Source organism: Massilibacterium senegalense (assembly GCF_001375675.1).
In the GTDB taxonomy this organism is placed as follows: Bacteria; Bacillota; Bacilli; order Bacillales; family Massilibacteriaceae; genus Massilibacterium; species Massilibacterium senegalense.
Map to the genome: position 1 here is coordinate 355,172 of NZ_LN831785.1, position 57,671 is coordinate 412,842.

Here is a 57,671-nt window from a genome sequence, read left to right on the forward strand (position 1 = left end):
TAGGTTTAAAGTTAAAATATTAGATGAAAAAAGACATTCTTTCTCCATCTATCTAGAAATATTATGCTGTTCTTCCTTTTTTTATCGTGTTAAAATAGTCGGTTCTCCTTTTGTCACGATAATTGTATGTTCTAGTTGAGCTACGAAACTCCCATCTGGTGTTTTATACGTCCAACCATCCCCAGATTCTATTACTTCGTCTGCTCCATTTGAAATAAACGGCTCCACCGCTAATACTTGTCCTTCTTTTAATAACGCATGATTCGCTGGGTCGTAATAATTTAAAATAAACTCTGGTGGTTCATGTAACGATTTTCCGACACCATGACCCGCTAAATTTAAAATAACTTCATAGCCATTTTTACTAGCTTCTGCATAAACAGCTCGTCCAATTTGACTTTGTTTCGAACCAGCTTTCACTTTTTTCATCGCCGCATAAAAAGACTTTTCAGCCGCTTCACATAAGGCTTCTAACTCTGCACTACCCTTTCCAACGACAAAAGAGACACCTGTATCTGCATAATAACCGTCCAAAGAACCTGAGACATCAATATTAACTAAATCTCCTTCTTGGATAACGTAATCAGAGGGTATGCCATGTGCAACTTCATCATTGACACTAATACACGTATAGCCAGGAAAATCATATTCTGCTTTCGGACCAGAAATCGCACCGAATTTTTCGAATAAAGAACCTGCCAACTCATCTAATTGTTTTGTTGTCACACCAGGCTTTGTTTGCGCACGCATTTCTTCACGAATCGTTGCCACTACTTTACCAACTGCTTTTAATTTTTGTAAGTCTTCTTCATTTTGAATAATCATCATTTACTTCCTTTTCACTTCTATTTTCCTTTATCATAAATAAAACACAGCAAAATTTCAAAATAATTCGTTCTAAACATGAGAAAGCAAGCAAAACAAGGAGATGTTTTTGCTTGCTTTACTTCTATGTTTATCACTCATTAACAGAAATAACCCTCCTGATGGGGGATTTCTATCTCGTTCATCATCGTTACAGCAATATTTTTACTCCTTCGTCACATACGTTTCAATATCTGATTTCTCTTGAATCGTTCTGATTTTCTTAAAAGGAATGTCGATATATGGCGCTGTTTCTCCTTCTTTACTTTCTTTACCTTGTACGTGAATGGAAACATTGTTTATTTCTTTTTCCTGCAAAACCTGTACAAGCTGATACGTAGAATCAATCACTTTTTCTTCTACTTCTTTATCCCACTTGTTGGTTAAATGAATCAGTACGATGAACTCTCCATTCACTGATTGATAAGCTGGAATCTTTTGTTGTATCCCTAGTTCTTCTCCTAGACCGTATGTACCTTCTATCGTTATATTTTCAATTTGAGAAAACACTTTTTGAATTTCAGGCTTTATATCATTAGAAAGTTGTCGTTTCCAAACGGCTTCTGGGTAATAATCGATAAACTGTTCTCCGTTTGTTTCTGCTAAAAACGTAACAGAATGTGATGTTTTACTTACAAACTTTGCACCGTATGAGTTATTTTTAAAATTATAATATGTCTCCTTTTTCGCCACTTGAATATCATACTTTTCTTCTACATATGTTTCTAGCTTTTTAGCAGTAGATGCCTTTTTCCAAGGCAATCCAAAAAACACACTATATACAATAAACAAAAGGACTACAACCATAATCAAAAGAATCATAATTAGTTTCATTTTACGTTCCATTCACGCTTCCCTCCCCTATCCATTAACGATTGGCTATTACTACATTATGTTGACTTCTATTCTTTGATTCAACAACGTTTACCATATTTCCTTTTCTGAATGAACAAATAAAAACAAGCGTGAATTCACCTAAGAATTCACGCTTGTTACTTTAATTTTGAACGCAATCGCCATTTTGTTGTTGCATTTTCATTCCATTTCCTTGCATGCCTTTTCCACCTTGTTGACCATTCCCATTCATGTTCCCATGTCCTGCTCCATTTTGTTGCATTAATTCACCATTTGCTGCTCGTGTAAATGCTTGTAAATGTTTTTTTGAACCATTCATTAATTGTGTCATCACTTGTTTTACATCGTCTGGTACATCTTCTTGTAAATATGCTTCATACATAGCAATGTTTTCTTCTTCCGCTTTTACTCCTAATGCATATGCTTCTTCTAATGTTGCTGGAATTTCTTTTATTTCTACTTTTTCTTCTGGCATGGTCACATTATATTTATCCATTAACGGTTCTAATAACGTAATATGTCGTTCTTCTGCTTGAATAATTCGATTAAACGGTGCAACATCTCCGTATTTCTCCTTGATTGCTCCGTACGTTGCTTTCGCTTCTTGTTCATCATTCATTGCATAACGTAATACTTCTTCTACCGTTACTTTTTCTTCCGTTGCTTTTGCAGTGGTATTTCCGTTAAACAACATAGCCCCTAAAGCAATACCAAAAATCGCGATGACAGAAATCGCTAGGAACAACATGTTTTTTCGTTTCATTTTCATCCTCTCCTTTTCTATTTCAAGCATACGAAATAGATATGACGAAACCATGACGAAAGGTAGACTTTTTAGTTTTTTTGTAGTTTAGGTAGAACAATGGTAAAACACGAACCTTCGCCTACTTTACTTTCCACTTGAACATCCCCGTGATGAGCGAGTGCTAATTGTTTTACAACCGATAAACCAATGCCCACCTCACCTTCTTTTTTTGTTCGAGACGGATCTACTTTATAAAAACGCTCAAAAATATCTTGTTGTTGTTCTTTTGTTAACCCGATTCCCGTATCCGTCACAGAAAGGAACATCCTATCGTTTTCTTCTTTCCCACGAACCGTAATCGTTCCTTTTTCCGTAAATTGAATCGCGTTGCGAATTAAATTTATCATCATTTGTTTCAAACGATCTTCATCCGCTTCTACATATAATGTTTTCGGTACCTCAAGCTGAAGGAAGAGTGTTTTTCGTTCATCAATCGAATACTCCATTTGCTCTACTATGTCGGATAAAAACGGATATAATTCGATTTGCTCCATGTGTAACTCCATTTCCCCACTACGTATTTTTTCAAGATCCATGACACTATGAACGAGGCGAATCAACCGTAATGTTTCATTTTCAATCAAAAATAAGCTTCGCTCTTGTTCTTCTTTATTTCCAATATTTTGTCTCAATGCTGTGACTAAACCGCGAATCGACGTAAGGGGAGTTTTTAATTCATGCGAAATATCTGCTAAAAACTGTGAACGTAATACAACCATTCGTTTTAATTCAGCTTCCTTTTTCTCTAATTGTTCTGCCATTCTATTAATATCTAGTGCTAAATCGGTTAATTCATCCGAACCACTAATTAAAATTCTGATGTCGTATTTTCCGTCTGCAATATCGTTTGTTGCTTTTTGCAACGAGCCAATTCTTGTTTGCATCGGTTTCGCTAACAAGTAGCTAATAAGAAATACAATCATGAGCGCCAGTAAAAACACAACCGTTAACACGACACGAATTTCTTTAATCCATTGATCCGTTTCCGTTGTTGGCATTGAAAGAATGAGTGCTTGATTTGTTTTTATCGGTAAAATCACCACTGTCATTTTCGTTTGAAAATGACGTCTTTCCCGCTGAAAAGATAACGTTTCCCCTTCATTTAACCGTTGCCATTCCTTACTTGTTACATTCCACCCTTTGGCAACATTTTCTCCTTTTTGCACTTCTTTTATCCGGATAGTTGTTTCTAAAAAGGGCTCACTTTCAGACCACGATGGCTGTGTTAACAAATAGTTCCCAAAGTGCAGCAAATCTTTTACCTTCATATCGTACACAAAGCGGGGTGTCATAAAAAAAATAAACGTATACACAATGAAAATAACAAATAATACAACAATAAAATGACTTAAAAGAAAACGATGGAAAAATTTAAATTTCATCTAAAACATCCTCATCAAACTTATAGCCAATGCCCCAAACTGTATGGATCCATGACTTGGATGGTGTATGAATTTTTTTGCGTAAACGTTTAATATGAGCATCCACCGTTCGATCATCCCCAACAAAATCAAATCCCCATATCCTTTCAATTAATTGTTCCCGCGAAAAAACTTGCTTTTCGTGTTCCGCCAAAAAAGACAGCAACTGAAATTCTTTTGCCGTTAAATGCTCGATTTTTTTCCCTTGCAACACCACTTCAAATGTATCCAAATCCATAATGTAATCGTTTCCTTGTACGATATGATGTGCTTTTTCAATAGGAGCTGATCGCCTTAAAACAGCTTTTATTCTTGCTAATAAAGTAAAAGGACTAAATGGTTTTGTCACATAATCATCTGCACCAGTTTCTAACCCTAATACTTGTTCAGCATCGGTATCTTTTGCGGTTAACATAATAATTGGAACCATCGAAAATGCACGAATTTCTTTTAAAATCGTCAACCCATTTTTTCCTGGTAACATCCAATCTAACAACATACAATCTGGCTGTTCTTGATGCACAATCTCTATGACACCAGTTCCTTCTTGCCAAACAACCACCGTATATTGTTCATTTTGTAAAAATAATTGCAACATCTCACATACCGCTTGGTCATCTTCTACAATTAACACTTTTGGCACTAGGTATCCCTTCTTTACTTTTTTCTTTCATTATAAAGGCAAAAGAAAGATATCCGAAATCCCTTTCTTTTATTCCTCTATATATGTTAACCTAATAATTAATATAGTTAACAAATTTTAGAAAGGGGTTTTCCTATGACATTCTCCTCCACCACTTCCCTAAATTTTAATCCAACCGAGCGTGATTACCTTCAAAATCCATATCCTTATTACGAAAAACTACGCAGTTATCACCCTATTACATGGGTACAAAACAGTATACATAAAGGCTGGATGGTAACTGGATACAAAGAAGCAATCACCATTTTAACCGATCAACGATTTCAAAGTTTTACACCAACTCCACAAAAAATATTGGCTCGTTTACAAAAAGACATGGTTTTATTTAAAAATTACCCAAACCATCAACCATCGCGTATGATGTTGAACCGAGTATTTACAAATGAGATGGTTCATCACTTTATTCCCTTTATAGAAAAAACCATAACAGAACTTTTGACCATTGCTTCTAAAAAACAAACATTTGATCTTATTCGAGATTTTGCATTCCCACTACCGAGTTTAGTTATTGCTGAAATATTAGGCATCCCACTTGCTGACCGTGAAATGTTTCGACATTGGTCGAACACACTCATTCAAACGATTGATTTAACGAGAGATGAAGCCATTTTAGAAGAAGGAAAACAAATTGTCTTTCAACTGATGCGCTATTTTAATCATTTGATAAAAGAGAGAAAAACTCATCCTAGCGAAGATTTGATTAGTAAATTAATAATCGAAGGAATGGAAGAAAGAGAACTATTAGCTACCTGTATTTTATTATTAATTGCGGGACAAGAAACAACGGTCAACTTAATAAGTAACGGGATTTATACGTTATTCCAACACCCAGAAGAATTACAAAAGTTAAAAGAAAATAGAGCACTAATCAAAAGTGCTGTGGAAGAAATACTACGATATGAAAGCCCCACACAAATGATTGTACGAAAAGCTACGATAGATTGTACCGTAGCAAATGTAAACATCAAAAAAGATCATCATGTATACATTTCACTGGGAGCTGCTAACAGGGATCCAAACGTATTTGACCAACCATCCGCGTTCTGTATTTCGCGACAACCAAATGCTCATCTCGCTTTTGGAATAAGCAATCATTTCTGTTTAGGTGCAACACTAGCAAGACTGGAAGCAAAAATTGCAATCGAGCATTTTCTTACTCAATTCCCGTCTTTTCAACTAGCAGAAGAAACTGTTCAGTGGCGTCATTTATCTGGATTTCGAGCGTTAGCTAGCTTACCTATTATATGATGAATCTTTATTTCTACATGAAAAGGCGGGATACAAAAATAATATCCCGTCTTTTACTTTTTTATAGCAACATCCAAATCGACGTTAACGCTATAATTATTATTTTTTCATCTTCTGTTAAATCACTCCCAAATGAAATATATGGCAATTGATATTCATTGAAATGTTGTTGCAAAGAAACTGGCATTTTTCCTTGATAATAAGAGGCCCAAAAGCGACCATCTGTATCGTTTATTGTAAAACTACCAGAAGATCCTTGTACATTTGTTTCGAATAATTTATTTCCAGCTGCATCTTCTAGAAAACCAGTAATATGAACGAGCGATTTCCATTGATGTTGTTTATGTCTTCCAATCAATTGGTTTTTAGCATTATATACTGTTACACACGCTCTCTTTTTCGTGAAACTACCAACTATCTTTTGTTGCTCATCGTACATAACAAACGTGACTGGATAAAAAGATAAAAAAGTCCCTTCAGAAATAAAAAATAAAAGGCGTGCAAATAGTGACATTTTACTTGGTTGAATCATCCCTACATATGTTCCTTGCTCATCAAACAACCAAAATTGCAAAAGCATTCTCTGATAGATTAATGATGTCGTATGTAACAAAGGTTGACGCGGTGGAACATTCGTAATGGCTGAAAATCGTTGTAGTTGCTTCTTAGCATGAAAATAAGACACCAAAAACACACATGAAAAAATTCCGATACTACCAGCTTGAAAGACTGCTTCTTTGTACACAGGAAGGTTCACCACATAAACAAGAATAGCTAAAGAAAATACAATACTAAAACTAACAATTGATGCCTTCATCTTTTTTTTATAAAATTGTTGAATCAACCTATCACCACCTACTTTTATAATCTCATTAAAAGGAAGTAAAACCACCAAGAAGAAAAAACCCCATATTAAATATTAAGACGAATTGCAATAGATCATACACCACAAATACATATAAATGAATGATTATTCCTGGTGTCATGAAAATAAGTACCGCCTTTTTTTTCCACACTAGCAAAATCAACAAAACGTCCATGGATGTTGATAAAAGATAAATAGTAAAAACTTTTCCATTCTACTTTTGCCCATTCATAAAAAATAAAAACAGAAAATAGTAACAAAAAAAGTTTCAAACTCATTGGTAACATATAGACACAACGGCTATTATCTGACTATACATCACTACTTTTTGTTTATTTCTAGATAAAGATTTCAAAAATCACTCCAACATAATATGGTCGCTCGTTCTCATTATTAAACCTCTTTCCCATTCCTTATTTGATAGATATATATTTTTGTTCGGTACATATCAGGTACCGTGATTACTTTTACAGGATGCCAATTAGGAATTGCAAACGTATGACTAATGATCATTTTCTCATCCTTTATTTGTTTTTTAAATTGCTCTTGTAGCCGTTCCATTGCTTTTGGGTATAAATAACAAACAATTAGATTCGCATTTTCTACGTTTACGTCATAAATAGATTGATTCTTAATTTGTACTCTTTTTTCCTTTGTAAATAACTTACGGACTTGCATAAAAAGGCGCGGGAAAAGAGCTCGTTCTACAGCTATGACATGATTTTTCGGATGATCGGCGGCTAGAGGAAAAGCTAACGTTCCCCATCCCGCTCCAAGTTCAACTATTTCTCCGTATCGTTGTTGTTGTTTTACTTCTTGTAGTAACACATTTTTCACTTTTTTACTCGTTGGCATTGGAGTAATCCCGTTACGAATAGAATCGATGACAAAAATAATCAAGACAACGAGGGATAAACTGATTATAATTATTTTCATCTCCTTCTTTCACGAAAAAAAGAACTGGCTTTGCCAGCCAATTCTTTTCATTATTCATTCATCGCATCATAGATTGCTTTCGTGGATGGATTTACACCGTACCATCCCCATGTTGCAGTATGTCCTTCTCCAGTCGCGGGATCATCCATTATAATTTCATACACATGAATCACATAATCGCCTTTTGCATTATCATGGTCATATTCTACCTTCACTTCTTCTCGACCATCTAATTTCAAATGTGTGCGAACTAATTGTACCGCATCTTGTTTTGAAATATTTTTGGATTCTTTTTGTTTTTCTGGTTGTTGCGGTTTTGTTGGTTGACTATTCACTGGATTGTTCGGTGTATTCGGTTGAGTTGTTTCCTCTTCTGTCGTACTACTTGTTTGTTCCTCTATGCGTGCTTGTAATTTTTCTGCATCTGCTACCACTTCTTTTATTTTCGGATGTTTTGATGTTGTATTCATTATAGATGTAAGAAGCAACTGTGCTTTTTCAAATTCATCTTCGTAAAATAAATTATTCGCTTCTCGGTATTTTTTCTTCATTAACTCATATTCTTCGTTCGTTGATTGTGCCTGTCTTTTTATTTTACGCGCTTCCCCTTGCATTATCTTAATGACTTCATCCTCTGTTTGTTGTGCTATAATTTTATCCGACTCTTTTATTGCCTGTTGAAAGCTTCCTTTTTCATACGCTTGTTCGCTTGTCATTAGGTGTTTCGTTAATGTTATATACTTTTTTATTTCTTTCGTATCTTTTACTTTTTGCGCTTCTTCAAATGATGTTAACGCATCTTCATATCGTTGTTGTTCCAACGCTTTTGTTCCTACTTTAATATCCGCTTCATATTCTTTGGACGAACATCCTACTAATAATGCAAGAAGCATAATTGCCATCCATAACCCTATTTTTTTCATCATAAAATTCCTTTCTTTTCGTTTACATATTGTCTCATGTATTATTTATTTCCCGAAAAGGAGGAATAAAAAACAACTGTTATTTCTACATTAGATTAAATAGTAAAATTTACAGTTGAAGAGGTAGAAGGTCAATATATTCCTATCTTACAGAAAATTAATTTTGCAATCGATGAACGCGAGTGGAAACTTGATTATCATGATGAAACACAAGGTAATTTTATAGCTGAATTTGTGTTAAACAGAGAAACTGCAGAGAATTGGAGTGAACTTTATTCCCTTCCATATTTTGAAGGAAATATGCAACAGTTAACAAAAGAAAAAGATACGGAATTATTTCAACAATCGTTTGATCAAACCATTCAAGGTGATTTCATGTTTAACATTTTAGAAAAAGATGCTCATTCTATTTATTACGAATTTACAGTAGTAAATGACCCCATTCAAGATACCCAACATGAAGTAGGCCGTATTTTTGCTTACGGGAATGATATATATTGCACGCTACACTAAAATTGGCAATCCATTAGAAACATCCATTGAGGATCAATGGGTAGAACGCTTAAAGGCTGTCACCATCCAGTAAAATAAAAAGAAACAACCCTTTAGGGGGGTGCTTCTTTTTATTTTATTTACTGTAATAATTGATTTACATGATAAATGGCACCATTTTCAAATGTTTCCTCCACTAGAAGCCGAACGAAAGAATCTGCTACTTCATCGGTTTGCCGTAACATTCCTTCGTTTTTATACTGGCGAAATAGTTCTACGTCTGCAAATGCTTCTTTCGTAGAAGCGCGAATCTTCGTTTGCATATCCGTATCCATGATGCCTGGGCTTAAGCCTACTATTTTATGAAACAATTGTTGATGCTCTATTTCGATACTTGTCGTTTGAATAAACATATTCAATGCAGCTTTTGTACTACAATAAGCACTCCAACCGTGCATCGGTTGACTTCCTGCTCCTGATGTAATCGCAGCAAAAATCACCTTCGTATTCGTCCAATTTCCCCATGCAAGAAAAGCATTCGTAATCAGCATTGGTGCTAATACATTCACCTCTAAACTACGCTTTACGCTAGTCGATGATAAATGCCCAACGACTTCTATTGGTTCAATGACACCTGCATTGTTCACCACATAGAGCTTTTCCACACATTGTCCTTGTAAAAAGTCGATGATTTGCGTACATGTTTGTTCCACTTGATCTACGTTCGATAAATCACAAGCATAATGCATGTATTTCCGATTATGCTCTTCCGCAAGTAATGGTAAGGATGTATTTTCTGTTCTAGAAACAGAAATAATATGCATTCCTTTGTTTATCATTTGTTTGGCCATCGAATATCCTAATCCCCGTGATGCTCCTGTTATGACTACATAGTTCACCTTGTCCCCTCCTCCAAGCATTCGTACATCCATCATATCATGGAAAAAAGCTTGTTAGAACGTATTGTCCCAACAAGCTTTCTCCTACTTTTTATACATTTTAAATTCAAGAAACAAATCATTATACATTGCTAGATTTCGTTTTCCTAAGTTTTCGTATACTTCTAGTTTTTCCGTTACTTCTTCATCTGGATAAAAACGTTCATCTTCTGCGATTTCTTTATCCATATATTCTAATGCCTTTGCATTGGGTGTGGAGTAACCGATATACTCTGCATTTTGCGCAGCATTTTTGGGATCTAGTAAAAAGTTAATAAATTGATGTGCTCCTTCCACATTTTTTGCTGATTTTGGAATAACAATATTGTCAAACCAAAGATTCGAGCCTTCTTTCGGAACGACATAATCTAACTTTTCATTTTCCCACATAATTTCTGCAGCATCTCCCGACCATACGAGGCCAACTGCAGCTTCTTCATTCACCAGTAACATTTTAATTTCATCCCCAACAATCGCTTTAACATTTGGTGTTAAGGAATCGAGCTTTGTTTTAGCTTCTTGTAAATGTTCAGGATTCGTATCATTTAACGAATAGTTTAAACTATTTAATCCCATTCCGATTACTTCGCGGGCACCATCTACGAGTAAAATTTGATTTTTTAAATCTTCATGCCATAAACCGTCCCAACTTTCAAACGTAATTCCATCTACCATTTCTGTATTATATACAATGCCCACTGTTCCCCAGAAATAAGGAATCGAGTATTCATTGTTTGGATCAAAAGATAAATCTAAAAACCGTGGGTGAATATATTTCAAATTTGGAAGTTGAGAATGATCAATCGGAAGCAATAAATCTTCCTCTTTCATCTTACTAATCGCGTACTCAGACGGAACGGCAATATCAAATGTCGTTCCTCCTTGTTCAATTTTTGTCATCATCGCTTCATTCGAATCAAACGTTTGATAGATTACCTTCATACCCGTTTCTTTTTCAAATTTTTTAACAAGCTCAGGGTCAATATAATCTCCCCAGTTATAAACGGTAAGCGTATTATCACCAGAATATCCAACCGATGTATTTAATTTATTCACCGTATACATGAAGCCAAAGGCAATGATGAAAATAACGATAAACAGTTGCGCTAATTTTCTCATCGTTTCATCCCCCTTTGATGACGTTGACTAATAAAATAATATCCAAGCACAAGAACAAGCGTCACTAAAAACATTAAGGTCGATAATGCATTAATCGATAACGACACACCTTGACGAGCTCTTGAATAAATTTCTACCGATAACGTAGAAAAACCATTTCCCGTCACGAAAAATGTCACCGCAAAATCATCTAGTGAATAGGTTAACGCCATAAAAAATCCAGCAAACACACCTGGTGTAATAAATGGAAAAATGACTTTTGTTAACACATTCATACTGCTTGCCCCTAAATCTCGAGCCGCATCGATTAACGTATCACTCATTTCATATAATTTTGGTAACACCATAATTACCACAATCGGTACGCTAAAAGCGATGTGAGAAAGAAGCACTGATGTAAACCCTAATTTTATTCCAATCATCGTAAATAAAATTAAAAACGAAGCACCGATAATAACATCTGGGCTCACAATTAATACATTATTAAACGTTAACAACGTATTTTTCACTTGACGCTTTTTCACGTAATAGATAGCGAGTGCGCCAAATACACCTAAAATAGTAGAAATGGCCGCTGATAAAAGTGCAATCACAAGTGTATTTAAAACAATAATTAATAATCTAGTATCTTGCAATACTTCCTTATACCAATCTAGCGTAAACCCTTCAAAATTAGCCATCGTTTCCCCGCTATTAAATGAATAAAACATTAAATAGAAAATCGGAGCATACAACACTAAAAAGACGACGATTAAATAACCATTTGCCAGTTTTCCTGTTCTTTTCATGTTATCTCCCCTTCTTCCGATTTCCTGTGATAATCATGATCAATGCCATGGAAATAATTAAAAAGACCGCAATCGTTGAACCCATTCCCCAGTCTTGTGTTACTAAAAAGTGTTGTTCAATTGCTGTACCTAGTGTAATGACACGATTTCCGGCAATTAAACGGGTAATCATAAAGAGGGATAAAGCAGGAATGAATACCGCTTGACACCCTGACTTCACACCATCTAACGTCAATGGAAAAATGACACGACGGAATGTCGTCCAACCAGAAGCTCCTAAATCTCTAGAAGCTGTGACAAGCGACGGATTTAATTCTTCTAACGCATTGTAAATCGGTAAAATCATAAACGGAATAAAAATATACACAGATACAAAGACAAAACTAAAATCCGTAAATAAAATTTGCTTTGTCCCGATTCCGAGCACTTCTAGTAGCGCATTCGCCGCACCGTATGTTCCAAAAATACCGATAAATGCATAAGCTTTTAGTAATAAATTAATCCATGATGGCAAAATAATAAGGAATAACCATAGTTGCTTATGTTTTGTTTTCGTTAAAAAGTAAGCGGTCGGGTAGGCAATCAATAACGTAAAAAGCGTAATTAAAAAAGCATACCAAAAAGAACTTAACGTCATTTTTAAATAAACAGGTGTAAAAAACTTTTGATAATTTTCTAGGCTAAATTGTCCTTCAATAGTAAAAAAGGAATAATACACAATAAGGAGAATCGGCGCGACAACAAATAACACAATCCACAATACGTATGGAATTAAATATAGATTACGTGTTTTATTTTGCATAGCTACCCTCGTCATACGATTCTAACCGTTTATCAAATTCTTCTTCTGTTTCCCCAAAACGCATTACATGGATTGCTTCCGATTCAAAGTAAAGTCCAATTTCATCTCCAACATTTGCTTTTTTCGTTGAATGAACGAGCCATTCATTTCCATTTTTGTCGTAACAACAAATTTCATAATGCACACCACGGAACAGTTGCGAATCGACTTCTACTTGTAACTTTCCTTTCTCTGGTGTTGTTATTTCTAAGTCTTCTGGTCGAATTACAATTTCTACTTGTTCATTCGGATGAAATCCTTGGTCGACACATTCAAATGTTTCTCCAACAAATTCCACCGAAAAATCTGCTAGCATTTTCCCAGGAATAATATTAGATTCCCCAATAAAATCAGCAACAAAACGGTTAATAGGCTCATCGTAAATATCTGTTGGAGTACCGCTTTGTTGAATCTTCCCTTTGTTGATAACAAAAATTTCATCGCTCATGGCCAATGCTTCTTCTTGATCATGTGTCACAAAAATAAACGTAATGCCAAGTCGACGTTGTAATTCCCGCAATTCATATTGCATTTCGGTACGCAATTTTAAATCTAACGCAGATAACGGTTCATCTAATAAAATTACTTCTGGCTCATTGACAATCGCTCGTGCGATTGCCACACGTTGACGTTGTCCTCCAGACATTTCGGTAATTTCTCGATTTTCATATCCTACTAAGTTGACAAAGCGTAACGCTTCCTTTACTTTTTCTTCAATCTCTTTTTTTTTCATTTTTTTAATTCGCAACCCAAATGCGACGTTTTCAAACACATTGAGATGAGGAAACAGCGCATAATCTTGAAACACCGTATTTACCTGGCGTTTATTCGCCGGTATTTCATTGATTACTTTTCCGTTAAAATAAATGTTTCCTTCCGACGGTTCGGTAAATCCAGCAATTAATCGTAAAATCGTCGTTTTCCCGCACCCTGATGGTCCTAATAACGTATAAAATTTTCCCCGTTCTAATTCAAAACTTACTTGATCTAGTACTGGGCTATCATCATAATATTTTGAAACATTTTCAAACCGAATAATTGGTTGATGATTCATTTCACTCTCCCCTTCCTGTCCTAACATGCTACAAATAAGAATCCGTCGCTATAAGAAGTAATGTCGATGGTCCTTCGTTATCATTTAAAATTTGATGTTCTTCTGATGCATGAAAATAAATGGATTCTCCTGCCTTGGCCATATAAGAATGACGACCAAGATGCACAACAATCCGTCCGCTTAAAACATAAGCAAACGTCTCCGATAATGATGGTTCAAACTTTTTAAATTCACCTTGTTCTTCTAAATGGAGTAAAATAGGTTCCATTTCTTTTTCATTTGATTCTGGTACTAACCACTGAATACAATACCCTAATTCTTCATCCATAAAATCCGTTTGGTCTTCTTCTGTATACACCACTTTTTGTTCGTTTTCTTCATCATCGAAAAATGCCTTTGGCGAACAGCCCAACACTTCAAGAATCGAAAAAAAAGTATCGATAGATGGTGAACTTAAATCACGTTCTAACTGAGAAATATATCCTTTTGTTAAATCTGTGCGTTCTCCAAGTTCTTCTTGGGTTAATCTTTTTTTTAAACGCAAATTTTTAATTTTTTTTCCAATTTGCATACTATGACCCCTAATCATGTTTATACTTAGTAAACTAACAGTAATGAAAGTTTTATAAAAATAAACTTTATGTTTACTAAAATACACTCAGAATATTATACATGATTTTGGGAAGTCTACAATACTAATTTAGTGATATACTGAAAATAAGTGAAAAACATGGATTATTCGCTTTCAAACAAGCGAATCACGACAAAAAGTTTTTTTAAAAAAAGGGGGATTACATATGGCTATTTGGGAACAATTCGTCTTTACGCGTACGGCTAGCGTGAAAACATTACAAAAAGTTGAAAAGGAAATGTGGGATAAACAACCGAGTGGATTTCCAAACACTATTCGTTGGAATGCAGGACATATTTTTGCAACAGTAGAATCCATGTTGCAAAAAGCAGATTCATCTTATGAAAGTACCGCTCCGTCCTATGTTACCTTTTTTGCACCTGGCACAAAACCATCCGAATGGACAGAAACAGCACCTTCATCAGAAGAAATCATCCATCAACTCCAAACACAAATAGAGCGGATCAAGCAACATTTTGACGGGCGATTAGATGAAAAAATTGCACAACCTATTTCTATCGGCCCACTCACCATCAAAACCATTCACGATATTCTTTCCTTTTCCATTTTCCACGAAGGATTGCATTTAGGTATCATTTCTTCTCACATCAAAATTGCAACAATAGATAAATAATACAAAAGCCACAATCCCACCTTAAAAGTGAGATTGTGGCTTTAATGATACGGATAAGCTAGATGAAAAAATTGTTCCTTTTGTTTAAAAGTAATAAATTTCCCCATACGAGCCATCATGAAATTAACAGGATTAATCGCAATATCTTCTTCATCTGTTTTTACTTCTTCAAAATATACATGAGATAAGACATGCCGCAACATTTCTTTATACTTGTACACAGAAATCATGTGGTTAGATACATCCCAATGCCAATAATATTCTAACGCGATAACAATGGAGGCTTCTACCGCTTCATCTGAAAATAAATTGTGTAATAACTGGGTTGCGACTCCTTTTTCTCGATACGCTGGAATCACTTCTAATGCACCTAATTCACGAATAAACGAATAAGTCGACCAACGTTCATTTTTATCTGGAGCTACCAAAATAGCGTAACCAACAATATGAGAATCAGAAAAGGCAATGGCTAATTGTGTTTCTTCTTTTTCTAAAACCATTTGAAAAACCTTTTGTTGCTCACTCGCCTCACGAAATTGTTGCAAATCTGGATGAAAGGAATAATGAATGAGCTTTTCTTTCACTTGATCTTTTCTGCTTTCATACCAACAATTCATCTTCTCATCCTTTCTTGAAACAACAAAAAAAACACTTCTTTTGCACGCAAACAGAACAATGCGATTGCACTACACCTCCCTATCCTCGTAGGAACGAATACATAAAAATAAGGCAGGTATCCTGACTTAAGGTCATCACAACGTCTGCGTCTTCCCATTTTCACAGTGACTTTTTGCAGCGTGCTCCCTATTACAGTGGCGGGACCGTGTTGGAGTTTCACCAATCTTCCCTTTTAAATAACCGCTTTACGAAAGCGGTACACCTTATTTTTTAACAGTTTTTTATAAATGATATCGTTCACTTTTTATTGTAACAAAAATATGACAAAATTGATATTTTTTCCAATATTAATTACTACTTGAAGCGGAAGATGCTGCAGCTGCGGAGTATGCCGCTGCAATCATCGCTACTTGTTGCGCTTGAATGATTGCTTCAATCGTCGTTGTTAAACCGATGTCTAGGATGTTGTTATCTTTGATTTTTTCTGAAATGATTATTGGAATGGCAATCAACAACACCATATCACGTGAAAAACGAAATATTTTTTCTTTTTTTAATGCCTCGTATAAAGCAACCACATCCCCAACGTTTTCTTGTTGCGGGCTTACTAACGCTAAAAGACCTAGAGAGGGGTAATGCATCCTTTTTAACGCGATTTCCTTTCTCTGTAGGACATTAAACCAATCTACCGTGTCTTTCACGATTGCCTGTGCAGATTCAGTCGATCCTTTCGTTAAAATATGCGAAAGTGTTTGCAATTCATTTCCTTTCGAAAAACCATATTTGTTTAACGACTGGTAATAAAACTCCATCTCATCTAAAAGAGAAGGAATACTTTTCTCCGATAACGCTACTAACACAGCTAATGGATAATCATCTTGAGTTGTAAGGAAAAAATGCCGTTTTTTCATTTCTTTATATATTTCCATCGCTCTTTTAGCCACAGACTTGTTACTCTTTTCTGTCTCTTCTTCTTGAATCAATAACACATACGCTGCCAAATATAAAAAGTTTCCTTTCGAAAAACCTACTTCATATAATGTTTGATACTGTTCTTTTAATTTTTTAAAAGCAGCATCTGGATCATCAAATTTTGTCCTTAACAATCCCGCAATCGTATAACGAAATGCAGAACGCATGGTGGAGAAAAAAGAAGATTCCTTTTTTATTTTGTTTGCAAACGCAAAAAAAGGCTCTGCTTTGAATGGGATATCTTGTTGCATAAACTGCGCCGCAATCATCATCTTCACTTTTTTATCTATGGAAAAACTGAGCTGCTCATGTAACATGTTATAATCGGATAAAAATTGATCTGTTTTTTGTTTATATAATGATATAGACATTTATTCGACCTCCTTACTATCCATTTCCCTATCCCTACTCCGTAAAACAATCGAAAGACTGTATTCATTGACACTTATTTTAATTAAAAATTATAATGAGTTAACCTTATTTATATGTACACATCATATTTTCTATTAAAAAGTGATAGGAACGGAGAAGATTATGTATGCTTAAACTTTTTCCATATTTAAAACCATATCGTCTTTTTATCTTTTTCGTCTTAGTCCTTTTATTTTTAAGGACTTTTTCTGATTTATTACTTCCAACATTCATGGCACGAATTGTCGATAAAGGAATTGTGAATGGGGATATACCGTATATTTGGAGTATAGGAGGCATAATGCTTTTAGTAGCTGCTATTGGGGTCGTGTGTGCGATTGGAGCTAACTATTTTGCTGTAAAAGTGGCGACTAGCTTCGGTCGAGATTTACGAAGGGAAGTTTTTTCGAAAGTGACGAACTTTTCGATTCAAGAATTCGATCAAATCGGCACGTCTTCTTTTATCACCCGAACAACGAATGATGTTCAACAAGTGCAGCAGTTTATATCGATGGGGTTGCGAATGATGGTCCTTTCCCCGTTAATGTTTATTGGAGGAATTGTGATGGCAATCTCTCAAGATACAAAACTATCCATGATTTTTCTTTTTATCGTCCCACTTATTGTGACAATCATTTATTTCATTACGAAAAAAGGGATGCCCCTTTTCCAAACACTTCAACAAAAACTAGATCATCTTAGTTTAATTTTACGAGAAAATTTAACCGGGATTCGTGTTGTTCGTGCTTTCGGTCGAATGAATGATGAAACGAACCGGTTTGATGCAGCGAGTCAAGATATGAGGAATACAGCGATTAAAGTAAATCGTATTGTTACAAGTTTAATGCCTATTATGATGCTTATTTTCAATTTATCGATTGTCGCGATTCTTTTATTCGGGAGTATACAAATTGAGAATGAACAGATGCAAGTCGGAAGTTTAATGGCTTTTATTCAATATGCGATGCAAATTATGTTTTCCTTTGTTATGTTTACTGTTATTTTCGTCATGATTCCCCGCGCAACGGTTTCAGCTAAACGGATCAATGAAGTCCTTCAGTTAACACCTACCATTACAGACAAAGAGAAAATAACAACGATAGAAGACTCGATACAATCCATGACATTTTCCAATGTAACATTTTATTATCCAGGGGCGGAAAAACCAGCGCTTTTGAATCTTTCTTTTACCGCAAAGCGCGGAGAAACGACTGCCATTATTGGAGGAACAGGAGATGGAAAAACGACCTTATTACAACTAATCCCTCGATTCTACGATCCAAGTGAGGGGGACGTTTTAATAAATGGGATCAATGTGAAAAACTTGTCCCAACAAACGCTACGGCAAAAAATTGGCTATGTTCCACAAAAAGCAATCCTTTTCACTGGTACTATCGCAGAAAACATTCGATACGGGAAAGAAACAGCAAGCGAGGAAGAAGTGAAACATGCTGCAGACATTGCACAAGGGACACCGTTTATCGAAAAAATGGCAGATGGTTTTCAAGCGGTAGTCGAGCAAGGGGGAAAAAACCTATCTGGCGGCCAAAAGCAACGTTTAGCGATTGCACGAGCGATTGTTGGAAAACCAGATATATATTTATTTGACGATTGCTTTTCTGCTTTAGATTATAAAACGGATGCGCTACTTAGACAGGCATTAAAAACAGAAATAAACGATGCCATTACCATTGTCGTTGCACAACGTGTTAGTACAGTAAAAGATGCGGATCAAATTATCGTATTACAAAAAGGAAAGATTGTTGGGATTGGTACTCATGAACAATTACTACAAACAAATAACGTCTATAAAGAAATTGTATCCTCACAAGTAAAGGGGGGACAACGATGAGTCAAAAACAAAAAAATTACTCTCCTTTCGGACGGGGAAGTAGACATGGCCATAAAGGAATGCCAGTCGAAAAGGCAAAAGATTTTAAAGGAACATTAAAAAGATTAGTACGCTATTTAAAACCGTTTCGCGTGCAACTTATGATTGTTTGTTTTGCCGCCATTTTAAGCACTATTTTTACAATTATTAGTCCCATGTTAATCGGAAAAATTACCACCATCTTATTTGATGGATTTATGACAAAAGCAAAAGGAGCAAAAGAGCTAGCGATTGATTTTCAAGCAATCGGAAACATTTTAATACTTTTAACCATTCTGTATCTTTTTAGCTCATTCTTTCATTACATACAACAATACATCATGGCTGGTGTTTCCCAAACGTCTATCTATCAACTACGGAAAGAAGCTTTTGAAAAATTAAACCGATTACCTTTACGTTATTTTGATGCTCGGCCACACGGGGAAACATTAAGTAGGATTATTCATGATATCGATAACATTAGCAGTACATTACAACAAAGCTTAACCCAAATCATTACATCGATTATTACATTAATCGGGGTCGTCGTCATGATGCTACTTATTAGTCCGTTATTAACCGTTATCGTTTTAGCAACGTTACCACTTAGTATAATCGTTACAAAAGCGATTGCAAAACGCTCGCAACCTTATTTCAAAAAGCAACAGCAAGCGCTCGGCCATGTAAATGGTCATATCGAAGAGATGTATACCGGACATCCTATCATCAAAGCCTTTAATCGAGAAGATAAGTCTCTCGAAGCATTTAATGAAAGGAACGAGACGTTATATGAATCCGGAAGAAAAGCGCAGTTTATTTCAGGATTTATTATGCCTCTAATGGGGTTTATTAATAATATTGGCTATGTGTTTATTTGCGTTGTCGGAGGGATTCTTGTTACACAACGAACGATTCAAGTTGGGGATATTCAAGCGTTTATTCAATATGCGAAACAATTTTCTCATCCCATTACACAAGTAGCAAATATCGCTAACATCATTCAATCTACTATCGCATCAGCAGAACGTGTTTTTGAAGTATTAGATGAAGAAGAAGAAATACCAGATCACAAAGAAGCGCAAGAACTACAAAAAGTAGCGGGAAATGTCACATTTGATCACGTTCAATTTGGGTATACAAAAGAACAACCATTAATTCATGATTTAACCGTTCATGTACAAACAGGACAAAAAGTAGCCATTGTTGGACCTACAGGTGCAGGAAAAACAACGCTTATAAACTTGCTTATGCGATTTTATGAAGTAGATGACGGGTTCATTACCATTGATGGGGTTGATATTCGTCAACTAAAACGACATCATTTACACGACTTATTCGGAATGGTTTTACAAGATACATGGTTATTTAACGGAACTATTCGAGACAACATCGCTTACGGCAAAAACGGTGCAACGGAAGAAGCCATTATCTTTGCTGCCAAAATGGCCAATGCAGATACATTTATCCGGACGTTACCAGATGGATATGATACCGTCTTGAATGAAGAAGCATCTAACATTTCACAGGGACAAAAACAGTTACTAACAATCGCTCGGGCAATTTTAAAAAATCCACCGTTACTTATTCTAGACGAAGCAACTAGTAACGTCGATACACGAACAGAAATTCAAATTCAACAAGCGATGAATCAATTAATGAACGGACGAACTAGTTTTGTCATTGCCCATCGCTTATCAACCATCCAAGATGCGGACATTATTTTAGTCATGAAAGACGGGGATGTGATGGAAAGTGGATCACACGAAGCATTACTACAGAAAAATGGGTTTTATGCTGAGCTATATCAAAGTCAAATTACGGAACAACAAGCGCAATAAGAAACTCTTACATCTGTGAGGGAAAATACAGACAAAGGATAAACATCATTCACTATTATCCTTTGTCTGTTCTTCTTTATTATTTGTTTCATCCACTTGTCTTATTGATCATTTCCGGGGCGACTAAATTCTTCCTCATCTTCTTGATTATCACGAACTACTTTTGCAACTGTAAAGGAAGAAATAATCACACCTATCGTTCCCATTAAATAGTATCCTTTCACCATTAATGGTTCTTTTAACGTATATAATCCGATTAAAATAAGACCTGTAAATAAAATAAGACCCAACCATGCCAACATCGTAAAAGCTGGCGTATTTCTTCTTCTATTTTTAGCCATATCATAAAAAACCTCCCTCTTATCCCAATTATAATCTTTCATTCTGTAAAATATATAAGTATTTTTCCCTATTTTTAATTTCCCTCCACTATATTGAACAGTAAGTGATTTCTACCTAATCAGGAAGGGAAATTTCAACTGTACATATATTCACAGCAAGAAAAAATGTGTTAGATTTCCCTTATGAAAAAAATACAATTTTATCCAAATATCTACTTTTAAATAGTGTGCAACCTTTGTTTTTAGCCATCTTCTGGGGCGAACATGTACTAGGGTTATTCTCTTCTTGTATGCTCATTCATTATCTATCTATTTTTTGGTATGCAACATGGATAAGCCGTACCGATTTTCTTTTCCTTCTCTTTCTTCATCTCGTTTCTTATCTTATTTTGACTTGGATGTTTATATATATCGATCATCTATGAAAATAACAAAAGCCACTTACTTGTATAAGTGGCTCGGCTTTATCCTTCTGCTAATTCCGCTAGATACTCCCAACGTTCCATCAGTTGTTCTAGTTGTTCATTTAATTGTTGTTGTTGTTCTAAAAAAGCCTGTGCTTTTTCAAAATCACTGCCCGTTTGTAAAATATCTTCGTTTATCTGTTCCATCTTTTCTTCTACACTCGCAATAATGTCGTCTATTTCTTCCCATTCTTTCTTTTCCATATACGTCATTTTCTTTTTCTTCGTTTCTACTTGTTGTACAGGCTTTTGTTTTTCTTCTTTTTCTTCTTGTAGCAACCGATTTTTTTCTACTTCTAACTCTAAGTAATCCGTGTATTTTCCAACATACGTTTCTATTTCCCCTGCTCCTTGTAAAATAAGCAGTTGATTCGCTACTTTATCTAAAAAGTAACGGTCATGCGATACCGTTATGACAACACCCGAAAAGTCTTCTAAGTACGCTTCTAACACTGTTAACGTTTCTGTGTCCAAATCATTCGTTGGTTCATCCAGAAGAAGTACGTTCGGTTTCATCATTAATAACCGCAGTAAAAACAAGCGACGTTTTTCGCCTCCAGATAATTTATAAATAGGGGTACCGTGTGTATGCATGGGAAATAAAAAACGCTCTAACATTTGTGCAGCGGATGCGGTACTACCATCTCCAGTGGTCACCACTTCTGCTGCTTCTCGAATATATTCAATCATACGTAAGTTTTCATTCATATCCACGTTTTCTTGTGTATAATAACCGATTTTGACTGTTTGACCTGTGATACATTCTCCTGTATCTAATTGGATTTTTCCTGCTAGTACATTTAACAGTGTCGATTTCCCGCTCCCATTTCGCCCAACAATCCCAATACGATCTTTTTGTTTGATAAGAAAATCAAAATGATGTAAAATCACATGCTGTTCCAATTGAAGAGAAGCATCTTTTAATTCTACTACTTGTTTCCCAAGTCTACTTCCGGAAAGATTCATCTCTAACGTTTCTTTTTTTGTTGCATTGCCAACCTTTTCTGCTAACTCTTCAAATCGACCGATTCGTGCTTTTTGTTTCGTCGTTCGTGCTTTTGCTCCGCGGCGCATCCACGCCAGTTCTTGGCGATATAAATTCCGTCTTTTTTGTGCAGTTTGTACTTCTTCCTCTTCACGAATTGCTTTCGCTTCAATGAACGCTTGATAGTTCCCAATATACGTATACAATTTCCCGCCATCTAGCTCAAAAATTCGCGTAGAAACTTGATCTAAAAAGTACCGATCATGCGTGACAACTAGCAATGCTCCTTGGTATTTACTTAAATAATCTTCCAACCATTTAATCGTCTCATAATCCAAGTGGTTTGTCGGTTCATCCAATAACAATAAATCAGGTGTTTCAATTAAGACTTGCGCTAATGCCACACGCTTTTTTTGTCCTCCGGAAAGTTCCCCAATTTTTTGTTTAAAATGATACAATCCAAGCTTCGCTAAAATAGTTTTCGCATTAGCATTGGCATCCCAAGCCTGTTCGTGATCCATCTCATTTTGTAATGTTAACACTTTCTTTTGAATCATTTCATTCATTGGATCTTGTTCTAAATCAAGTAAAGCCGATTCATACTCTTTCATTATTTTGATCATTTTTGCATCACTCTCAAATACCGCATCTAATACCGTTATATTTTCATCTAAAATTGGTTCTTGCGGCAAGTATCGAATCATATAATCACTAGGGTGAGAGAAATCCCCCATATCTGGCAAATCAATGGTGGCAATAATTTTTAATAAACTTGATTTTCCCGTACCGTTCACACCGATTAACCCGATATGTTCCTTTTCATTAATCGTAAAAGAGATATCTCGAAACAGCGTTTTGTCACCATACGTTTTTGTTATATTTTCCGCTTTATATATTTTCATTTTTTATCCATCCATTCTCTACAAATTACTTATCAAAAACATAGCATTTCTTTTCATTATATACAATCAATGAAATAGGGACTTATTTTCCGAAATAAAATGCCACATTTTAGCTACATATACCCACAGATAATTTAAGATTTCTTTATTGACAAAGATAAAACAACCATGATAAAATAATAAATTTTACTATTTTAAAAATGTATGATATAATGGGGTGTATACACAAATGGAGGTGGATCATTTGTTTGAGATTGGTGATAAAATTGTTTACCCAATGCACGGCGCTGGAGTTATTGAGTCGATAGAAGAAAAAGAAATTCTCGGTAAAAAAATGACATACTATGTGATTAATATTCCGATTAGCAACATGAACGTAATGATTCCAATGGAAAAAGTCGAAGAATCAGGCATTCGATCCGTTGTGGACAAAAATACGTTAGAGCACGTTCTTTATACGTTTCATCACGAAGAACCAGACGAATCACTCCCTTGGAAACAACGTTACAATATGAACTTAAAAAAAATAAGTACAGGAAACATTGACGAATGTGCAGAAGTCGTTCGTGACTTAATTCATAGCAACAAAAAAAGAACCTTAAATGCAAGCGAAAAGAAAATGCTCGATACTGCTAAAAAAATTCTTATTAGTGAATTTTCATTAGTGAAAAAAATTCCTGAAAATCAAGTAATTTCGTTATTTAAAATACAAAATATCGAAGCATAATTGTCAAACCTAAATGGAAGGTTTTAAGTAGAATCATTCCTCTATTTAACCCTTCTACACTTAGCCATTTCTACTACCATCCTACAACAATTCCTTCTTCTCACGAAACAACGTTTGGATTTTTTTATACATGAAAAAACAAAGCACATGATAGGCGGATGATCTATCATGTGCTTTTGTTAAAATTTTAATTTTTTTAGCGCATCTGCTAAAGCAGTATTCATCGGTTCTTCTTGTTTTTGTTGTTTTAAATATTTTTGTACATCTCTTTTGGATGCTTTACTAGTTTTATTTTGCTTTTTCCGTTTTTGGAATGTAGATAATTTTTCCCGATGACCACAAGAACAAACGAAAATTTGTCCTTCCCCTTCTCCGCGTAATTCTAATCGCTTATGACAGTTCGGACAACGAGCATTCGTTAATTTTGATACATGTTTCCGGTATCCACAAGCACGATCTTGACAAACGAGCATTTTTCCCCGTTTTCCGTTTACTTCAAGCAACAGTTTCCCGCACTCTGGACATTTACTACCTGTAATATTATCATGCTTAAATTTCTTATCACTCTGTTTAATCTCACGTGTCACAGCTTTTGTATAAGCATAAATGTCTTTCATAAACAGCTCTGGTTTTAGCTTTCCTTTCGCGATTGCTTCTAACTTTTGCTCCCATTCACCCGTTAACGCTGGTGATTTTAAATCTTCTGGTACTAAGTCTAACAGCTGCTTCCCTTTCGATGTTAACCAAATGTCATTTCCTTTTTTCTCTATTACAAATGTATGAAATAATTTTTCAATAATATCCGCACGTGTCGCAACCGTCCCAAGACCACCTGCTTCATGTAATGATTTTTTCAATGCCTGGCTTTCTGTTTCCATAAATTTTGTCGGGTTTTCCATGGCAGATAATAATGTTCCTTCATTAAAACGAGCCGGCGGTGTTGTCTCTCCTTCTGTTGCGGTCAGTGTTAATACAGGCAACGTGTCGCCTTCTCGGACGTTTGGTAACGACATTTCGTCCTCTATTTCTTTTCCGTATATTTCTTTCCATCCTAATTTTTTAATGACAGTTCCTTTTGCAACAAACCGTTCTCCATCAATTTTCACTTCTGCTACCGTTTGTTCATACACGTAAGGAGGCATCAATACCGCTAAAAATCGTTTCACAATCAAATCATAAATACGTCGTTCTTTATCTGATAATTCCATCCATAAAGGTGTTTGTTCAGTCGGAATGATGGCGTGGTGATCACTTACTTTATGATCATTTACAAACGAACCATTTGGCTTTATACCGTTTTTGATTACTTTAGTAGCAAAAGGAGCGTACGGCTTCACTTGTACTGCTTGCACACGTTCTTCTAACGTTGCGACGATGTCACTGGTAAGATAACGAGAATCTGTACGCGGGTACGTGACTACTTTATGACGTTCATATAACTTTTGCATAATAGAGAGCGTTTCTTTTGCAGAATATCCAAAAAGTTTATGTGCATCCCGTTGTAGTTCTGTTAAATCATATAATGCTGGAGCATACGATTTTTTTTCTGTTCGTTTTACCGATTGAATGGCGGCATCTTTTCCTCGTAATCGTCGCAATAAGTCATCTCGTTTTTCTTTTGAGAATGTTTTTGTATCATTGCTTTTCGCATCTCGCCACGTACATTTTATCTCTCCAGCAACAGCTGTAATGCCAAAATATTTTTTCGGTTGAAAATGTTTAATTTCTTCTTCTCGTTTCGCAATGATTGCAAGCGTTGGTGTTTGTACCCGTCCACACGATAATTGTGCATTAAATTTCGTCGTTAATGCACGTGTTGCATTAATACCAACGAGCCAGTCCGCTTCCGCACGTGCCACTGCCGAACGGTATAAATTTTCATACTGGCGAGCGTCTTTCAATTGACGAAAACCATCGCGAATCGCCTTATCCGTTACCGATGAAATCCATAACCGTTTCATTGGCTTTTTCACATGTGCTTTATCGATAATCCACCGAGCAACAAGCTCGCCTTCTCGGCCTGCATCCGTCGCAATCACGATAGTTTGTACATCTTTACGATTTAATTGCGTTTTGACGTTTTGAAACTGTTTTCCTGTTTTTTTAATCACAACCGTTTTTAACGGGTCTGGCATTAGTGGTAAATCCGCTAAATTCCACGTTTTATATTGATTTCCGTATGCCTCAGGGTCTGCATGCGTTACTAAATGCCCTAACGCCCATGTAACAACATACTCTTTTCCTTCTAAAAAACCATTCCCTTTTTTATTACAATGAAGAACCCTTGCAATATCTCTGGCAACAGATGGCTTTTCTGCTAATACTACTGTTTTTCCCATAGTCACAATCCTTTCTAGTCGCTATTTCCTTATTATATCACGTAAAAAAACCGTTCCACCATGGACGCGGAACGGTCTATCATTATTGATTCGGTAACCCACAACTTCCATCTGTACAACCTGGTGCTTGCTCTCCTAAATCTTGTAACGGACCAGATGGATTTTCTTCTTGCCACACTTTTTGTAGTACTTCTAAAAACACTTCCACTGGTTGCGCACCAGAAAGTGCATATTTTTTATTAAACACAAAAAACGGAACGCCTCGAACACCAATTTGTTGTGCCATGTGTTCATCGGCCCGTACTTCATTCACATATGCTTTGTCATCTTTTAACATACATAACAATTCGGAACGATTTAATCCAAATTCTTCCCCAATCGCCACTAACGTTTGGATATCACCTATATGTTTAGATTCCACAAAATAAGCATGCAAAAGTTTTTCTGTAATTTCTTTTTCTTTTCCATGTGTCGCTGCAAATTTTACTAAACGGTGTGCATGCAATGTATTCGTTGACTTCATTCCGTCAAAGTTATACGTTAGCCCAACTGTTTTTGCTTGTTCGCCAATATTTTCATGCATTTGTTTCGCTTCTTCTACGCTCATTCCATATTTTTTTGCTAATGATTCATGAATAGATAGCGGAACATTTTCAGGTACATTCGGGTCTAATTCATAACTTCTATATTCTATTTCCACTTTATCTTGATGTGGGAATTTTTCTAATGCTTGTTCTAATCGTCGTTTCCCAATATAACAAAATGGACATACGAAATCAGACCATACTTCGATTTTCATTTCAACACCTCATTTTATTTGTATAACCTATCTATAATTGTATCATAGAATAACAAAAAGGCGCCTTACCGAAACTTTTTCGGTACTATCAATATTTTTGTATAAATGACTTTTCAACCCTTTTAGGTAGAATGTCACTTCTGTATTGAATTGAACTTGTTCGAAGGATTGATTTTGATATTTCGCGCTGGTGCGTCCTACTCCCCCTATGTATGTAACTCCTCGAACATCCTTTTGATTGCTGCACGTGTTTTGTTAAAACCAATATGACCGCAGATCGCATTACACTGATTGTAAACTTCAAATTGCGTCACTAAGAAGTGTTCCAGTGATTTTTCATTCGGGAACTGTTCTTTTCTTTTTGTATATTTCTTAATTTGCTTATTAGACGACTCAATTAAATTCGTAGAGTAAATACTTCGCCAAATAGTTTTAGGGAAAGGATAAAATGTAAGTAAATATGGGTTTTCAGATAAGCCGTCTACCACTTTTTTATATTGCTTTTTCCATTTTTCTCAAAAAGCGTTTAGTACAGCTTGCCCAGCTTCTCTGTCTGTCGCTTAAGGAATAGCTTTAAAATCATCACAGATTGCTTGGTGATATTACGTGCCACGTGAACAAGACAAACTTGGTATTTGGCTTTTGGGAACACAGTGACAACAGCGTCAACCATCCCCTTTAGAGCGTCAGAAACAAATAGCAGGACATCTTCGATGCCGCGTTCTTTTCATTCTTCTAAAAGTTCCTACCAATTGTAAGCTGGCTCCGTAGAAGCAATGGTATACGCTAAAACTTCCTTTGAGCCGTCTTCACAGATACCAATAGCAATATAGACTACAGTATCACGGCGAACAGTAATGTAGGTAGCATCCAAGTACACGCACACATAACGATTATGTAAAGGACGCTTATTAAATGCTTCTACCGTATCAGACACGGCTTTTGTCATATTGGATATGGTTTGTGGTGTATAGTGATGACCGTACATTTTCTCAATCAGATTCGAGATTTCAGACATCGTAATGCCCTTTGGAATAGAAGGATAACAGTAGAATCTAATGTGTCGTTAGAGCGTTTATATGACGCTACAGTCTGTTGTTTAAACTCTCCATTGCGATTACGAGGAATTTGGATATTTAAATCACCGTATTCTGTGTGAAGTGTATGAGAATAAGAATCGTTGCGCGAATTACTTGAGTTAAAACCGATACGGTCATACTTTTCGTAATCAAGGAAAGCAGTTAATTCTGTCGCTAATAGTGAGTTAATAGCTGTTTCTAAATGGCTACGAAAAACTTCCATAATATCTTGTTTTTTACTAGAGCATCGACTATTTCTGTTGTAAACGGATTCATAGGGAAGATCCCTTTTCTGGGATTAGTTGTGGTGACTTAATGCTACTAGGAAAGGGTCTTCCTTTTTACATGAAATTTTTCATTTACACAAAATATTTTATAATCTCATTTTTATAACTATTTTACAAAAAATATTAAAAAATGTATAATAGTTATAAAAAGAAATAAGGTAAAAAAATAAAAAGAAAGGTGTTATATTATGAAAATAAAAAAATATTTTTTAAATATTTTTTTTATATTTATCTTAATCTTCTTTGCGACAAGATTATATTCTGACTTAGTTACTCAACCTCATGAATATAAAAACGTACTGATATTCTTAATAACATCAATTTCAGCTTTACTAATTTTTTATTATCTAAAACTGAAAAAAAAATACAAAAAAACCGTTGCTGGATCAATTTCTTTTGTCCCTTTTCTAATCATAAATATTATTTTTATCAACGATTTATATATCCGAATTGGTTTAGGAATTGGATTTGTAATTTTTATAATTTTTACAATATCCTTTATTTATTTAGAAAAAATTAAGCCTAAAGACTAAGGGGATGCCACGATTTTTATTTATTTTTTTCGTTAAATTTTGAATTTTATCAAAAAGCGACAACATTCGCTCACTCTGCTTCTCATTCTTTTGATTCAAATTAATTATTGTTTGTTCTTTTTTACTCAATTTTTTATGGAATTTTTGATTTACACGCATATCAACTTCTTGATTTTGTATTTTTACGAGATCACGCAGCCTTTTTATTTCTTCGTCCTTTCGTTCCATACTCTCATGTTGTTTTTTTATTAATTTAACAGCGTTTTTTCCCCATTCCTGTAATTTTTCCACTTGTTCCAGTTCAACTGTATGTAAAGGAGTAAATGGCAGTTTCTTTAGTATCAGACACGGCTTTTGTCATATTGGATATGGTTTGTGGTGTATAGTGATGACCGTACATTTTCTCAATCAAATTCGAGATTTCAGACATCGTAATGCCCTTTGGAAAGATGGATAACAGTAGACTCTAACGTGTCGTTAGAGCGTTTATATGGCGCTACAGTCTGTTGTTTAAACTCTCCATTGCGATCACGAGGAATCTGGATATTTAAAGAGTCGTTGCGCGAATTACCTGAGTTAAAACCGATACGGTCATACTTTTCGTAATCAAGGAAAGCAGTTAATTCTGTCGCTAATAGTGAGTTAATAGCTGTTTCTAAATGGCTACGAAAAACTTCCATAATATCTTGTTTTTTTACTAGAGCATCGACTATTTCTGTTGTAAACGGATTCATAGGAAAAATCCCTTTTCTGGGATTAGTTGTGGTGACTTAATGCTACCGAGAAAGGGTCTTCCTTTTTACATGAAATTTTTCATTTACACAAAATATTTTATACTCTCACTTTTTTCCAACACCTATCATGTTCCCCTGCTTATCCTTTTCAAACTTTTTTTCTATTTTCACCATGTTTTTTAGTTAAAAAAATCGCTACTATCGTTCCACCGATTAAGCCATCTATCATATCAACCATCGTATCCTCATATCCCCGACTAGCCGTAAAATGAAAAAGACGATCTCCAGTAAACTCCAATAATTCCCAAAATCCCGCAATAGCAAGAGAAAAAGTAATCAAATATAAACCGATAAACGTTTTTGGGATGTTGTTCCCAGCGTCTTCACCAACGATAAACATAAAAAGAATATAGGCCCCATAACTAATAAAACAACCGGAAAAGAAGTGAAGCACATCATCAAAATGAGGAATTTGATAGCCACCACTAAACGTTCCAATCCCTACAGATAAAAAAATAAAAGCATAAATCATCCCCATAAAGGAAGGTGGAAAAGGATGACGTGTTTTCCTTTGCCAATACGCTAAAACAATTAGCGAAACGATGGTTAAAACACCCATAAATGCTTTTTGTGTTCTTCCGTCAAAAAATAGATAGAAACTCCAAATGGTAATAACGGACGTCACACTCCACCACATCACGGTCGTTAAAATGGAACCTTTTATTTTTTTCAACACTTTCCCTTCTTTCACTAGATACCATAATTAGTATGTATTATACCAAACGAACGTTTATACTTTCACCATTACTTTATTCACGAGTTTATCAAACGTTCCCTCTTGATAACAATTCCTCGGTATGCCTTTAAAATAAGGAATGAATTTAGAAAATTCGGTAGTATGTAACACGCCGATATAATTTAAAAATAATTCTACTTCCATAAAAGAGCGACCAATAATAGAGGAAACAAACTTAATGTCTGGTACTTTTTTATAAAGACTGACAACTTGTACTGCAGTTTTTTCATCCCACTTTTGGTCATTTTCAGGAAATAGCGCCTGAAAATACAATGGATTTTCCTCTACTTTGTGAATCATATTTTTCGCAATTTCCACCGCTTTTCCTACTTCCACTGAAAAGTAAGGACGCATAATGTCTACTCTTGCATCGTACAACTCACTATGAATGAGTAATACTACTTGTCTTACATCATGCGAAAATTGCTCAAATTCTAATTGAAACGGAGTGGGGACTTCAATTACTTTATTTAATTGATGGATTCTCGATTTCACATCTGATGCATGGCCAATTTTTATTAGTCCTTCCATACTCGGATTAGATACAATGTATATATATCCAGCTAAATGTTTCTTCATTTTTCTATCCTCCTACGTATAATGAGACAATCCTTTTTAACCATGACATTCGTATCGTCATTTATAGTAATTTTATCATAATTATAGATAGTAAAAAAAGATTAAGAATCAATATATGGATTTCCATACATTTATCCTTAATCTTTCTTTACGAAAACATTTAAATGACATATACATACACACATAAAAAATGTTCCAAACTACCGAGCAATACGAAAATATGAAAAATTTCATGATGACCAATATGTTTAAATTCTAACCATGTTGGTTTTGTCCAATAAATCATTCCACCAATGGTATAAAAAATACCACCTACGACTAATAAAACAATACCATTTGTACTAAGATTCATCGATAATGGGCCGAAGAAAATGACGACGAACCAACCCATCAGAATATAAATTAATGTCGACAACCATCTAGGGCTGTTAAACCATACCATTTTAAAAATAACACCGATACATGCGGCAAGATGAATAACCCAAAATAATAACCAACCGTTTTCATGTTGCAATGTAATTAAACAAAATGGTGCATACGTACCTGCAATTAATACAAAGATCATTGCATGATCGACTCTTCGCAAAAAAGCAATCAACCGCTCATCCGCCACTATTCCGTGGTAAACAGCAGATGCTGTATATAATGCCATCATCCCTATTCCAAATAACATGACTGCTAAAATCGACGTCACAGAAGGCATTTGAATCGAAACTTTTACAACCATTGCAAGTAAAGCAATAAAAGCAAACACCGCTCCACCTAAATGTGTAAAAGCATTTACCGGTTCTCTTATATAGGTATTCATATTAACACCCCTTATATAATTATATGTAGTTTTTAAAACTACATATAATTATACGTGCATTACCCCATCCGGTCAAGGTTTACATTTTACATATTTCATAATACGATAAACATACATTCTAATATACAAAGGTGAGAAATTTGATGAAAGAAATTGAAACATTAATGGAATCCTTACATTTACACAATCAAATTAACACGGAAGATATCCCGAATGTTGATTTGTATGTAGACCAAATCGTACAGCTTTTTGAAAATACTTTTCATAACACCACAAGAAATGAAAATGAAAAGGTATTAACAAAAACGATGATCAACAATTATGCAAAAGGGAAATTATTTTTTCCAATCAAAAATAAAAAATATTCCAAAGAACATATTATGTTAATTAGTTTCATCTACCAATTAAAAGGGGCACTTTCTATTAATGACATTAAGACGTCTTTAACACCTTTAAATGAAGCTGTAGAGAAAGATGAAACATTTCATTTAGAGGAATTTTATCAACATTATTTAAACATAACAGAAAAAAATGTCACACAATTTCAACAAGAAATGAAACAAAAAGTACAAGAAATAGAAGAAGAAACTACTGGTATCGAAAATAAACAGTTATTCAATCTTTTATTGCTGTCGTCGTTAGTCACGATGAGTAATTTTTATCGCCGATTAGCCGAAAAACTAGTAGATGAAATGGAGCAATCATAATCGTAATGCCCCGCACACCATTTTGCTACGTAGAGAAAACATCTTTACACCCAAAAAACTTCAAGAGAAACTCTTGAAGTTTTTTTAGTCTTCATCTTTCACATCGATATCTTCGGGTAAAGGTTCAGTTAGCCATTCTTCCCATTGCTTCTTCATGTTTTCCACTTGTTTTAAATGATGATTAAACTGTTCTTTATTAATTAAGTATTGTTCTCCATCAAAGACAGCTCGAATTCGTTTTTCGTGAATCCATTGTACAATATATGATTCTGGCATTTCTAAATATGCCGCTGTCTCTTTTACCGTTAAATACACAAAAGACAACTCCTTCCTAGACTAAACTATCCTGTTATCATTTTACACGTTTATTGAAAAAATAGATTTTAAATAGACATACTATTTATTGGCATCTTTTAAAAAGTCATCTATAGCAACACCCTATTTTACCCAATATATTCATCCATTTTTATTTGTTGAGTTCCTTTATATCCAGTTCCATCTAGCATCAATTTTTATTCACTATTTAAAAACGTTGTGTTTAGAGAGGATGATTTTTTATGGTATCCATTATGGATTACATAAAAAAGGACATGAATGTGTCTTACACGACAAACGGTGCAAAAATGTACCAAACGTCAAACGGTTTCCTTGTAGATTATCTTGCAGCAGCAGGCCCTATTCGTTATGCCCATGAGAAAGTGCATAACAGCTTGTTTGAAACAGCGTATGTGGAAAATAAACGGAGCGCGTTACGCTTACTGTTTTTCATTCATCATATTCGCGAAGGATTAGGAGAAAGACGATATTTCTGCTTAATTCTACAACATTTAACAACAATTGCCGAAGAAGTATTGCTAAAAAATCTTCACCTCGTTTCGACACTTGGACGATAGGATGATTTATTTGATTTCAAGCTGTTTTACATCTCATTACGAAACAGTTACAAGAAGATATACTTGTATAACAACCATCTTTGCTTGCAAAATGGTTACCAAGTGTAAGTTTGAAAAAGGTAAAACCAAAACAATATCGAAAAACATTGTCTTCCCTTTGTACAAAGATTGGGATTGTAGAACAAAAAATGTCTAGGAAAGAATGGAATACCATTTCTTATCCTGCCATTCCTTCACAAGTGATGCTAAAATATCGACAAGCATTTTTATGAAATGCCGAAAAGCGATTTGCTGATTTTATCCAAGATGCCCATCTCCGCAAACAAACAATGCATACAAAGACGCTCATCTCAGGCCAAATCATTTCAAAAGCAATCCATTGCAAAATGAAGCAAGAAGCAACATTTTTAATTGAAAGGTGGGAAACGTACAAAAAGGATTGGGCTGATTTCAGTGAAAACACCCTGGCTATTATCGATGTATCTGGTTCAATGCATGGGAAACCTCTAGAAGTAGCTGTTAGTATGTTCATTGCCGAAAAAAATCAACATAACACGTTCGACAATACGTTTATACCTTTTTCAAATCACCCAGAGTTAATACGTATTATCGGTCATAATCTTGTTAGTAAAACGAAATTTATTTGTCAAGCTAACTGAGAAATGAATACAAATCTAGGGGCAGTTTTTGATCTTTTTCAAACAGCAAAAAACATAGGTATTCGGATTATCGTGTAAAATTTATAAAACTATCATAATTACAAGATATGGCATAATATCAAGTAGTTCTTCTTAATTAAAACTTATTTACTTTAAAGTAAAATTGTATTATACTCTGTATTACAGAGTACTCTTAAGGAGGGAGTTAAATTGGAAAAAAAACCAATTGATAAAGAAGATATTATAGAAAATTTGTCCCATATAAAAACATTAATAAATCACAAACAAGATTATGGAAAACAAACAGCACCATACTTTATTGTTTGGGGATGTATATGGATTATTGGCTTTTTAATTAGTTCTACTAGTTCAATGTCGGTAATTAATACAGCTTGGATTTTACTTGCAGTAGTTGGTTGGTTTTTCTCTGGCATAATCTTTTTAAAACAAAAAAAGAACTACCCTATGCCCAAATTCTTGAACAATCAATTTAAAATGTTATGGATTGGATTCTTGTTTATCTTTTATATATTTGTTTTTCTTATTGGCTCTAAATTATTGCCACTTTCATTTCATCATCTTGCCTTGTACAGTTTTTTATTGATTTCTATTTTGTATATATTATTAGGTATTATTCTAACAAGGACAATCTTATTCATGGGCTTATGGTTGATTGTCCTTGGAACTGCTACTTACTCATTTTTATCAGATTATATGTATATAATCTTTGCAATTTTAGGTGGAGGATGCCTACTATTAACTGGAATTTTGCTAAATAGAAAAGGGATTAAAAATGAGTAAGCTAAAACATTTGAATGATTTAATTCATGCAAAAGTAAGACTTGGGATTATGAGTCTGCTGATGACATACGGAGAATGCGATTTTACTTTTCTAAAGAAAACCTTAGAAATCACTGATGGAAATTTAGGTTCTCATTTACAAAAGTTAGAAGACGCAAATTATATAGAAATCAAAAAAACATTCGTAAAGAAAAGACCTAAAACAATTGTAACCGTTACAGACATAGGTACACACGCTTATAGAGAATATATTAAATCACTAGAATCAATTTTAAATATAAGTAAGTAGAATGGGAGTTGTTATATATGTATAATCGAAAAGATGAAACGATTGCAGGGTTGGTTTTAGGAATTCCATCCATTGCTTTAACCGTGCATATTTTCTTTTGGTATTTAGGAAACCCTCAACAATTTATCAAGCATAGATTAGGAATTAATTCCGATGCATTTAATAACCCTACAGTTTGGATATTTACTTTTGTAATTGCCATTGTCTATATTATGTATACTGCTAAAGTTATTCCCTTTGTTCATGAGCACTTGTTTACATTTTCTTGGCTTAAAGTGATTGGTATATGGGCTGCATTCATTTTTAGTACTTTAGAGGAGATTTTATTCAGGCAAATAGTAATGGATTGGCTAATGAGTTTAGACTATTCAATAACCATACAAGTATTAACTTCAGCCATTATCTTCGGTTTAGCACATGGAGTATGGATTCTTCTTAGAGGAGAGTTTAAAATTGCTCTTCCAGTGATATTGTCAACTACCGTTCTTGGTGGATTACTAGCCATTTTGTACATTATAGCTGATCGTAATATACTTGCACCAATTGTGGCTCATATATTGATTAATTTATTCATTGAACCTTGGCTTATACTTTCTGCCGTAACAGGAAAGTGGAACAGTAGGGTAAAAAAAAGCGAAAATAATGACAACTAATATGTTCAATTTAGCAAACTTTAAGATAATGAATATGAAAGAAAGTGAATTTGATTATAGATTCTTAGTTGAGCTTACTGCTTTATCTCCTTCATAATTTCTTAAATGTGGTAGAATTTTAAAATCAAAAGAACCGATAACAGCCAGCCTGCTCCTAAAAAACGTCGCATGAATACAGCAACAAATACGAGTTCCAATGAAAGTAAACTGTTTTGATTGACACAAAACCTATAGAAACAAAAATCATTATTACTACTAACCTATTTATCGTAACTAATGATTTTTTTCTTCTGAATATCCATTTATACGTTATCCTCTCCCCCATCTTTACTATTTTTCATTTTACCATAGGCGAGTATTCCCTCTATTATTCTATAATCTTTATAAATCGTAATCATTACGATTTATGGTATAATACAGAAAATAGAAAAAAGAGGTGCACCTTTATTGCTAAAACAAATGACACTGGACAAAATACGTCCATATATGCAAATGATTTCAGATGAACATCATCATCTTTGTTTAATCGGTCCGATGAAAATGCCATTAAAAATTAATGGCAAAACTTATCTCTTTTCATGGTACACGTGGGTGAACCATGAATTGATTACCAACGCTGCAACGGTTGAAGAAGTATATAACTTCCTTTATCAAAAGCCATTAGCAAACGAACAACTTTCGTCTGTTCTTGTTTATGGAGATTTTGCCCAAGAAGAAGACGCCTTTGTTCGTTTTCATAGTATTTGCCACACGGGGGACGTTTTTGGTAGTCGTCGTTGCGATTGTGGTGAACAATTTCAAGCAGCGAAAGAACGAATTGTTCAAGAAGGATGTGGTGCCATTTTTTATTTAGCTAACCAAGAAGGACGAGGGATTGGTTTATTTCATAAAGCGATGGCTTATCTCCTACAAGAACAAGGACTTGATACCATAGAAGCAAATGAAGCATTAGGATTTCAAGATGATATTCGTGTATATGAAGAAGCAGTTGCCGTCTTACAATCATTACGTTCGAAGCCCATTCATTTAATCACCAATAACCCCGATAAATTAACGCAACTACAACAAGCGGGGGTTGCGATTAAAGAACGCGTTCCGGTCTGGTGCCAAACAACCTCCTATAACGAGCGTTACATTCAAACAAAAATTGCTCGTTCGGGGCATTTACAACGTTAAAAAGGAGTGAATCATTCACTCCTTTTTCGTTACGGCCAACTTCTGCGCCATTATTTTCCCGAGCGCTTCCTCTACCGCAATCTGCTCATATTCACTTTTTGCTTGCTTATACATGTTCCGTAACATTCGCAAGCTGTTGTCGGGATTTTTATCTACATGTAAAAGTGTCCATGCCCAAGTAGCCCAAAACTTAGGACGTCCTTCTGTTTTTTGTATCATCTCATCTAGACAAGGAATCGAGGTCGAACCGATTTTCGATAAACTTAAAGCTGAAGTCATACAAAGTTCTTCCTGTGCATGGTGTAAATAATTCATTAACGTAGGAACCGAACTTTTTGCCACTTCGCCAAACTCCCCTAAAATCGTCATCACTTTTTTTTGCGTGTCTACATCCTCTGACTTTGTTAGTAACTCAATTAACACCGGTATCACTTTTTCCCCAGATTGTTTGATTATTTGTTCGCTTTCCTGATTATCCCAAAACATAGGATACCTCCGCTCAATTGAATCATTTTTTTCTCTTTACAACGTACCATATCATTCCATTCTATTCCACTACACCATGACTATTCCTTTTTTTTTGAAAAAAAAAGCCGAACACTTTCAAATTGATTTGAAAGGCTCGACCACCATTTTATTTTTTACTCAATGAATGCCGTCACATTATTCGAAGAAAGAAGCAAAACATGCGAGGCATGGTAACTATAGGATTATTCATCTTGCATAAGGGTAGTAAAACATGAATATAGTTGAATTTACTTGTCTTACGAGCAAATTCGTTTTTCGATCGTTTTATGAAAAACATTCAACCACTTTTGTTCCGTCTGTTTTTCCGTACTTTGTAAATAATGAAATAACATTGTTAATCCTTGAAAATCGAGGTTTTCGATCACGCTTGTCATGACTAGTTCATCCTGAACATTTGTTAAAAAATAGACAATTTCGTTTCTCATTTTTCACCTCTCCTTCCCTACACGATGGGAAGATTACAATATCAATTGGATACAGTTTGTGCTTTCCGTACTTGTTTTGCGGCTTGCACCATGTTTTTCAGTGCTAAAATCGTTTCTTCTTCCCGTCTTGTTTTCAACCCGCAATCTGGATTGACCCAAAATAAATCATTCGGAAGAACAGACAAAGCTCTTTGAATGACTTTACGCATCTCTTCTTCAGAAGGAACACGTGGGCTATGAATATCATAAACACCTAAGCCAATCCCTTTATCATAAATATTTTGTTCAAAGTCATAAATTAATTCTCCGTGGCTACGTGATGTTTCAATCGAAATCACATCGGCATCTAATGCTTTAATCGCATCGATAATATCCCTGAATTCACTGTAGCACATATGGGTATGAATTTGCGTCGTGTCTAACACATCCGATGTGGCAAGACGAAACGCTCTCACTGCCCACGTTAAATATTCCTGCCATTTTTCTACTTTAAGCGGTAATCCTTCTCGTAACGCAGGTTCATCTACCTGAATCATTTCAATTCCCAATTTTTCCAATTCTTGTACTTCTTGAATGAGTGCTTTTGCGATTTGATACGCTACTTCATGGCGAGGTACGTCATTTCGTACAAACGACCAATTTAATATCGTAACTGGTCCTGTAATCATTCCTTTGACTGGCTTTTCCGTTAAAGATTGTGCATATACCGTTTCTTTTACGGTCATCGGTTGAATAAAGTTCACATTTCCGTAAATGAGAGGAGGTTTTACGCAACGTGAGCCATACGATTGTACCCAACCATTTTTCGTAAATGCAAATCCTTCTAACTTTTCACCGAAAAATTCAACCATATCGGTTCGTTCAAATTCACCATGAACAAGTACATCTAATCCAATCTCTTCTTGGATATCGATCCATTCTTTGATTTTTTGCTTGATTACTTGTTCGTACTCCATGTCTCCTAATTCTCCGTTACGCCATTTTCTGCGAATACGTCGAATATCTGTCGTTTGTGGAAAGCTTCCGATTGTTGTCGTCGGAAGGAACGGTAATTGCCATTTTTCCTCTTGTGCGACGCGTCTTTCCTGGAATGGAAGACTTCTTTTTGTACGTATGTCTTCGGGCTTATCATCTACAGGTGTGCGCCATTCGGATGATGCTAATTGTGTGAAAATGTCTTGATTAGTTTGCATTATCGTTTCTTTATCACTTACGGCTGCTGTCATAAATTGTTTTATTTCTTGTAGTTCTTCAAGTTTTTCATCACCAAAAGCTAGTGCTTGTTTTAATAACGGATGAAGCGAATCTTCGTACTTTACACTTACAGGTACATGTTGCAAACTACAAGAAGGTTGAAGCCATTGCCGCTCACTAGGGACCATTGCTGATAATTTCTCCAACTTTACTTGTACAGAAAGCAAGTTTTCCTTCCAAATATTTCTACCGTCTATGATACCGACTCCAAGCACTTTATCCTTTGGAAATCCAAATTTCTCTACATTTTGCATGTTTTCTTCATACCCTGCGACAAAGTCTAATCCGATTCCTTGTACAGGTAAACCTATCACTGCTTCATAATGAGTAACCGCTTCGAAATACGTTTGCAACATAATCGAAAGATTCGGTAATTCTTGCGTTAATTCACGATAGATGCGTGCGACTAGTTTCATCTCATCGTCTGAAATACTCGTTACGAGCGATGGTTCATCGATTTGTACCCATTTTACTCCGGCTTCTTGTAGTTCTAATAAAAGCTGTTTATATGGTGAAAGGAGTGCTTTTGATAGATCTTCGAATTGATTTTGTTCATAACCTTTGGAGCATTTTAAAAATGTAAAAGGACCAAGCAAAACAGGTTTTCCTTCTATACCTACTTCTTCTTTTGCTTCAAGATACGCCTTTAACGGTTTATTTTCTGTCAAAGTCGGTATTTGACCTGACCATTCCGGCACGATGTAATGGTAATTAGTATTAAACCATTTCGTCATTTCGCTTGCTTGTGCTTCTTGATTGCCACGCGCTATCGCAAAGTATGTCGATAAAGATACTGCATTCCCTTGATACTGAAATCGATCCGGGACTAATCCAAACATAACCGCTGTATCTAACACATGATCATAAAATGTAAAATCACCAACTGGAATAATGTCAACTTGTTTTTCTTTTTGTTTTTGTAAGTGATAAAGACGAATGTCTTTCATTTGTTTTAGAAATTGCACTTCATTTATTTCGTTTGCCCAAAAGGACTCGAGCGTCTTTTTCCATTCTCGATAATCGCCGATGCGAGGATAACCAAGATTACTCGTTTGTACCACTATCTATACCCCTCCCATAAATCGTATTCCTCCCTAAAAATAAAAAAGGATATTTTTACCACGAAAAGTAGGCAAAAATATCCTGATTATTTACTCAATATTTTTAACACCTCCCTATCTCCCGTAGGTTTTCCAAACAGTGCTGTTAGAACAGGCAGGTATCCTGGCTTAGTGTCATCATCATAATCGGTCTTCCCAGTAAACAATACCAGTGACGTATAGATTATGACTCTTCTATTACAGTGGCGGGACCGCTCCGGATTTACACCGGATTCCCCTTTAAACTTTGAATCATGTCAATTCAAAGTACCTGTTCCCAACGATATTTGATTGTTGTAAAAGTTTTGTCAAACTTTAATAAAACTCTATCGGAAGAAAATAAGATTGTCAAGATTATTTTTTAAAAATTCTGAAATAACACCATTATATATTAGGTGCATATACTATGGGCATAAAGAAAATGGTAGGAGGAATGAAAATGTATATGTATTATCCTTACGTATCATCTATGCGTGCTTCACACTCTATTCATACTGGACAAAATCAAGCCTATGCTAAATTAATCACTAGCTCACTCGCACCTCATTTACAAGGCATTGTTCTTTTTTTCAATCATCCTTATGGAACAGAAGTGTATGTGGAAGTAACAGGTCTACCAAAGTATCAACCTGCTACAAAAAAGAGCCCCCAAATCGGTCCACATGGATTCCATATTCACGAACTTGGCGACTGCTCCATCGGGAACAAACAAGATCCTTTTCAAGCAGCAGGTGGGCACTGGAACCCGACCAAACAACCACATGGCAATCACGCTGGTGATTTCCCAGTATTATTTTCAAACAATGGGTATAGTCAAATGCGATTTTTTACAAATAAATTCAAAATAAACGATATTATCGGAAAATCGATTATTATTCATCAAGGCCCGGATGATTACAAAAGTCAGCCTGCTGGAAATGCTGGCAAGCGGTTAGCATGCGGTGTCATTCAACCACTTATGTAAGCGGGATTCTGCTTTTATATTTTTTAAAAAAGTGTAGACTTTAGATTATCTCCCTCTTCTTATTCTCTATTTTAATATAATATTTTACGAATAATCCAATCGATTGGATTTTCACACTTTCCCTCTTTTATTTTCTAGTCTATTTTTCACAAACAATCATACATAGCATTATCTTTTTACCTGTGTCTTTACTTACCTATTTCCGGTAAAATCCTTATCCACAATAGGAATAGTTTCACCCCTTACTATTAGATATAATTTATCAACTTTTCCACCTTATACCCTTTCACAAAAAAGATATACTAACAAAGGATTCATCCAGCAACTCTTTTAAAATATATGTAAATGGCATTTGTTTTATATCTTTACCAACTAACCTAAACAAAAGAAAGAGAAAACAAGAAGAGCTTTGTTCAAATATACTCTACTATCTCCTCTACTTTTTTCCGAGGAGGTCGTTTAAAACGATTATACCGTTCCGGTTGTTTGCCAATTGCAATCATCAAAACAGGAATAAATGGCTCTTCTATTTGAAATATTTTCCGAATCCCTTCTTCTTCGAATCCAATTATTGGTGCCGTATCCCATCCTTTATCCTTTGCCACTAACATGAATAACATTGCAGCTAAAGAAGCATTCCGAATCGCTTCATCTCTTTTAAAAGATTCACCACGACTCTCATACAATTGTTTCGATGATTGAATCCATTCTGCAAACGATTCTTCATCCATATACTGGCGGTGTTCCGCCATCGTTTCTTCTACATTTTCATATGCATTTGGATTCGAACATACTAGCGCTACAGCTGATGCCGTGACAGTTTTATGTTGGTCATATGAGACTTTTTTTACTTCTTCCCGTCGATTTCGACTGAGCATTACTTTATATGTTACGTGTTGAAGATTATAACAGGAAGGCGCATACCGTGCTAACTCAATAATCTCATTTATTTCTTCTTTGCTAATCGTTACACTGGCATCAAAATTGATGGCAGTACGTCGTTCATGTACTAAGCGAGCAAAATTAGTTATTTTAATGCTTCGAAAATTTTTCATGAACTCTCCTTCTCCTTTTCTTGTATAAAATGAAGCATTTTTTCCGCCTTTATCGGCTTCGAGTAAAGAAAACCTTGCATATAATCGCAACCCATTTTTTTTAGCAAATCTAGTTGTTCCTCTGTTTCCACACCTTCTACCAATACTAGCATTCCTAACGATTGGACTAACTGAACGATGGATTGTAACAATGCCTTTTCTTTCGTATCATCATTTTCATTGACCCCAATATCTTTAATAAAGTAACGGTCTACTTTAATTTTATGATAAATATCACTTTTTAAATGCGTCATGGAAGCATAACCTGTACCAAAATCATCCATTACAATTTTAAAGCCCATTCCTTTTAATGTTTCGATTTTTTGAGCAATTCCTTGCTGTTCTTCTAAACTAATGGATTCGGTAATTTCTAGTTCTATTCTCTTTGTGTCAATATTATTCTGTTCCGCCATATGTTCGATTTTAACAAGAAAGTCTTCATCGATTAATTGTGCAACAGAAATATTTACAGCAATGGTAATATCATTATAGCCCGCCTCTTCTAATTCCTTTTGAAAATGACATACCTTTCGAAATACACTATATCCTAGTTCTAAAATCATTCCTGTTTCTTCAGCGATAGGAATAAACTTATAAGGTGGAACCATCTTACCGTTATATTCCCATCTAGCTAGTGCTTCTAATCCAACAATTTTATTTTCTTTTAATGAAAATTGCGCTTGGTAATGTACATCAATTTCATCATAATCAATAGCTTTTTCCAATGCGTCTTCTAGATAATCTTGTTCTTCTCTTAATCGCTTTAATTCTTCTACGAAATGACCGACTTTATTTTTTCCATTCAATTTAGAGTGTTCTAGCGATACCATACCGCTAAACTCCAATTCCTCTAACGTTCTTCCGTTTTCGGGATACCGAACCACACCGAGAAAAATATCAACTTTTAAGCGGTGTCTTACATATTTAATCGGCTCTTCCGCCGCTTCTATTACTCTACGAATAACGTGTTGCTCCTCTAAAGTGTTTTCAATCATAACCGTAAATTCTGTACCGCTTATACGGAAGGCTTGAACGCCTTGGATTGCTGCTAGTCGATAAGCAAAACGTTTTAACATTTCATCTCCAACTGTAAAGCCGACAATATCATTTATTTTTCTTAAACCATCCACTTTGATACGAAGAAAACTAAATGGCGACGGGCTTTTTATTTTTTCTGATAAATAGTTAACATATGCCAACCGATTTCCCAATCTAGTCATTGGTTCTTTCAATTCTAGTTGTTTCATCTTCCCAACAAGCTCTGTTTTTGTTTTTTCTAAAAAAAAGATTTCAAAAAAATCTTTAATTAGTTGATAAGCCTCTTCTAGCTTCCATGCTTTTTCTTTACGTACAAAACGAATAAATCCAATCCATTTTTCCTCATCAAAATAACTATATATTCTTGCAAATTCATTCATTTCAATATTTTGCTCTTCAATATAATAGTTATTTTTTAACTGTGCTTCCCAATCACTTAATTCTGTAACTTTTACTTTCTGTAAAAGTAATCCTTCTTCATGATGAAGATTGTAAACGATAAATTGATCTTCTTCTACTATTCCTATTGTTATTTCAATGATCGATAGTGTATGTAAAAATTGGTTCATATAAGAATCTAATGAATCTTTTTTAAATTGATGATTCGCCACTATAATATCCATAATTGGATCGATAGATTTCAATCATTTCACCTTCTTTTAAAAAATATCCTGGTAAAATAGTATTAAATATTATTTATTACTTGTTAGATTCCCTAGAAATCATACTATACTACACATTAATAGATAGAAAAATTATATTTTAACCATTTTAAAGAAAAATATCCCATTAATACAGTTTTTAAAACCTATTAATAAGATAGATAACGGTTAATTGATTGCCTAATGTTAAAAAAAAAGAACCAAATAGTAAAGGTAGTCCTTTACTATTTGGTTACTTCAATTTGCCCCATCATTCCATTGTCTTCGTGTTCTAATATGTGACAATGAAACATGTAAATTCCCTCTTCTTCAAACCGAACAGCAATTCTAACTCGGTCGTTCGGTTGAACAGCGATTGTATCCTTCCAACCTTGCTCACTTTCTGGTGGTTCTTCACCGTTAATCGAAAGTACCCTAAATTGCGTGCCGTGAATATGGAAAGGATGTATCATTCCTCCCATATGATGTGGTTGATTATAAATCTCCCATATTTCCTCTTCGCCAACTTTTTGTGTAAAATCAATTCGATTCGGATCAAATTGTTTTTGATTAATCGTCACCATACGACCCATCCCAGCTAACGTCACTTTTTTTGTCACTTCCTTATTCGGAAATGTCTCTTTTTCTACCGTATTTAATTGTGTTGGAAGATCAGGTGTTTTTTTAGGAGAACCTTTTATTTTGATTGGTAATACGACAGCTCCATCTTCGTTTAATAGATTCACCGTATCCCCATCTCTATAGCTACTAAAGTCCACTACTACTTCTGTTCTTTCAGAAGGCGATAAAAAAATAGAAGAGCGATCTATTGGTTGATTTAACAACCCACCATCTGAGGCAATTTGTTGAAAATGACGTTTGTCACTTAATGTAAGGCGATAATTTCTTAAATTAGAACCATTTAAAAAGCGAAACCGAATTTTTTCTGGTTTTACTTCTACATAAGGATTGACTGTACCGTTGATTAATAATGTATTCCCAACCGTACCATCTTCGTTTTTCACAGCAGAATAATCTAATTGATGATCCGAAGTAAAATAACGATCTTGCAAAATGATTGGATAATCATTTACGCCGTAATCTCTTGGAAGTGCCAATTTCTTCTCTTTATCGTCTTCAATCATCAGCAAACCAGCTAATCCTTTATACACTTGCTCGCCAGTTTTATGCATCGGATGAGGGTGAAACCATAACGTTGTCGCGCCTTGGTTTACGCGAAAAGAAATATCTTTTTCTTCTTGCGGTCGTATTACTTCATGCGGTCCACCGTCACCTTTTCCAGGCAAAATTAATCCATGCCAATGAAATGTTGTATCTTCTCTTAATTCATTAATGGTTTTAATATGCACCTGTTGGCCTTTTTTTACTTTAATCACTGGTCCTAAAAAAGTACCGTTATAGCCGTATGTTTTTGTTTTCGTTCCTTCTAAAATCGATGTTTCTCCTTCTTGCGCTCTAACGGTATAATACACATCATTCCCTTCCACTTTATCACTTTTTAACACACGGGGAACTTTTAATACGTTCGTACCAGTTGAATCGTGTAATCGAAACCTTTCCTTATACATAACTTCGTGAGGATTTTCGATTTCTTCTTGATTATTTGGTCGTTCCTTTACTTGTAAAGACGGATTAGAACATGCACTAACCAAAAAAAGTACAGATAACAAAGCAAAGCCTACTCGTTTCTTTTTCATTCACTTTCCACTCCTTTTACTAAAAGAAGTGTAGCAAGGAAATGTGAAGAAGTGATGAAGAAACACGTAACAAACTACCTTTATGTACGTGGAAAAATAACGTGAATATTGGTACCAGACTTCCCGTCACTTTCTGCATAAATTTCCCCTTCATGTGCTTCTACTAAACGTTTGACGATGGCTAAGCCGATTCCACTTCCTCCTGTCGTTCGACTTCTCGATTGATCTTCTCTATATAAACGATCAAATATTTTCTCGAGGGATTCTTTTTGTATCCCTTTCCCGGTATCTGCAATTGTTACATTGCAAGTAGTAGCAGTTTCCGTTGCCAATACACGTACCGTCCCACCAGCCTCTGTATATTTTAAAGCATTCATCATAATGTTCATGAAAATTTGCATACACCTCGTTGAATCTCCCATAATGATAGGATTTGATTCAATTTGGTTTACTAATGTTACCTTCTTTTTTCGGTACTCTGTTTCTAACAAATTAATAGTTTGTTGGATAACTTGCGCAAGAGACACTTCTTCCTTTTTTAGCGAAAACTCTGGTGTATCTAGTGAATTTAATAATTCTAAGTCTTTGACTAGTCCAATCAACCTCTCTACTTCCTCTGTACAACTATGAATACGATCGTATGTTGGTTGCCAGATCCCATCTTCTAATGCTTCCAGATGACTTTTCAACGTCGCCAAAGGATTTCGTAATTCATGAGCAACATCTTTCGTCATTTCCTGCCTTTTTTGTTCTAATGATTGAAGCTGTTGCGAAAGGTTATTTAAAGAAGTTGCAAGGTCACCTAGTTCATCGTTTCGATGAATGCCTATTTTCACATCTCGTGCACCATGTGCCATTTGATGTGCAACATCTTTCATATCGAGCAATGGTTTAATAATAAGATTGGCAAGTAACGTACTAATAATACTAATCACGATCATCGTCACAATTACAATCCAAATAATCGATTCCAAAATCGCTTGTTCAACATGAAAGACTAACGAATCAGGTATTTGATATTTCGCTACTTCTTCACTAAACATTTGAAAATGAACATGCCCTTTGTACACGATAATTGCACTAACAAAAAACAACAAAGTGGTGGAGAATAAAATAAAAAATAACGCAATTTTCTTTTTTAATCCGCTCATCTTTTTCCCTCACCAAATTTATATCCAATCCCATAAACGGTTTCGATATATTCTATCGAATCATCCAATTGTGCAATCTTTTTCCGAATATTTTTAACGTGTTGATCAATCACTCGAACATCGCCTTCAAAATCAAATCCCATCACTCGTTCTACTAACTCGTCTCTTGAAAAAACTCGATTCGGATATTTGACTAACAAGACAAACAATGCGTATTCTTTCGGCGTAAAATCAATTCGTACTTGATGCACGTACACTTCTTTTGCATTAGAATAGATTGTAATATTTCCAGTAGTAATCGTTTCTGATAACAATAATTGATCGTTCGTTCGACGTAAAATCACTTTCACCCTCATCACTACTTCTTTTGGGCTAAATGGTTTTTCAATATAATCATCCGCTCCAATCGAAAGACCATGCAACTTATCAGCTTCTGTTACTTTTGCCGTTAACATCAAAATCGGGGTCGAGTAATGCAGCCGAATACGTTGACACAATTCCTCCCCTGACGTATCTGGTAACATTAAATCAAGAATGATTACATCAATCGTTTCGCGTGCTAATATGTGCATAGCTTCTTTCCCATTTGTAGCTTGAAAAACAACAAAACCACTAGCTAAAAAGTACGATTCTAACACTTCCCTAATTTTCTGCTCATCATCTATTAACAAAATGTTATTCATTCGTTTCACAATACCCTCTTCTCTTTTTTTATGAAGTAATCATCCATTTTCTCCATCATACGATAAGAAGATTATGATGAGCAAAAAGTTTCTTAGTCGTATCGTTATGTAAAAAGAAAAAGAAGCGCTTACCGCTCCTCTTCTTTTCCCACAATTAACGTCTTGTCGCATACCAACCAGCTTGATGTCGATTAGGTGTACCGCCACCGCCAGAAAAAGCAAAAAATGTTCCAGCCATCGCATTCACCCGTGATTGACCACCAAAATCCCTTCCAAAAAAGACAACACCACTAAACGTTTGCGTTGCTTGTGGATTATTCGGATCAATGATACGAATAAAGGAAATTTGTTGCGTTGATTGGTCAAAAAAGCCGTGCATCTGATTGCCAAAAACTGTACCAGAAAAACGTCCCGCCCGGTCCATCCTTGTAATAGCTAATGTTCCAATAAAATCATTTGCATTTATGTTCCATGTTCTAGGAAGCGTGTTCGGTGTAAAAGCCCGGTCTTCCTCTTCTTCTTGCTGGCGGTATTCTTCTACAGGCGCAACGTACCCATACGGATAAACATAAGGATAGGGTAAAACAGGTTGAACAAATTCTCCACTCACAATAATTCCCCCTTGCATCTTATTAGAACGTGATATCGCTATTATCTTATGGGCTAAAATAGTCTTCGTACATTGTCCATTTTATTTTCATTAAAAAAATACAGGAATGGTTGATTTATGTTGGAAGAAGATATAAAATAAGAATATATGTTCTCATTTTATAAAAAGAAGGTGTGTCTACATGGCGTATGCACAAAAAGATATCAAAGACTATATTTATGAAGTAGCTGTAGAAATAGCAAGTTCTCTCGGAACGAAACCGTCCGTTATCTGGAATTCCAAATCTTTTCAACAACAACTTACTACTGTCGTTACTAAACAAATCGCCACACTGGAGCGAGAGCGACAAGACTATAAAAAAACAAGCACTACCTATTAAGAGTGCTTGTTCACCGTTTTTATTCCACAGGCATTGTATTCGCTAAGCCTGCAAAAGTTGCAGAAAAACCGCCGATTAACGAAACAATAAGGAAAATAATTAAAATAATGATAACTGTTTGCTTTTTGCTTAATCCGCCAACTATTTGAAAACCCATGCCTAACACAATTAAACTCCAAATGTTAAAAAATTCAACATTCGATAAAAATCCACTTAAAAAAGTCGTTGAATCAAATAACGCACCTAAACTAGTGTAACTTGTTACTTCACCTTTAAGAACAAACATTAAAATAGAGTTAATGATTAAACCGAGAACCGAAATAATCGATACATGGACCATCATCGAAAAAATATGTTTAAACGATGTATCATTTCCAACAATCATAAAACATAATTTATATACCCCTGCTGCAATTAAAAAACCGATAGGTGTAACTAATAAACCACCAATTACCGCAGCACCGATGGTCATACCTTGTATCACCTTTAATTTTTCTCCCGATAATCCAAGCTCTCCCATGTTTGGTGTTATTGCATATGCCTGTAAACCTGCAAAAATAGCGGTTAACACACTAACTAAAATTAACGCTAAGATAAAGGTAGGTCGCTCTTTCATCCGTGTAAATTGTTCCGCAGGGTTCGTAATCATTCCAAACAATGATGGCTTAGCTGTTTGAGTTGGATTATTTTGCACTGTTTCTTCCACTTTCATCACTCCATTTCTTATTTTTTTATGTTTTAAGTATAAAAAGAGGGTTATTTATTAGACGTTTGAGTCTTCGTCTTGGTTCCTTTTTTAACTCTAATGATTATTTAGAAATATTTATTTTCACATGTGAAAAATTTTCCAAAATAACACTAAGTTTTTTTAATGCACTAACTATTTTATTAAAGAAATAGAATAAGTATTAGATTTTTGTGATTTTTCATTGTTTTAATATAATCTCATGATGAACAGAGTAAATATTTCTATCTACGAATAAAAAGGCGAATTTCAAGAAATTTTACGAAAGAACCTATGATCAAAAGTTCTATTGATAAAACTTTTTTCTGCCATACCTAAAATAACAGAGTACTAAAACCGATTTAACTTCTTCCTGTAGCGCCTTTGCGTCTCATTCATACCTAAAATAACAGAGTACTAAAACACAGTTGCGATTGATCTAGTTAATCCATTTGTCTCATTCATACCTAAAATAACAGAGTACTAAAACTATACGGCGCCGACATGTTAGGTGGCAAATGTCTCATTCATACCTAAAATAACAGAGTACTAAAACAGTTCGAATGTTGTTCTTAATCGTTGTGTCGTCTCATTCATACCTAAAATAACAGAGTACTAAAACAGTAAATACAAACTATACGATTTTTATGTAGTCTCATTCATACCTAAAATAACAGAGTACTAAAACGCTCTAGCACTTCTTTATAACCTTTAATATGTCTCATTCATACCTAAAATAACAGAGTACTAAAACACAGTTGCACGAGGACTTTGGCACTCCGGTGTCTCATTCATACCTAAAATAACAGAGTACTAAAACCAATTAACAGAGGAAACGTTAGTAAAATTAGTCTCATTCATACCTAAAATAACAGAGTACTAAAACAGCTGTAACAATCAAAACTGGAATTGCTTCGTCTCATTCATACCTAAAATAACAGAGTACTAAAACCGAATTGCAAAACATCAAGAGATTTTGAAGGTCTCATTCATACCTAAAATAACAGAGTACTAAAACATTGTCGCTAAACACAACAATGTCATTATTGTCTCATTCATACCTAAAATAACAGAGTACTAAAACATAGTAAAACCATACATAAAGTGTGCTTCGGTCTCATTCATACCTAAAATAACAGAGTACTAAAACATCTAATTCCACGATGTACAATACAACCTTGTCTCATTCATACCTAAAATAACAGAGTACTAAAACCTGTACAATCTACAAGAACAGAGAAAAGATGTCTCATTCATACCTAAAATAACAGAGTACTAAAACTATTTTATAAAAAGGAGACGGGTAAATGGAGTCTCATTCATACCTAAAATAACAGAGTACTAAAACATGTTGTCGGGATGTAATTTGTTAGAGTATGTCTCATTCATACCTAAAATAACAGAGTACTAAAACGCAATTGGAAATGATGCAGGAGATTATGAAGTCTCATTCATACCTAAAATAACAGAGTACTAAAACACTAAGGTGTAATCTAATTACCTTAGCCCTGTCTCATTCATACCTAAAATAACAGAGTACTAAAACAGGATAATCACTCATTCCCGTACCCTTATCGTCTCATTCATACCTAAAATAACAGAGTACTAAAACCTACGGTACGGCTGGCGGATGGCACGGGCCGTCTCATTCATACCTAAAATAACAGAGTACTAAAACTACTGAGGAGGCTGTCCAACAAGCATATCTGTCTCATTCATACCTAAAATAACAGAGTACTAAAACACAAACAAAGAGGTTAATAGCAAGCGAGCGGTCTCATTCATACCTAAAATAACAGAGTACTAAAACCCAATTCGTAAGCACACTCATCACAATAAAGTCTCATTCATACCTAAAATAACAGAGTACTAAAACTTTCCATACCTCGGAATCCATACTGCATCAGTCTCATTCATACCTAAAATAACAGAGTACTAAAACATCCACCAATGGCGTTCCGGTAGATTACTTGGTCTCATTCATACCTAAAATAACAGAGTACTAAAACGAGCGATTTGCTTATCAATAAGTCCATCACGTCTCATTCATACCTAAAATAACAGAGTACTAAAACGTGGTGAAAGCGTGTAGAACGTTTAAGGCGGTCTCATTCATACCTAAAATAACAGAGTACTAAAACGGGCTTACGAAACAGAAGGAACTCCACCGGGTCTCATTCATACCTAAAATAACAGAGTACTAAAACCTCTAATGAAAAAATTTAAATATTTTCATAAAGTTTTTGAACATATACGTGAACTGATTCATTTAGTTTATTTCGATCTAAATCTAACTGAAACTTATATCCACAATACTTCAAAAAACTTGTACATGTATAAATATCAATGGGTTCAAACAACATAATATCTGCTAGTTTGTAATTTGAAATAACAGGACATACTTCTAATTTATCAATATATCGAAATAGTATTTGTTTAAAACTATTCTCCAATTCCATTCTACTATAATCAAGAGGTGCATTCCATTCTAGATTTCCGATAAATTCCTGTGTGATTTTTTGTTGATTATTAAAAAAATAGTTATTAGCAAATACTGAATCAGCTAGAAAATACTTAGATTCAGTATGCACGATTATCTTAATCTTTTCAGCAAATTTATCTAAAACTTTTTTTAAAATCATCTGTTCTTTAGCACTTAAATACGCTTCAGGAAACCTATAAATTAAAATAGATTGACCATGACTTAAAGTATGGGTTTCTTGAAAAATAACTGGTAACAAACATTCTAATTGATGAATATTTTTTTTATAATCAATATCCTTAAGATGGGATAATTCTAAAAAGTCTATTTCAATTAATTTTATAAATAAATCATGTGTGAACTTCTTTGATTTCAATGGCAAATCAAAACTAGTCAATTTTAATAAATCTTCTACTAACGAATTTATCGTTGCAAGATACCCCTCTGATTCTATATTATTTAATAACTTACGTTTTATGTGATTTTTCACTAGAGATTTACTACCAAGTTTTTGTTCTTCTATAACATCTTGATTAGAAATCAAAAAAGCTTGATATGCTTTTGTTGATAACTTTTCTCCTGCATTTAATTGATCATAAATTGAAACTGTATCTTTCACTTTACTTCGAGGTTGAAAATATTCAAATATAGCAGATAATATAGACTCTTCTTTTGTGTTATGGACATCATATACTACACAATAATTTGATATATTCATATCTACACGTTTTTCATGATCAATTTGAACCGTCCATTTTTCATTCATTCAATCTACTCCTAAAAAATTATTGTTCGATTATCTCCTAATATTTCAAAACTTTTTTCCTCTTCCCCAACTAAAATCATCATTTTTTCATATTGTTTCTCAGTAATAATCAAAGCTCTCACATGTCCATTTTTAGGTAAAAATCTTTTGATTGACTTAATAGAATATTGAGCTGCTTCTTTATTTAAACATGATTTCATATAAATAGAATATTGAAGCATTAAAAAACCATTTTGAATTAATTCCTTGCGAAATGTCGTATAAGCCCTTACTTGTTCTTTTGTTTCAACAGGTAAATCAAACATTATTAAAACTCTCACAAATCTATAACTCATAAAACTTAATTTTCATAAGACTTGGCATCTTTATTTGTTGTTTTCCACCTGTTTCAAAAAACTCAAAAAGGGACTGTATCATAATTTCAATCGCTCGAATTACTGTTTGCTGTTTTCCATCAATTAATATTTTTGTATGAAGTAAATTAATTAATTTAACTCTATAATCTTTTGTTAAAAATATTTCAGGAGGCTTAGATGAGACAAAATAATCAACAATAGGTCTAAATGGTTCAATGATATCTGACGCTAAATTAAAATGATTTCTCTCCCCTTTATGATAAATGCCCAGCGCTGGAATTAATCCTTTTGCAACAATAGTTCGAGCAATAGCTGCATTAAAAATAGCATAACCATAATTTAAAGCAGCATTCTCTACTAAGTTTGGATTACTTCGTACAAAGTCACCATCAAAAATACTATTAAAATAAATCCTTGCAGCTTGTCCTTCAATATTCGTCTGATCATTAATAGTGATATTTTTACCCAGTTCAACCATTTTATCTAAACGATGATTGCTCGTCCCTATTTTTTTCATACATTCGATTTGATTTTTTATTTTATAACGGATTATAGATTGCCAAGCTGTTCCTTTTAAATCTTCTTCCCAGGATAGCTGTTTTACCATTTGCTTATATTGACCAAAATGACCTGATACAGGTTGAATAATACATTCAGGAAGATGTTGTTGATTACATAAAATTACAAGAATATTGTTACGGGATAATTCAACTAATAATCTAGTTGTTAGGTTTGCTGTTAAATCTTCCACGACAACTGCAAAAATATCCGAAAGGGGAATTTTTATTTCCAAATCCCCCTTCTTTACCTTTAAGCTATGCAAATGAAGAGATAGTTTATCGACTTCACTTGCATATATAATACGCCAACTCATCGTACACCTCTCATGGACTTTTTTGGATACGAAAATATTAATTTTTCATTTGTTACTTTATAACGATTTCCTAATACATCCGTTGCAAATTTCTCGAACTGTATGATGTTTTTACTAATTGATTTTCGTAACTGCTTATTTTTAAGATTATTTAACTCTGCAAAATTTTTATAATTTTGATTTATCCAATTACATTCTATCCGATTAGTTTTATCATGATTTACACCTATAAATAGAAATTCTTCATTATCTAGTTCAAAAATATCATACTTATTTAAACTAAATAGAAAATTTGACTTATTATTTATTTTCTTCTTTTTTAATTTCTCTTCATATATTTTTTTGCAAATCTCATAATTATCTCCTTTTTCTTTTAAATCATTAAAACGAACAGTCACAAATTTATAGATGCCATCTTCCTTATATACATCCATTCGAAATGGCTTTATAGATAAATTAACAACTCTTTTCTTAGAATTATGAAATTTATGCGTGATATCTTTATGCTCACCTAATTTTCCACTATAATATTTTACCGATAGAATTGGGGGACCGTTATCTTTTTTACTATACTTCGTTACAAATTCACCTGTTTCTTCTTTATATTTGTACAAAGGATTCTTAGCATCCCCATATTGCTCCATGATACTTTTTATTTTTTCATAAGTTTGTCTATCGTTATGATACATTAGAAGCTTTTTTGGACTCTTTCTAATCTTATTAACCAAATCTGTATTATCCTTAGCATAAATATCTTTAATTTTTTTAATAACATATTCATTGTTATCGACCGTTCTAGTTGAACAAATAGTATCGTTCATCAATTGTCTATTTGGCTTCTGGTCCACTCGATGAGAATACTTATAATTTTGATATTTTTTTATAGTAGCCACTTTTTCATATTTATCAATGAATGTTTTAGTAAAATCATCTTCACTTAAAATTTCGCCTGTTTCTTTATTAACAATATGAGGATCAGATAATATTAGATTTTGTTTTGCTAATACTTCCTTTTTACTAAATAAGTATCCCGCCATTGCAATAATTAATGCATCTTCTGCATGGTGTTTATAATCTATATTACGATCTTTTTTAAATCTCCATAATTTTCGTAAATAATGAGTAAATGATCCGTTAATGGACTTAATTTTTACATTTTTATTATTTTCAGAAAAAAAGGTCTTTAATAAGTTCATTAATTCTCGTGTTACATATCTTGTATCAACAAGATTACGATTAATAAATTCTTTTTGAACTTCAAACTTATTGATATCACGTTCTTCAAGCAAATACTCTCGTTTTTTTCTTGACATCTTATCAGATGATTTTGCTAATTGTAAAACATGTTGTTTAAACTTATCATAAGATACTCCATCTATTTTTCGATTCATGTATTGATAAGGAGTTAAATTTCCTTTTTTCTGATTTTCTATATACTTTACAAGTACCTTATTATTTATTGAATCATCAAATGAAATAGAGCGTGGAATAATATGATCAATTTCATAATGATTAGGATTTAAAAACAAATCATTTAAAGGAATTGGTGTTAAAGAATACATACAATGACCATCTTGCAAATGCCATAATTTAATCATTTCAAATAATCCTTTGGTATCATATACGCCTAGTTGTTCTATCTTTTCTTTTACCTCTTCGTTCATTGCTGCATTCTTTCTATTTAATTTTGATAAAAATTTCTTTCGATCTTCACTATTTCTCTCACGTGCTAATTCAATCACAATCTCAGATGGTTCACCATAACGTTTGATGATTGCATTAACAATTCTAATAGATTGTGTAAATGCACGTTTTACAACAGGAGATAATATCCACTCATCTACTATTGATACTGGAATTTGATTTCTTCCTTTAAGTGATATGCGTTTTGGTTTCAATTTCATTTCAGATAAAATTTGCATATGATTCTTTGTGGTCGACCACAATTCAGGTAGTAAAAGATAAATTAACTTCAAAGATAAACTATGTGTAGACGTGAATCTTAATTCTGAAATTTCCGATATTTCGGACGTTGTTAATTCAGGAATTTCCTGTTTTAAACGCTCTCTTTTTTCTGATGGTGTTTGCATAACAGTTAAAATCCGTGCCATTTGGTCTAATATTTTATCATTTTCAATTATTTCATGACGTTGCGTAATAGTCTTAATACTATGATAAAAATCAAAAGAAGTAAATATAGGTTCTCCCTTGGCATTAACTCTATAACCTTTGATATCTTCGAAATTCACTCCAACTTCTTTTGCAATCTGCTTTAGCGTGGGCTTTTTTCGAATTTTAAAAACCTTTTCTATTAATCGTCTTTTTTCCTCTGCTGATAATTTGGTATTTTCTTCTCGCATAATCACTATATTATTTAAATCATTTAGTGCATTGAATAATTGTGCAGAGTAGCTGGCCTTAACAGCTCTCAATTCTTCAGGAAAATAGCTACATTTCCCCATTAACTGTTCGTACCATTTTCGAGGGTCACCACCCCATCCATACTCACTACCTTCTCCTGGGCCTTCAAAATATTCACGTCTCTTCTTTATTAACTCTATATATCGCTCAATAAATTCATCAGTTATTTTTTTATTATACTGTCTCTGTGTATTTAATATCTGCTGAACTTCTTTAATATAATCACTAGTTTTAAACCGATTTTGGTAACCCCTAACTTTATATGGTATTTCGTTTTCTTTATTTCTTGTAAGTCTTTGTAATTGTAATTCACAAACAAATTTATTTCTTAATAACTTTTCATTCTTACTAATTTGTTCTTTAGTAGAAAGTTCATTATCGTCCTTTTGTTCATCAAGAGTTGTTTCAACATTGTGAATACCTCTTCGTTTTGCGATATGTATAAGCGCAATAGCTAGTTCTTCATCAGTTAACTCTTTGCTTAATCCCTTTACTCTTATTTCATAAGGTTTATTTGAGATAGGTTGGGCATCTTCTGCCATAATTCTATTTTTAACTAACAGATGTTTTACTCTAGCAACTCTATGTTGTTTCCGTCTTTTTAATCGCCGGGCTCCTCTTTTTTCTCGCCTACCATTATTGTTGTTTACATCAGCTTCTGGAAACAAGCGTACCCCAGCATCTATAATATTTTGATTTTCATCAATAAGACCATATCCAACTGAACCAATACCAATATCCAAACCTAAAATATAATTTTCGAGCACAATTTACTCCCTCCCATTTACTAACACACCTTTATTATAGTTATATTTTGTAAGAATATCCATAGTATATATGATAAATTCCCTAGAAAAAAAATTCTTATATAAATAAAAAACCCCGCATATGCGGGGTCAGATCCTAATAGATCAAATACGGCACTATGGCCTTATTTTAGTAGATTCTATTAGCTTAGGTATAAAAGCAACCCGTCGGTTACTTGAGACATTTTAAATATAAAATACAATTAGCAAAAAGTCAATACATTTTTTAGTTTTTAAAGAATATAATTACTGTTTTTTAAATATACCTATAAAGAAATCA

The 57,671-nt window shown here is 34.3% G+C and carries 55 protein-coding genes, 2 pseudogenes, 1 CRISPR repeat array and 2 riboswitches; of the genes and pseudogenes, 16 read left to right on the top strand and 41 right to left on the bottom strand.

All coding sequences use genetic code 11. From position 1 onward, the window contains the following. Window positions 1-81: 81 nt before the first annotated feature. The 5 genes from map to BN1372_RS02555 form a co-directional block, all read right to left on the bottom strand. Window positions 82-825 (bottom strand): type I methionyl aminopeptidase, encoded by a 744-nt coding sequence (map, locus tag BN1372_RS02535; RefSeq protein WP_062197291.1) that lies wholly within the window; start codon window positions 823-825, stop codon window positions 82-84. Between the two features lie 204 nt (window positions 826-1,029). Then, window positions 1,030-1,710, bottom strand: a complete 681-nt coding sequence (locus tag BN1372_RS02540) for a YfjL-like protein (protein ID WP_062197292.1) — start codon at window positions 1,708-1,710, stop codon at window positions 1,030-1,032. Window positions 1,711-1,861: 151 nt separating this feature from the next. Continuing rightward, window positions 1,862-2,482: a ferritin-like domain-containing protein gene (locus BN1372_RS02545; RefSeq protein WP_062197293.1), complete on the bottom strand. Its 621-nt coding sequence runs from the start codon at window positions 2,480-2,482 to the stop codon at window positions 1,862-1,864. Window positions 2,483-2,553: 71 nt separating this feature from the next. Continuing rightward, window positions 2,554-3,906, bottom strand: coding sequence for a sensor histidine kinase (locus tag BN1372_RS02550; protein WP_062197294.1), 1,353 nt, complete (start codon window positions 3,904-3,906; stop codon window positions 2,554-2,556). Further along, window positions 3,896-4,588 (bottom strand): response regulator transcription factor, encoded by a 693-nt coding sequence (locus BN1372_RS02555; RefSeq protein WP_074018106.1) that lies wholly within the window; start codon window positions 4,586-4,588, stop codon window positions 3,896-3,898. The genes BN1372_RS02550 and BN1372_RS02555 overlap by 11 nt, the downstream gene beginning before the upstream one ends. Before the next feature lie 135 nt (window positions 4,589-4,723). On the opposite strand from BN1372_RS02555, the gene BN1372_RS02560 reads away from it, so the two are divergent. Beyond that, window positions 4,724-5,896 carry a cytochrome P450 gene (locus BN1372_RS02560; RefSeq protein WP_062197295.1) on the top strand — a complete coding sequence of 391 codons (1,173 nt, stop codon included), beginning with the start codon at window positions 4,724-4,726 and terminating at the stop codon, window positions 5,894-5,896. A gap of 61 nt (window positions 5,897-5,957) precedes the next feature. Here BN1372_RS02560 and BN1372_RS02565 read toward each other — a convergent pair whose 3' ends face one another. From BN1372_RS02565 to BN1372_RS02575, 3 genes are all read right to left on the bottom strand, one after another. Then, window positions 5,958-6,740: a hypothetical protein gene (locus BN1372_RS02565; protein WP_062197296.1), complete on the bottom strand. Its 783-nt coding sequence runs from the start codon at window positions 6,738-6,740 to the stop codon at window positions 5,958-5,960. Between the two features lie 414 nt (window positions 6,741-7,154). Then, the gene (locus BN1372_RS02570; RefSeq protein WP_074018107.1) at window positions 7,155-7,697 is read right to left on the bottom strand and encodes a methyltransferase; all 543 of its coding nucleotides are present in this window, start codon (window positions 7,695-7,697) and stop codon (window positions 7,155-7,157) included. 50 nt (window positions 7,698-7,747) lie between these two features. After that, window positions 7,748-8,623 carry a hypothetical protein gene (locus BN1372_RS02575; protein WP_147515325.1) on the bottom strand — a complete coding sequence of 292 codons (876 nt, stop codon included), beginning with the start codon at window positions 8,621-8,623 and terminating at the stop codon, window positions 7,748-7,750. Window positions 8,624-8,920: 297 nt separating this feature from the next. On the opposite strand from BN1372_RS02575, the gene BN1372_RS02580 reads away from it, so the two are divergent. After that, window positions 8,921-9,133, top strand: coding sequence for a hypothetical protein (locus BN1372_RS02580; RefSeq protein ID WP_147515326.1), 213 nt, complete (start codon window positions 8,921-8,923; stop codon window positions 9,131-9,133). 119 nt (window positions 9,134-9,252) lie between these two features. Here BN1372_RS02580 and BN1372_RS02585 read toward each other — a convergent pair whose 3' ends face one another. The 6 genes from BN1372_RS02585 to BN1372_RS02610 form a co-directional block, all read right to left on the bottom strand. Beyond that, on the bottom strand, window positions 9,253-10,011 hold the full coding sequence (locus tag BN1372_RS02585) for a (S)-benzoin forming benzil reductase (RefSeq protein ID WP_062197300.1): 759 nt from the start codon (window positions 10,009-10,011) through the stop codon (window positions 9,253-9,255). Window positions 10,012-10,095: 84 nt separating this feature from the next. Next, window positions 10,096-11,169, bottom strand: a complete 1,074-nt coding sequence (locus tag BN1372_RS02590) for an ABC transporter substrate-binding protein (RefSeq protein WP_062197301.1) — start codon at window positions 11,167-11,169, stop codon at window positions 10,096-10,098. Further along, a complete protein-coding gene (locus BN1372_RS02595) occupies window positions 11,166-11,957 on the bottom strand; it encodes an ABC transporter permease (protein ID WP_062197302.1) in 792 nt (263 codons plus the stop codon). Before BN1372_RS02595 ends, BN1372_RS02590 begins: the two co-directional genes overlap by 4 nt. 1 nt (window position 11,958) lies before the next feature. Next, entirely contained in the window at window positions 11,959-12,759 is an 801-nt protein-coding gene (locus tag BN1372_RS02600; RefSeq protein ID WP_062197303.1) for an ABC transporter permease, read from the bottom strand. Next, complete coding sequence (locus tag BN1372_RS02605) at window positions 12,749-13,852, bottom strand: ABC transporter ATP-binding protein (RefSeq protein ID WP_062197304.1); 1,104 nt, start codon at window positions 13,850-13,852, stop codon at window positions 12,749-12,751. Before BN1372_RS02605 ends, BN1372_RS02600 begins: the two co-directional genes overlap by 11 nt. 28 nt (window positions 13,853-13,880) lie before the next feature. Beyond that, window positions 13,881-14,423 (bottom strand): helix-turn-helix domain-containing protein, encoded by a 543-nt coding sequence (locus tag BN1372_RS02610; RefSeq protein WP_062197305.1) that lies wholly within the window; start codon window positions 14,421-14,423, stop codon window positions 13,881-13,883. Window positions 14,424-14,649: 226 nt separating this feature from the next. Between BN1372_RS02610 and BN1372_RS02615 the strand changes: the two genes are divergently transcribed. Next, a complete protein-coding gene (locus BN1372_RS02615) occupies window positions 14,650-15,117 on the top strand; it encodes a DinB family protein (RefSeq protein ID WP_062197306.1) in 468 nt (155 codons plus the stop codon). A 41-nt stretch (window positions 15,118-15,158) separates the two neighbouring features. Here BN1372_RS02615 and BN1372_RS02620 read toward each other — a convergent pair whose 3' ends face one another. Both BN1372_RS02620 and BN1372_RS02625 read right to left on the bottom strand, forming a co-directional pair. Next, window positions 15,159-15,734 (bottom strand): GNAT family N-acetyltransferase, encoded by a 576-nt coding sequence (locus BN1372_RS02620; protein ID WP_062197307.1) that lies wholly within the window; start codon window positions 15,732-15,734, stop codon window positions 15,159-15,161. Between the two features lie 94 nt (window positions 15,735-15,828). Then, window positions 15,829-16,016: riboswitch (cobalamin riboswitch) on the bottom strand. Window positions 16,017-16,082: 66 nt separating this feature from the next. Continuing rightward, on the bottom strand, window positions 16,083-17,078 hold the full coding sequence (locus tag BN1372_RS02625) for a DUF4003 family protein (protein ID WP_062197308.1): 996 nt from the start codon (window positions 17,076-17,078) through the stop codon (window positions 16,083-16,085). A 167-nt stretch (window positions 17,079-17,245) separates the two neighbouring features. Here BN1372_RS02625 and BN1372_RS02630 point away from each other — a divergent pair, with 167 nt between their 5' ends. Together BN1372_RS02630 and BN1372_RS02635 are read left to right on the top strand one after the other, a co-directional pair. Next, a complete protein-coding gene (locus BN1372_RS02630; protein WP_062197309.1) occupies window positions 17,246-18,970 on the top strand; it encodes an ABC transporter ATP-binding protein in 1,725 nt (574 codons plus the stop codon). Beyond that, complete coding sequence (locus BN1372_RS02635) at window positions 18,967-20,826, top strand: ABC transporter ATP-binding protein (RefSeq protein WP_062197310.1); 1,860 nt, start codon at window positions 18,967-18,969, stop codon at window positions 20,824-20,826. Before BN1372_RS02630 ends, BN1372_RS02635 begins: the two co-directional genes overlap by 4 nt. A 101-nt stretch (window positions 20,827-20,927) precedes the next feature. On the opposite strand, the gene BN1372_RS02640 is transcribed toward BN1372_RS02635, so the two are convergent. After that, entirely contained in the window at window positions 20,928-21,167 is a 240-nt protein-coding gene (locus BN1372_RS02640) for a YiaA/YiaB family inner membrane protein (protein WP_082418919.1), read from the bottom strand. 464 nt (window positions 21,168-21,631) lie between these two features. Next, window positions 21,632-23,518, bottom strand: coding sequence for an ABC-F family ATP-binding cassette domain-containing protein (locus BN1372_RS02645; RefSeq protein WP_062197312.1), 1,887 nt, complete (start codon window positions 23,516-23,518; stop codon window positions 21,632-21,634). 229 nt (window positions 23,519-23,747) lie between these two features. Between BN1372_RS02645 and BN1372_RS02650 the strand changes: the two genes are divergently transcribed. Next, window positions 23,748-24,245, top strand: coding sequence for a CarD family transcriptional regulator (locus BN1372_RS02650; RefSeq protein ID WP_062197313.1), 498 nt, complete (start codon window positions 23,748-23,750; stop codon window positions 24,243-24,245). A 179-nt stretch (window positions 24,246-24,424) separates the two neighbouring features. Here BN1372_RS02650 and BN1372_RS02655 read toward each other — a convergent pair whose 3' ends face one another. The 8 genes and pseudogenes from BN1372_RS02655 to trhA form a co-directional block, all read right to left on the bottom strand. After that, entirely contained in the window at window positions 24,425-26,584 is a 2,160-nt protein-coding gene (locus BN1372_RS02655) for a DNA topoisomerase III (RefSeq protein ID WP_062197314.1), read from the bottom strand. Between the two features lie 82 nt (window positions 26,585-26,666). Next, complete coding sequence (locus tag BN1372_RS02660; RefSeq protein ID WP_062197315.1) at window positions 26,667-27,383, bottom strand: DsbA family oxidoreductase; 717 nt, start codon at window positions 27,381-27,383, stop codon at window positions 26,667-26,669. A 206-nt stretch (window positions 27,384-27,589) separates the two neighbouring features. Beyond that, a pseudogene (locus BN1372_RS02665) lies at window positions 27,590-28,738 on the bottom strand (IS256 family transposase). A 517-nt stretch (window positions 28,739-29,255) separates the two neighbouring features. Then, window positions 29,256-29,573 (bottom strand): hypothetical protein, encoded by a 318-nt coding sequence (locus tag BN1372_RS02675; protein WP_062197317.1) that lies wholly within the window; start codon window positions 29,571-29,573, stop codon window positions 29,256-29,258. 49 nt (window positions 29,574-29,622) lie between these two features. Next, window positions 29,623-30,016: pseudogene (locus BN1372_RS02680) on the bottom strand (transposase); the annotation flags it as partial. 148 nt (window positions 30,017-30,164) lie between these two features. Further along, window positions 30,165-30,749: a DUF2238 domain-containing protein gene (locus BN1372_RS02685; protein ID WP_062197318.1), complete on the bottom strand. Its 585-nt coding sequence runs from the start codon at window positions 30,747-30,749 to the stop codon at window positions 30,165-30,167. A 57-nt stretch (window positions 30,750-30,806) separates the two neighbouring features. Then, window positions 30,807-31,391: a GIY-YIG nuclease family protein gene (locus tag BN1372_RS02690; RefSeq protein ID WP_062197319.1), complete on the bottom strand. Its 585-nt coding sequence runs from the start codon at window positions 31,389-31,391 to the stop codon at window positions 30,807-30,809. Window positions 31,392-31,551: 160 nt separating this feature from the next. Then, a complete protein-coding gene (gene trhA, locus BN1372_RS02695; RefSeq protein WP_062197320.1) occupies window positions 31,552-32,199 on the bottom strand; it encodes a PAQR family membrane homeostasis protein TrhA in 648 nt (215 codons plus the stop codon). 143 nt (window positions 32,200-32,342) lie between these two features. On the opposite strand from trhA, the gene BN1372_RS02700 reads away from it, so the two are divergent. After that, entirely contained in the window at window positions 32,343-32,906 is a 564-nt protein-coding gene (locus BN1372_RS02700; RefSeq protein ID WP_062197321.1) for a DUF1836 domain-containing protein, read from the top strand. An 84-nt stretch (window positions 32,907-32,990) separates the two neighbouring features. On the opposite strand, the gene BN1372_RS02705 is transcribed toward BN1372_RS02700, so the two are convergent. Next, window positions 32,991-33,221: a helix-turn-helix domain-containing protein gene (locus BN1372_RS02705; RefSeq protein WP_062197322.1), complete on the bottom strand. Its 231-nt coding sequence runs from the start codon at window positions 33,219-33,221 to the stop codon at window positions 32,991-32,993. A 242-nt stretch (window positions 33,222-33,463) separates the two neighbouring features. On the opposite strand from BN1372_RS02705, the gene BN1372_RS02710 reads away from it, so the two are divergent. The 7 genes from BN1372_RS02710 (at window position 33,464) to BN1372_RS02740 (ending at window position 37,377) form a co-directional block, all read left to right on the top strand. Next, window positions 33,464-33,799 (top strand): hypothetical protein, encoded by a 336-nt coding sequence (locus BN1372_RS02710; protein WP_062197323.1) that lies wholly within the window; start codon window positions 33,464-33,466, stop codon window positions 33,797-33,799. Between the two features lie 110 nt (window positions 33,800-33,909). Further along, a complete protein-coding gene (locus BN1372_RS15805; protein WP_154662970.1) occupies window positions 33,910-34,071 on the top strand; it encodes a DUF2828 family protein in 162 nt (53 codons plus the stop codon). Window positions 34,072-34,185: 114 nt separating this feature from the next. Further along, window positions 34,186-34,458, top strand: coding sequence for a DUF7788 domain-containing protein (locus tag BN1372_RS02720; RefSeq protein ID WP_456085399.1), 273 nt, complete (start codon window positions 34,186-34,188; stop codon window positions 34,456-34,458). A 210-nt stretch (window positions 34,459-34,668) separates the two neighbouring features. Beyond that, the gene (locus BN1372_RS02725; RefSeq protein ID WP_062197326.1) at window positions 34,669-35,259 is read left to right on the top strand and encodes a hypothetical protein; all 591 of its coding nucleotides are present in this window, start codon (window positions 34,669-34,671) and stop codon (window positions 35,257-35,259) included. Next, window positions 35,252-35,548: a winged helix-turn-helix domain-containing protein gene (locus BN1372_RS02730; RefSeq protein WP_062197327.1), complete on the top strand. Its 297-nt coding sequence runs from the start codon at window positions 35,252-35,254 to the stop codon at window positions 35,546-35,548. The genes BN1372_RS02725 and BN1372_RS02730 overlap by 8 nt, the downstream gene beginning before the upstream one ends. Window positions 35,549-35,565: 17 nt before the next feature. Further along, entirely contained in the window at window positions 35,566-36,201 is a 636-nt protein-coding gene (locus tag BN1372_RS02735; protein WP_062197328.1) for a CPBP family intramembrane glutamic endopeptidase, read from the top strand. Between the two features lie 447 nt (window positions 36,202-36,648). Continuing rightward, a complete protein-coding gene (locus tag BN1372_RS02740) occupies window positions 36,649-37,377 on the top strand; it encodes a GTP cyclohydrolase II (protein ID WP_230198784.1) in 729 nt (242 codons plus the stop codon). A 15-nt stretch (window positions 37,378-37,392) separates the two neighbouring features. On the opposite strand, the gene BN1372_RS02745 is transcribed toward BN1372_RS02740, so the two are convergent. The 3 genes from BN1372_RS02745 to metE form a co-directional block, all read right to left on the bottom strand. Next, window positions 37,393-37,863, bottom strand: coding sequence for a HEAT repeat domain-containing protein (locus BN1372_RS02745; protein ID WP_062197329.1), 471 nt, complete (start codon window positions 37,861-37,863; stop codon window positions 37,393-37,395). Between the two features lie 278 nt (window positions 37,864-38,141). Then, on the bottom strand, window positions 38,142-38,330 hold the full coding sequence (locus BN1372_RS02750) for a hypothetical protein (RefSeq protein WP_062197330.1): 189 nt from the start codon (window positions 38,328-38,330) through the stop codon (window positions 38,142-38,144). 41 nt (window positions 38,331-38,371) lie between these two features. Continuing rightward, entirely contained in the window at window positions 38,372-40,645 is a 2,274-nt protein-coding gene (metE, locus tag BN1372_RS02755) for a 5-methyltetrahydropteroyltriglutamate--homocysteine S-methyltransferase (RefSeq protein ID WP_062197331.1), read from the bottom strand. A gap of 136 nt (window positions 40,646-40,781) precedes the next feature. Next, a riboswitch (cobalamin riboswitch) is annotated at window positions 40,782-40,974 on the bottom strand. Window positions 40,975-41,123: 149 nt separating this feature from the next. Here metE and BN1372_RS02760 point away from each other — a divergent pair. Then, on the top strand, window positions 41,124-41,648 hold the full coding sequence (locus tag BN1372_RS02760; RefSeq protein ID WP_062197332.1) for a superoxide dismutase family protein: 525 nt from the start codon (window positions 41,124-41,126) through the stop codon (window positions 41,646-41,648). A gap of 413 nt (window positions 41,649-42,061) precedes the next feature. Here the strand turns inward: BN1372_RS02760 and BN1372_RS02765 are convergent, their stop codons facing one another. From BN1372_RS02765 to BN1372_RS02790, 6 genes are all read right to left on the bottom strand, one after another. Continuing rightward, a complete protein-coding gene (locus tag BN1372_RS02765; protein ID WP_062197333.1) occupies window positions 42,062-42,703 on the bottom strand; it encodes a nitroreductase family protein in 642 nt (213 codons plus the stop codon). Further along, window positions 42,700-44,424, bottom strand: a complete 1,725-nt coding sequence (locus tag BN1372_RS02770; RefSeq protein WP_062197334.1) for a putative bifunctional diguanylate cyclase/phosphodiesterase — start codon at window positions 44,422-44,424, stop codon at window positions 42,700-42,702. Before BN1372_RS02770 ends, BN1372_RS02765 begins: the two co-directional genes overlap by 4 nt. 242 nt (window positions 44,425-44,666) lie before the next feature. Beyond that, window positions 44,667-46,139, bottom strand: a complete 1,473-nt coding sequence (locus BN1372_RS02775; protein WP_062197335.1) for a multicopper oxidase family protein — start codon at window positions 46,137-46,139, stop codon at window positions 44,667-44,669. Window positions 46,140-46,219: 80 nt separating this feature from the next. Continuing rightward, window positions 46,220-47,290, bottom strand: coding sequence for a sensor histidine kinase (locus tag BN1372_RS02780; RefSeq protein WP_062197336.1), 1,071 nt, complete (start codon window positions 47,288-47,290; stop codon window positions 46,220-46,222). Next, complete coding sequence (locus BN1372_RS02785) at window positions 47,287-47,973, bottom strand: response regulator transcription factor (RefSeq protein ID WP_062197457.1); 687 nt, start codon at window positions 47,971-47,973, stop codon at window positions 47,287-47,289. The genes BN1372_RS02780 and BN1372_RS02785 overlap by 4 nt, the downstream gene beginning before the upstream one ends. Before the next feature lie 154 nt (window positions 47,974-48,127). After that, entirely contained in the window at window positions 48,128-48,583 is a 456-nt protein-coding gene (locus tag BN1372_RS02790) for a hypothetical protein (RefSeq protein WP_062197337.1), read from the bottom strand. A 181-nt stretch (window positions 48,584-48,764) separates the two neighbouring features. Here BN1372_RS02790 and BN1372_RS02795 point away from each other — a divergent pair, with 181 nt between their 5' ends. Next, window positions 48,765-48,962, top strand: coding sequence for a hypothetical protein (locus BN1372_RS02795; RefSeq protein ID WP_062197338.1), 198 nt, complete (start codon window positions 48,765-48,767; stop codon window positions 48,960-48,962). A gap of 19 nt (window positions 48,963-48,981) precedes the next feature. Here BN1372_RS02795 and BN1372_RS02800 read toward each other — a convergent pair whose 3' ends face one another. From BN1372_RS02800 to cas9, 5 genes are all read right to left on the bottom strand, one after another. Then, complete coding sequence (locus tag BN1372_RS02800) at window positions 48,982-49,668, bottom strand: YknW family membrane protein (protein WP_062197339.1); 687 nt, start codon at window positions 49,666-49,668, stop codon at window positions 48,982-48,984. A gap of 340 nt (window positions 49,669-50,008) precedes the next feature. Continuing rightward, window positions 50,009-51,893: direct repeats of the CRISPR family, unit length 36 nt; unit sequence GTCTCATTCATACCTAAAATAACAGAGTACTAAAAC. A gap of 15 nt (window positions 51,894-51,908) precedes the next feature. Next, window positions 51,909-52,934 carry a hypothetical protein gene (locus BN1372_RS02805; RefSeq protein ID WP_062197340.1) on the bottom strand — a complete coding sequence of 342 codons (1,026 nt, stop codon included), beginning with the start codon at window positions 52,932-52,934 and terminating at the stop codon, window positions 51,909-51,911. An 11-nt stretch (window positions 52,935-52,945) separates the two neighbouring features. Then, window positions 52,946-53,254 carry a CRISPR-associated endonuclease Cas2 gene (gene cas2, locus BN1372_RS02810; protein ID WP_062197341.1) on the bottom strand — a complete coding sequence of 103 codons (309 nt, stop codon included), beginning with the start codon at window positions 53,252-53,254 and terminating at the stop codon, window positions 52,946-52,948. Window positions 53,255-53,258: 4 nt separating this feature from the next. Next, window positions 53,259-54,164, bottom strand: a complete 906-nt coding sequence (gene cas1, locus BN1372_RS02815) for a type II CRISPR-associated endonuclease Cas1 (protein ID WP_062197342.1) — start codon at window positions 54,162-54,164, stop codon at window positions 53,259-53,261. Then, window positions 54,161-57,352, bottom strand: coding sequence for a type II CRISPR RNA-guided endonuclease Cas9 (cas9, locus tag BN1372_RS02820; RefSeq protein WP_062197343.1), 3,192 nt, complete (start codon window positions 57,350-57,352; stop codon window positions 54,161-54,163). Before cas9 ends, cas1 begins: the two co-directional genes overlap by 4 nt. Window positions 57,353-57,671: the final 319 nt, after the last annotated feature.

Excerpts from the sequence above, each read along its gene's own strand:
- map (WP_062197291.1), bottom strand. The coding sequence starts at position 825 with ATGATTATTCAAAATGAAGAAGACTTACAAAAATTAAAAGCAGTTGGT.
- BN1372_RS02540 (WP_062197292.1), bottom strand. The coding sequence starts at position 1,710 with ATGGAACGTAAAATGAAACTAATTATGATTCTTTTGATTATGGTTGTA.
- BN1372_RS02545 (WP_062197293.1), bottom strand. The coding sequence starts at position 2,482 with ATGAAACGAAAAAACATGTTGTTCCTAGCGATTTCTGTCATCGCGATT.
- BN1372_RS02550 (WP_062197294.1), bottom strand. The coding sequence starts at position 3,906 with ATGAAATTTAAATTTTTCCATCGTTTTCTTTTAAGTCATTTTATTGTT.
- BN1372_RS02560 (WP_062197295.1), top strand. The coding sequence starts at position 4,724 with ATGACATTCTCCTCCACCACTTCCCTAAATTTTAATCCAACCGAGCGT.
- BN1372_RS02570 (WP_074018107.1), bottom strand. The coding sequence starts at position 7,697 with ATGAAAATAATTATAATCAGTTTATCCCTCGTTGTCTTGATTATTTTT.
- BN1372_RS02575 (WP_147515325.1), bottom strand. The coding sequence starts at position 8,623 with ATGATGAAAAAAATAGGGTTATGGATGGCAATTATGCTTCTTGCATTA.
- BN1372_RS02580 (WP_147515326.1), top strand. The coding sequence starts at position 8,921 with ATGCAACAGTTAACAAAAGAAAAAGATACGGAATTATTTCAACAATCG.
- BN1372_RS02590 (WP_062197301.1), bottom strand. The coding sequence starts at position 11,169 with ATGAGAAAATTAGCGCAACTGTTTATCGTTATTTTCATCATTGCCTTT.
- BN1372_RS02595 (WP_062197302.1), bottom strand. The coding sequence starts at position 11,957 with ATGAAAAGAACAGGAAAACTGGCAAATGGTTATTTAATCGTCGTCTTT.
- BN1372_RS02600 (WP_062197303.1), bottom strand. The coding sequence starts at position 12,759 with ATGCAAAATAAAACACGTAATCTATATTTAATTCCATACGTATTGTGG.
- BN1372_RS02605 (WP_062197304.1), bottom strand. The coding sequence starts at position 13,852 with ATGAATCATCAACCAATTATTCGGTTTGAAAATGTTTCAAAATATTAT.
- BN1372_RS02610 (WP_062197305.1), bottom strand. The coding sequence starts at position 14,423 with ATGCAAATTGGAAAAAAAATTAAAAATTTGCGTTTAAAAAAAAGATTA.
- BN1372_RS02615 (WP_062197306.1), top strand. The coding sequence starts at position 14,650 with ATGGCTATTTGGGAACAATTCGTCTTTACGCGTACGGCTAGCGTGAAA.
- BN1372_RS02620 (WP_062197307.1), bottom strand. The coding sequence starts at position 15,734 with ATGAATTGTTGGTATGAAAGCAGAAAAGATCAAGTGAAAGAAAAGCTC.
- BN1372_RS02625 (WP_062197308.1), bottom strand. The coding sequence starts at position 17,078 with ATGTCTATATCATTATATAAACAAAAAACAGATCAATTTTTATCCGAT.
- BN1372_RS02630 (WP_062197309.1), top strand. The coding sequence starts at position 17,246 with ATGCTTAAACTTTTTCCATATTTAAAACCATATCGTCTTTTTATCTTT.
- BN1372_RS02635 (WP_062197310.1), top strand. The coding sequence starts at position 18,967 with ATGAGTCAAAAACAAAAAAATTACTCTCCTTTCGGACGGGGAAGTAGA.
- BN1372_RS02640 (WP_082418919.1), bottom strand. The coding sequence starts at position 21,167 with ATGGCTAAAAATAGAAGAAGAAATACGCCAGCTTTTACGATGTTGGCA.
- BN1372_RS02645 (WP_062197312.1), bottom strand. The coding sequence starts at position 23,518 with ATGAAAATATATAAAGCGGAAAATATAACAAAAACGTATGGTGACAAA.
- BN1372_RS02650 (WP_062197313.1), top strand. The coding sequence starts at position 23,748 with ATGGAGGTGGATCATTTGTTTGAGATTGGTGATAAAATTGTTTACCCA.
- BN1372_RS02655 (WP_062197314.1), bottom strand. The coding sequence starts at position 26,584 with ATGGGAAAAACAGTAGTATTAGCAGAAAAGCCATCTGTTGCCAGAGAT.
- BN1372_RS02660 (WP_062197315.1), bottom strand. The coding sequence starts at position 27,383 with ATGAAAATCGAAGTATGGTCTGATTTCGTATGTCCATTTTGTTATATT.
- BN1372_RS02690 (WP_062197319.1), bottom strand. The coding sequence starts at position 31,391 with ATGAAGAAACATTTAGCTGGATATATATACATTGTATCTAATCCGAGT.
- trhA (WP_062197320.1), bottom strand. The coding sequence starts at position 32,199 with ATGAATACCTATATAAGAGAACCGGTAAATGCTTTTACACATTTAGGT.
- BN1372_RS02700 (WP_062197321.1), top strand. The coding sequence starts at position 32,343 with ATGAAAGAAATTGAAACATTAATGGAATCCTTACATTTACACAATCAA.
- BN1372_RS02710 (WP_062197323.1), top strand. The coding sequence starts at position 33,464 with ATGGTATCCATTATGGATTACATAAAAAAGGACATGAATGTGTCTTAC.
- BN1372_RS02720 (WP_456085399.1), top strand. The coding sequence starts at position 34,186 with ATGAAGCAAGAAGCAACATTTTTAATTGAAAGGTGGGAAACGTACAAA.
- BN1372_RS02730 (WP_062197327.1), top strand. The coding sequence starts at position 35,252 with ATGAGTAAGCTAAAACATTTGAATGATTTAATTCATGCAAAAGTAAGA.
- BN1372_RS02735 (WP_062197328.1), top strand. The coding sequence starts at position 35,566 with ATGTATAATCGAAAAGATGAAACGATTGCAGGGTTGGTTTTAGGAATT.
- BN1372_RS02745 (WP_062197329.1), bottom strand. The coding sequence starts at position 37,863 with ATGTTTTGGGATAATCAGGAAAGCGAACAAATAATCAAACAATCTGGG.
- BN1372_RS02750 (WP_062197330.1), bottom strand. The coding sequence starts at position 38,330 with ATGAGAAACGAAATTGTCTATTTTTTAACAAATGTTCAGGATGAACTA.
- BN1372_RS02760 (WP_062197332.1), top strand. The coding sequence starts at position 41,124 with ATGTATATGTATTATCCTTACGTATCATCTATGCGTGCTTCACACTCT.
- BN1372_RS02765 (WP_062197333.1), bottom strand. The coding sequence starts at position 42,703 with ATGAAAAATTTTCGAAGCATTAAAATAACTAATTTTGCTCGCTTAGTA.
- BN1372_RS02775 (WP_062197335.1), bottom strand. The coding sequence starts at position 46,139 with ATGAAAAAGAAACGAGTAGGCTTTGCTTTGTTATCTGTACTTTTTTTG.
- BN1372_RS02780 (WP_062197336.1), bottom strand. The coding sequence starts at position 47,290 with ATGAGCGGATTAAAAAAGAAAATTGCGTTATTTTTTATTTTATTCTCC.
- BN1372_RS02785 (WP_062197457.1), bottom strand. The coding sequence starts at position 47,973 with ATGAATAACATTTTGTTAATAGATGATGAGCAGAAAATTAGGGAAGTG.
- BN1372_RS02795 (WP_062197338.1), top strand. The coding sequence starts at position 48,765 with ATGGCGTATGCACAAAAAGATATCAAAGACTATATTTATGAAGTAGCT.
- BN1372_RS02805 (WP_062197340.1), bottom strand. The coding sequence starts at position 52,934 with ATGAATGAAAAATGGACGGTTCAAATTGATCATGAAAAACGTGTAGAT.
- cas1 (WP_062197342.1), bottom strand. The coding sequence starts at position 54,164 with ATGAGTTGGCGTATTATATATGCAAGTGAAGTCGATAAACTATCTCTT.